Genomic DNA, 57,671 nt, shown 5'->3' on the forward strand with positions numbered 1-57,671 from the left:
GGCCTATGTGGCGTCCGACGCCGCGATCTTCACCAGCCGCCTGGTGCTGGGTGAAAATAGCTGGATTGCCGGCCATGCGCTGGTGCGCGGCGACATCGAATTCGGTGCCAATTCCACCGTGAACCCCTATGCCTGCATCTCCGGCAAGGTGCGGTGCGGCGATGGCGTCCGCATCGCCTCGCATGCCTCGATTGTCGGGTTCAACCACGGCTTCGATGACCCCAACACGCCCATCCACGCGCAGAAACACTACAGCGTCGGCATCGTCATCGAGGACGATGTCTGGGTCGGCGCCAATGCGGTTATCCTCGATGGCGTGACCGTCGGCAAGGGCACGGTGATTGCGGCGGGGGCGGTGGTCAGCAAGGACGTGCCGCCGATGGCAATCGTCGCCGGCGTCCCTGCTAAAGTGCTTCGGCGGCGGGGTGAGCCGGCGGCCGGAAAGCAGATGCAGGCGGATAGCGGAGCTGCGCTCAAGCGGCTGGGCGATATGGCGAAAAGCCAGTGGCAGGACATTCTGGCGCGGCATCGGCGGGATGGCTCGAATCTGTCGTTCGAGGCAAGCGGGCAGGCCAAGCAGAGCATCCGGCATCTCTGCGATGCGATAGAAATTGCCACCTCGTTCGACGCGCCGCCGGACGGGCTCGATGTTCCCGCAGCGATTGCGCAATTGCAGGATGTGCAGGACGCGGTGACCGGACTGTTCCCCGATCCGTTCCAGCCAGTGGCGTCGGGGCAAGCGGTGCGCGACAATGGCTTGGCGCTCTACAATGTCTTGGCAGTCGGTTATGCGCTGGAATGCCTGGGCAGCCAGCCGCGTCAACGGATCGGTGCGGTCGAGGACATCGACGCCAACGCGTTCTGCGATTGGCTGGATGGGCTGACCTGGCGCGAACGCGCCTGGGGCGCGGGGGCCGCTGTCGATGCGATCGGCACGGCGCTGTATTTCAACGCGCGCTATTTTTCGACCGGGCGGACGCGCGAAACGCTGTTCGGCTGGTTGGCGCTGAAGCAGGATCGGGCGACGGGATTGTGGGGTTCGACCACAGAGGCCGAGGGCCTGTTGCAGCCGGTCAATGGCTTTTACCGGCTGACCCGAGGCACCTATGCGCAGTTCGGCCTGCCGGTGCCGCAGGCGGAGGCGGCGATCAATTCGACGCTGCTGAACTATCGCAATTATGGCGGATTTTCCGGGCCGACCTACACGGCGTGCAACCTGCTCGACACCATTCATCCGCTGCGGCTGTGCCTGCAGCAAACCGATTATCGCCGGGCGGAAGCCGAAGCCATCGCCCATGCAATCATCCAGCGCGCGGCGGATCGCTGGGTGCACGGTGAGGGTTTTGCCTTTGCCGATGGGCAGGTGAAGAGCCTGCAGGGCACCGAGATGTGGTTGTCGGTGGTGCATCTGGCGGCCGATTTGCTGGGCATGGCGGATGCCTTCCCGTTCGTGCCCAAGGGCGTGCATCGCACCCGCGCGGTCGGATTGGGGCTGTGACCGTCCAGCGAAAGGCGCTCGTGGTCTGGGGCGGCATGGAGCTGCATACGCCTGAGCGCAGCGCCAATGTGGTGCGCGAGTTGCTGGAGGCGGAGGGTTTTGCCGTCACGGTGACGCCGGATTACGACGCGCTGGGCGCCGAGGATGTCGGGGATAATGCGCTGGTCGTGCCGGTGCTGACGGCGGGGGTGCTGGAGCCGGAGAAAATGGGCCGGCTGATTGCCGCGATCCAGGCGGGCACGGGCCTTGCCGGTTTCCACATGGGCCTGGCGACCAGTTTCCGCGACAGCACGCCGTTCCGCTATGCGGCGAGCTGCTATTGGGTGTCGCATCCGGGCAATATCATCACCTATCGGGTGGACGTAACGCGCGGCGATCATCCGATCATGGCGGGGATCGAGAGTTTCGAGCACACGTCGGAGCAGTATTATCTGAACTACGATCCGGCCATTGAAGTGCTGGCGACCACGACGTTTTCGGGGGAATTCCATCCCTGGCGCAGGGATGTGGTGATGCCGGTGGTGTTCACCACGATGCACGGGCAGGGGCGTGTATTCTATTCGTCGCTCGGGCACGTCGCCGATGAATTGGCGCTGCCGCCGGTACGCGAGATCCTCAGGCGTGGCCTGCTGTGGGCGGCGCGGGATTAGCCTTCAGATATTCCGACTCCGGCAATGCTCCTGCATATTTTAGTTCGCGATTGGCGCGTTCCCAGAATAGCGGGTGGACGCGGTCGAGCATGGCTGGCGGCGTCGGCGTCAACGCTAACTGTGCGGCGGTTGTCTCGTCCAGATACAACACGACATTCTGCTTGTACCAGGCGGGGATTGCCTCGTCGGTCCAGATGGACGGACGGACCACATCGAACGCTAGATAGCCGTGTGCTGCGAAGTGCGCCGCCCAATAGCTTTGCCATTGCTCGTTGAGATGATTGACGCCGCCCTGGCCGGGGATGGCCGCGCTAAACAGCAGGGCGGGCGCTAGTGCCACGAGGTCGGCGACGAAGCTTCCGGCGCGGTCGGGCGTCAGGTGTTCGGCGACTTCGAGCGACATTGCCAGATCGACGCGCGGACCGGTGAAGCGCTGCTCCAGATCCTGTGGGGCGAAGTCGATGCGCGGATCGTCGAGCTGATCGGGGGTGACCCAATTGCCTTCAATACCGAAGGCTGATGTGGCGCCGTCGGCCAGTGCAGCGGCAAGCCAGGTGCCGGTGCCGCAGCCGATATCGGCGACAGAACGGCGGGGCAGGGTAGCGGGTAAAGCCGACAGAATTCGGGTGGCCGCATGGGCGGTGGCGGCGCGGCGGTTGACGTAGAAATCGCTGGGATAGATCGAAGCTGTCATGGGTCTCGCGCCCTGGAATGTAGCGCGACCCTAACCCGCCCAGTCCCTTTCAACCAGCCGATCTGCCCCCGCCAAGGCGAAAGTCTTGCTCAAATCGGCATCGCATTCGAACGGACATTGTCGCCACGGCGCTTGGTGGCTGGCCGATAGGGGCTATTGTGCTTGTGGAACCGGCTGGGCAAGGGCCGGACAGAGGAGAGACCAATGAAACTTGAAACCCTGGCGCTGCACCATGGCTATACGGCCGAGGCCACCACCAAAGCCGCGGCGGTGCCGATCTACCAGACCACGTCCTACACGTTCGATGACACCAGGCATGGCGCCGACCTGTTCAACTTGGCGGTGCCGGGCAATATCTATACCCGCATCATGAACCCCACGACTGCGGTGCTGGAACAGCGCGTCGCCGAAATGGAGGGTGGCATTGGCGGGCTGGTGGTTGCCTCGGGCATGGCGGCGATCACCTATTCGATCCAGGCGATTGCGGGTGTCGGCGACAATATCGTGTCGATCAGCCAGCTCTATGGTGGGACCTATAACCTGTTCATGCACAGCTTTCCCCGCCAGGGCATCGAAGTGCGCATGGCCGCGGCCGATGATTTCGACGCCATCGACGCGCTGATCGACGGCAAGACTAAGGCGGTGTTCTGCGAATCCATCGGCAATCCGGCCGGCAATGTGGTGGACATCGAGCGGCTGGCGCAGATCGCGCACAAGCATGGCGTGCCGCTGATCGTCGACAACACGGTGGCGACGCCCTATCTGTGCCGTCCCATCGATTTCGGCGCCGATATCGTGGTGCATGCGCTGACCAAATATATCGGCGGGCACGGCAATTCCATCGGCGGCATTATCGTGGATAGCGGCAAGTTCGATTGGGTCGCCAACAAGGAGCGCTTCGCCGTGCTCAACGAGCCCGATCCGTCCTATCACGGCGTGGTCTATACTGCGGCGCTGGGGCCGGCGGCCTATATCGGGCGCTGCCGCGTGGTGCCGCTGCGCAATACCGGCGCGGCTTTGTCGCCGCATAGCGCGTTCCTGTTCCTGATGGGGCTGGAAACGCTGGGCCTGCGCATGGAGCGGCATAACGAAAATGCCCTCAAGGTGGCGCAATATCTCAAAGCCCATCCCAAGGTGAGCTGGGTCAATTACGCCGCGCTGCCGGACAGCAAGTATCATGCGGTGGCCAAGCGGATCACCAAGGGGCAGGCCTCGGGCATTGTCAGCTTCGGCATCAAAGGCGGCCAGGAGGCGGGCGGCAAGTTCATCGACGGCCTCAACATGATCCTGCGGCTGGTCAATATCGGCGATGCCAAGTCGCTGGCCTGCCATCCGGCGTCCACCACGCATCGCCAGCTCAACCCCGAGGAGTTGGCGCGGGCCGGCGTATCGGAAGACCTGGTGCGCATTTCTGTGGGTATCGAGCATATCGACGACATCATCGCCGATATCGAACAGGCGCTCGCCAAGGCCTGATCGTGCTGCGACCGGTCCAATGGGCCGGCCGCATTCCTGCGCCCATCCCTGATTGAATGTCTGCGACCAGGCAATTGACCGCCCCGATTGCTCGTGTCAGTGTACACGTGTGCAAAGGTTCAATTCCGCGTTAGTCGGACATTCTTTGTACACGTGCGCAAAATGTCATGAGGCCGTTATGAACGGCCCCTACAGCACCCAAGCTGGACTTGCGCCAGAGGAGTTTCGCGGCCGACATCGGGTGATGGGTGGCTGTTCTGGGACCAGCCACCTGACGGCTCAACGGGAGAAGATGGATGACAATTCTAAGAGGTTTGATGCGGGCGACCGCGCTTGTTGCCGTGACGGCAGCGCTCGCTGGTCCGGCTCTGGCCAAGGACGTGACGATCAGCGTCTGGGCTGGCGGCACCGGGCCAAACGACGTCTATCGTGTCGATGCGATCGATATCGCCGCCGACATTCTGGAGCGTGAAGCCGCCATTCGCGGCGAAGAGCTCAACATCACGGTCGAAAAGACCACCTATCCGGGCTGGCCCGATTTCAAGCAGGCGCTGACCCTGTCGGCCGAAGCCGGCAATCCGCCCAATATCGTGGTATCCGGCCATGAAGACATTGCCCCCTGGGCGCAGTCCGGGCTGATCGTGCCGGTCGAGGACTATGTCGATCTCGACGCCTGGCCGCTGAGCGCCATCTATCCGAACCTGATGCAGATCGCCTCCTATAGCGGCAGCGTCTATGGCATTCCGCAGGATGCCGAGTCCCGGCCCTTCTTCTTCTGGCGGCCTTCGATGCTCGCCATCGGCTACACCGATGCCGATCTCGATGCCCTGCCGCAGAAGATCCAGGATGGCACTTATACGCTGGCCAATGTGCTGGAAGACGCCAAGAAAATGCAGGATGCTGGCGTTGTGCAACCCGGCTACGGCTTCTATCCGCGCCCGTCCAATGGCCCGGATTACTGGCAGTTCTACCGCAGCTTCGGCGGCACGCTGGAAGAGAATGGCAAGCTGGTCTTCGACAAGGCCGCGATGACCAAGTTTTACCAGTTCTTCGTCGATGCGGTCGCGGCCGGCGTCACCAAGAAGAACCATATCGGCATGGACGACGCCACCTGGTGGGCCGATATCGGCGCCGGCAAGGCTGGCATCTGGCATGGCGGCACCTGGCATTATGCCCGCTACGTCAACCAGGAAGGCATGAAGGACTTCTTCGGCAATGTGCAGTTCTCGCTGATCCCGGCCGGCGATGCCGAGGGCAAGGCCAATACGCTGACCCATCCGCTGGTGTATCTGCTGACGGACAACAAGGACAAGGATCTGATCCAGATCGCCGCCGACCTGATCACCATCGCGTCCGAGCCGCAGATCAACGTGCTGCACGCCATCAAGTCGGCCCATCTCGGCATTTCCGAGGAAGAGACGACGCTGGCGCTCTATAGCGACAACCGCTGGGCCTCCGAGGCCAGCCAGCGCCTGCTGCCCTACGCCACCGCCATGCCGAACAACGCCAATTTCGGCGTCTATTGGGATGCGATGTGGGCGGGCCTGCAGGCATCGTGGACCGGCACCAAGACGGTCGATCAGGCCATCGCCGATGTCGAAACCACGCTCAAAAGCGGCCTCGGCGACGCGATCATCATTCGCTAGCGCCGTCACCCATCCGGCGGGAGCAATCCCGCCGGCCTTTTCCGGCAGCAGGAGGCCTTGATGAACAGTTCCAGATCGCTCGGCCTGATGTTGCTGACCCCGGCCATTGTGCTGGTGGTATTGTTTTTTCTCGTCCCGGTGGCGCTGACGGCGGTGTTCTCCTTCACCAATATGAGCACGGCGACCGGCATTACCGGCGGCGCCTATCAAATCGGTCCCAGTTCGCTCCAGCGGCTTGGCGATAAGTACGGTTTCCCCGAGCTTGCCGAACGGCTGAGCCAGCCGAGCTACGTGATCGACGAACGCGGCCTCGTGGCGCTGGATGCTGCAGGCGTCGATGCATCGACGATCACCGAAATGCGCACCCATCTGGGCGAGGTGTTTCCCACACGGCGCGAAGCCGAGCGGATGATCAAGGGGCTGAGTGCGCGGCCCAGCACGCGCGAGGTCAAGCAGATTTCCGAGCAGTTCAACCGTTCGCTGCTCGATACCCGCTATGAGAGCGAGGGCGATCTTCTGGCCGGGCTCGATGCGCTGGGCGTTGAGGTGACGCCGGCGGAACGCGATGCGGTGGCGGCGTCGAGCTATTCGGGCTGGACTTGGACCACCGACAATTTCCGCCGCATGGTCTCGACGCCCGATACCTTGCGGACGCTGATCAACACGGTGTTTTACGTCGCCATAGTGCTGGTGCTGTTCAATACCGGCTATGCGATGTTTCTGGCCATCACCACCTATTACATGCCTGAAACGACGGGCGGTATTTTCCGTTCGATCTGGCTTTTGCCGCGCATCACGCCGCCGGTCATCTACGTGCTGATGTGGAAGTGGCTGGCCTGGGATACGGGGTTCATCTCGATGTTCCTCGGCCAATTCGGTGTGGCGCCGAAAAACTGGATGCTGGATAGCTCGACCAATGCTTGGGTGTTCGTCATCCTGATCAACGGCTTTGTGGGCGCGTCGATGGGCATGCCGGTGTTTTCGTCGGCGCTGCGGGCCATTCCGAAATCGCAGTTTTACGCCAGCGAAGTGGATGGCGCGAGCCGCTGGCAGCAGATCCGTTACATCATCCTGCCGCAGATGCGCTGGCCGATCCTGTTCGTCACCTGTTACCAGACGCTGTCACTGCTGGCTTCGTTCGATCTGATCCTGCTGTCGACCGAAGGTGGGCCGGGTGGCGCCACCGAAGTGTGGTCGCTGATGACCTATCACACCGCGCTCAACAACTATGCGGGCAATCTCGAATATGGCTATGGCACTGCGCTGTCGCTGGTGCTGGTGGTGATCGGGGTCACGCTGTCGCTGATCTACCTGCGGGTGTTCAATTACAACGCGCTGGTCGCCAAACCGCTGATCGAGCAATAATCATGGCCACGCAAACCCAAGTTTCGGCGAACTTCAAAAGCTGGCCGGTGATCCTGGCGCTGGCCATCGTCAGCCTGCCGCTGATCGTGATGTATCTCTACTTCTTCATCGATACGATCACCGACTCCGCCCCCGGCTCGCTCATTCCTAATGCCATCACCTTCCGGCACTGGGACTTCCTGTGGCAGGCGCGGGGCAATCGGCCCAGCATCTGGCCGGTGGCGCTCAATACGCTGGTTTTCGCCACCACGGTGACGATCATCGTGCTGCTGGTGTCCTCGACCGCCGGCTATGTGCTCTCGCGCCTCAACGTTCCGGGGCGGGGATTCTTCCTCGCCGGGGTCATGGTGCTGCATGCGTTTCCGTCGGTGACGCTGATCGTGGCGATCTTCCTCGTGCTGCAAATGGTGGGGCTCTACAATTCGCTCTACGGGGTGATCCTCGTCAAAGCAGCGCTGGAAATGCCGCTCGGCATCTGGCTGATGAAAGGCTTTTACGACACCGTGCCGTGGGAAATCGAAATGGCGGGGATTGCCGATGGCGCTTCGCGGTTCACCGTGTTCCGCCGGCTGGTGCTGCCGCAGGTGCGGCCGGCGCTGATGGCGCTGGGGCTGTTCGCGTTCCTCTCCAGCTGGAGCGAATATATCTTGCCGCAGGTGCTGGCGCCCGGCGCCAAGGCGCAGGTGCTGAGCGTTTATCTCGCAAGCCTGATTGCCGACGACAACAATTTCGACCTGTCCTTGTTCAAGGCGGTCGGCGTTTTTTACATCATCCCGGTGCTGATCTTGTTCCTGTTTTTCCAGAAGCACCTCATGAACATCTATGGCGGGGGCTCGAAGGGCTGATGCGGATTCTGCTCGATAAATTCTCCAAAAGCTTCGGGACCACCAAGGTCATCGAGGACCTGACGCTGGAAGTCGCTGATGGCGAAATGCTGGCCTTGCTGGGCCCCTCAGGCTGCGGCAAGTCCACGACGCTGTTCGCCATCTGCGGCATCCACAAGGTGACCGGCGGGCGCATCCTGTTCGGCGACCGCGACGTCACCGATCTGCCCAGCCAGGCGCGCAGCGTTGGGGTCGTGTTCCAGTCCTATGCGCTTTATCCGCATATGACGGTGGCGGAGAACATCGCCTTTCCGCTGCAGGTCAAGAAGGTTGCGCCCGACCAGATCAAGCGCGAGGTCGATGCGATCGCGGCGCTCGTGCATATTGAAAATCTGCTCGGACGGCGGCCGGCGGAACTGTCCGGCGGGCAGCAGCAGCGAGTGGCCTTGGCGCGAGCGCTGGTGCGCAAGCCCGATGTGCTGTTGCTCGATGAGCCGCTGGCGAACCTCGATGCCAAACTGCGGCTGGAAATGCGCTCGGAAATCCGCCGCATCCAGTTGGAGACGGGGATTACCGCAATCCTCGTCACCCACGACCAGGTCGAGGCGATGAGCATGTGCGACCGCATCGCTATCATGAATGCGGGCGAGATCGTGCAATTGGCGACGCCGACGGAGATGTATCACAATCCGCGCACGGCCTTCGTTGCCGGGTTCCTCGGCAATCCGCCAATAGCGTTTCTGCGCGGCACGGCGCGGGATGGCGGCTTTGCGCTGGACAATTCCGACATTCGCCTGCCGCTGCCAGTCGGCACACTAAGCCCCGCCGACGGCAGCAAGCTGACGCTGGGCATTCGCCCCGAAGATTTCGGACCGCTCGGGGATATCGCCATTCCGGGCAAGGTCTCGTTTGTGGAAACGCAGGGTCGCGAAAACCTCTATGACGTGCGGCTGGCCGATGGCAGCGTGCTGCGCTCGATCCAACCGGTGCGCGGCGATATCGCGGTGGGCAATGAGGTCGCCTGGAGCGCCAGCGGCGCCAAGGTGATGGTATTCGGCGAAAACGGAGCGCGGATATGATTCCGGCCTATGTGCATGAGCTGGCGCTGCGTTATGGCTGGCCGGTGACCGCGGCCGAATTGCCGATGACCATTGGCCACCGCGGCGCGAGCGGCCATCGCCGAGAAAATACGCTGGCGTCGTTTCGACTCGCCGCCGATATGGGTGCGCGCATGTGGGAGCTGGATACCCAGCTCACCGCCGACGGCATTTGCGTCGTCAGCCACGACGATCACCTGCAACGCGTGTTCGGGCAGGACCTGCATATCTCCAAGCTTAGTTTTGTCGAGTTGCGCGCTGCCGTGCCGGACGTGCCGAGCTTCGCCGAAGTCGCGGCGCTGGGGCGGCAGACGCATTGCGGGCTCTATGTGGAACTGAAGGCGGTGGGCACGGGCCAGTTGGTCTGGCAGGAATTGCTGGCCAATGAGCAGCGCTTTGCCTGTTTGGGCTCTTTCGATGTGGCGCAGGTGCGCGAGCTGCGCGATAGCGGATGCGATTATCCACTATCGGTGCTGGTGCGCGTCGGACACGATCCGCATGCGCTGGCCGACCGGGCGGGGGCCGATATCATCCATTTATGCTGGGAAAAGGCTGGGGCGCGGCCGCAGGACCTGGTCGATGCGGCGCTGATCGCCAGGGCGCGCGCTGACGGCCGCGGCATCGTGCTATGGCATGAGGAACGGCCCGATATCATCGCCGATATCGTCATGCTGCCCGTGTTGGGCATTTGCACCGATCTGCCCGATCTGTTCCAGAACCAGGCCAAGGCATCATGAGCGACACCGAAAACCGTTCGCGCAAGGTGACTTCGTTCGATGTGGCGCGGCGCGCCGGGGTGTCGCGTGCAGCGGTGTCGCGCACGTTTACGCCCAATGCCAGTGTCTCGGCTGAAACGCGTGCCAAGGTGCATGAGGCGGCCAAGCATCTGGGCTATCGCGTCAATTACCTGGCGCGGAGCCTCACCAACCAGCGCTCGGATTTCGTCGGCGTGGTGGCGGCAGGGCTGGATAACCCATTCCGCAATCTGCAGATCGAGCAGATTTCGCGGGCGCTGCTGGCGCGAAATTTCCGGCCGGTGCTGCTACCGACCGATACCGAGGATCAGGCCGAAGTTATCGCGCAATTGCTGCATTATGCAGTGTCCGGCGTGCTGGTGACTTCGGATGCGCCACCAACCTCGCTCTGCGAGGAGTTCGCCGACAATGGCGTGCCCATCGTGCTCATCAACAAGGGCGACGACATTCCGCTGGTGGACAGGGTGGTCTCCGACGACAAGGCCGCTGGGCAGATCGCCGCGATGCAGTTGATCGATGGCGGCGCGCGGCGTCCGGCGGTGATGGGCGCGGCTGGCGTGTCCTATACGGCGCGGCGGCGTATGGAGGCGTTCCTCGCCCGTTGCAAGGCGATGGGCGTGACCGCTGATGTGCTGCCCATAGCGCGCAATGATTATGCGCACGGCTTCGACGGTGCCGGGCAGCTGGCCGGCACCAATATCGATGCTCTGTTCTGCATCAACGACTACCTGGCCTGCGGGGTAATTGACGGCCTCGCCCGAGCGCGCAAATCGCGCGGCGCACCTCCACTGCGCATTATCGGGCACGACAACATCCCGCAGGCCGGGTGGGGTGCCTATGAGCTGACGACGATCTTGCAGCCCTGCGACATCCAGGCCGAGCAGGCCATCGACCTGCTGACCAGCCGCATGGCCGACCCGACGATGACTGCCCGGGTGGAGTTTACCCCCGTTTCCCTGATCAAGAGGAAGACCGCGTGATTGAGGCCGAAGCCAAAGCCCCGGGCCTGACCGCGCGCGTCACTGCCGCCATCGATCTGGCGCGCCAGGTGGGACGCGCCGCATCGGCATTTCGCGATAGCGGCGCGCTCAATGTCGAGAACAAGGGCCTGCAGGACTTCGTCACCATTGCCGACCGGCAGGCCGAGGAGACCATCCGCACCACGCTGGCGCGGCTATTTCCCGATGACGGCTTCATGGGTGAAGAAGGCGGCGGGACGCCAACTGGAATCGGCTTCTGGGTGGTCGATCCGATCGACGGCACCACCAATTACATCCGCGGCTTCCGCCATTGGGGCGTGTCGATGGCCTATGTGGCGGACGGGGAAATCCGCATCGGCGTGATCTATGACGCGGCGCTGGACAAGGTCTATTCGGCGGTCAAAGGCCAGGGTGCGTTCAAGGACGGGCAGGCTATCCGCGCGTCGTCCGTAACTGATCCGGCGCAGGCGCTGGTCATTCTCGGCCATTCCCGCCGCACCGATTTCGCGGTGTATCAGGGCGTCTCGCAGCGGCTCTACGGTCTGGGCATAGACTATCGCCGTATGGGCGCAGCAGCGATCGGGCTGGTACGGGTGGCCGACGGTATCGCCGATTTATACTACGAGCAGCACCTCAACGGCTGGGACATGATGGCTGGGGCCTTGATCGCGCGCGAAGCGGGGGCCATGGTCGCAATGCCGCCACTTGCTGCGTCGCTTAGTGAAGGCGGGCCCATTATCGCCGGCGCTGCCGGTCTTGCCGCCCAATTCGCATTCCTCGCCGACATTGCCGGCCCCGATTGCGTAGCGCTGCCGTGAACCGAGGACTAATTCTGGGATGAATATCTATCTGCTGATCTTGCATCTTGCTGGCGCTGCGACATTGCTTCTATGGGCGGTCCGAATGGTCCGAACCGGTGTCGAGCGAAGCCAGGAACCGGCCCTGCGGCGCGCGTTGCGCGAAAGCCGGGGCAGCAAGATCAAGGCAGCGGGGATCGGTGCCGCCATCGCGCTGCTGTTGCAGAGTTCGACCGCGGTGGCCGTGCTGGCCGCGGGATTTGCGGGCATTGGCATCATGAGCGTGGCGACGGGGCTGGCGCTGATGCTGGGGGCCTATTTCGGCTCCTCGGTCGTTGTGCTGATCCTTTCGGTCGATCTCACCTGGCTGGCGCCGCTGCTGTTGCTGGCCGGTGGCGGCCTGTTTTTCAAGGGCACGGCGCGCGAGCAGCGGCAGTTCGGGCGTATCCTGATCGGCATCGCCCTGATCCTGATTTCGCTGCAGATGATCGGCGAGGCGACCGCGCCGCTACGCGGCAATGCCGAATTGCCGATGATTGTGAGCTATCTCAGCGGCGACTTCATCACGGCGTTCCTGATCGGGGCGGCGTTCACCTGGCTGGTGCATTCCAGTGTGGCATCGTCGCTGCTGATCGTGACGCTGGCGGCGCAGGGCGTGATGCCGATCGAGCTTGGCGTGTCGCTGATCCTGGGCGCTAACCTGGGCGGTACGCTGGCGGGAATGGGCTTGACCGGCAGCGGCACCACCGAGGCGCGCCGGATTGCCTATGGGCAATTGCTGTTCCGCGGGATGGGCTCGCTCGCCGTGTTGCTGGTCTATCACCTGCTCAATCCGGACTTGTCCTGGCTGGGCGGGGACGTGGCGCGGCAGGTGATCAATCTGCATCTGGGGTTCAACTTCGTCGTCCTGCTGATTGGTCTGCCGCTGACCGATGCGGTGGCGACGTTGATGGCAAAGCTGATCAAGCCGAAGCTGACGGCCGAGGAAATGGCCAATCCGCTGGCCGAGGCAACCAGTGCGCTCGACCAGAACGTGGTCAGCCAGCCCGATCTGGCGCTGGCCAGCGCGACGCGCGAATTGCTGCGCATGGCCGAAATCATCGAGCGCATGCTGGCGCCGCTGATGGAGCTCTACGAAACCGGCGACCGCGAGAAAATTCGCCAGGCGCGGCAGATGGAAAATGCCGTGGATCAGGCCCAGCAGGAGATCAAGCTCTATCTGGCCAAGATTCAGTTCGGCGAAGACCCGGACGAAGTGCGGCGTGCGCATGACCTGTCGAGCTTTGCCATTAATCTGGAATATGTCGGCGACGCCATCTCCAAGACGCTGTTGCGGCTGGCGGAACGGCGGCGCGACCAGAAGCTGTCATTTTCGGCGGAAGGCTGGCGCGAGCTCAACGAACTGCACCACCGGGTGATGGCCAACATGCAGTTGGCCCTCAACGTACTGGTATCGCAGGATCGCGAATCCGCCCGCAAGCTGCTGTCGGAGAAGGAAGCCATGGGCTGGGCCGAGCGCGCCAGCCACGGTCAGCATTTGCGCCGGCTGCAAAACGGCGGCGCCGACAGCATCGAGACCAGCAATATTCATCTGGAGACCCTGCGGGCGCTCAAGACCATCAACTCGCTATTCGCCAGCGTGGCCTATCCGATCCTGCGCGCCAGCGGCGATTTGCTGGATAGCCGCCTGAGTGGCAAAGCCTAAGCCGGCTTTTCCACCTCGGCGCGGCGCGGCGAAAATCGGTCGCGAATCCAGGTTTGCGCCGGGCGCTCGATCCAGCGATAGCTGGCGATCGAGATGGCGATCAGCACGGCGAAGAACGCGAGGAAGCCCGACGGGCTCTGGATCGGCGCCAGCGGCAGGCCCCCCATCATCACCGCCGAGGCGATGGCGAGCTGCAGCGGGAAATGCCACAGGTAGAGTGCATAGGTGAGGTCGCCGATGGGCGAGAGTTTTTGCCAGAACTTTGCGCCGTGGCTTTCGTGCAGGGCTAGCGCGAAAACGGTCAGCGGCACGAGGCCGAGGCGGAAGCCCATCTCGACCCACCACCAGCCGATAATGCCAAAACTGTTCAGCCAACTGCTCAATGGGTGGTACTTTGCTTCGACAAAGGCATAGAGCCACAAGACTACGGTGAGGCCGAAGATCGGCGTGACGAGCGGGGGCATCCACTGCCGGTCGCCTAGCCGGCGCCACGCTTCATAAACCACGCCTCCCGCGAAGAAGCCGATAATGCCGCGGCCGAGTGCCCACTGGGTCTGCATGACCCAGAGGCCGATGATCACGGCGCCAAGCAGGGGCACAATCCAGTGCGGTTTGAACAGCCGGCAATAGAAGCAGAACAGCACGTAAAGCAGAATCTCGACGCCAACCGACCATTCGGGGCCGTTGAAGGTCCAGCCCGGGATAAAATATTGCAAAAACAGCAGGTTGAGGATGAAATTGGGCCAGGTCGTGCCGCCATAGACGAAGCTGTCATGGCCATTGGCCATCAGGTTGACCTGCAGCACGGCGATCACGATCAGGGTGATGAAATGCAGCGGATAGAGACGCGAGACCCTTGCCAGCCAGAATTTCCCCAGGCCCAGCGATTTTTGGCTGATGGCCTGTCCATAGAGCCAGAAGAACACGAAACCCGATAGCGTGAAGAAGAACTCCACCGCCAGCCAGCCGTATTGGTAAAGCGGAAACAGCAGGTCGTAGAAGGGCTGGATTGTGCGGTCGGTAAGCTTGCCGCCGCCGATCAGGTACATGTGCTGCCAGTGCCAGACCACCACGGCCAGCGCGGCGATACCGCGGGCGGCGTCGAGCGAATGCAGGCGTTTCGGTTCAGTCACGCCTACATCCTTCGGAGTGTGCTGCAGCGTTGGCTAATGGTCCGCGATGGCGCGAGCAAGACCAAATTACTGAAAATGGGGTAATGCGCGGCTGGCGGATCGGTTTCGAATTTATTGCAACGTTGCGACGGCGCCACCAGAATCGCGATAGAGCGAGGCTGCGATATGAAATTCGAGGCGGGCATGACCGACAAAACCATCCATCTGGTGTTCAAGACCCATCTCGATATCGGGTTTACCGACCATGCGGAAAAAGTGCGGCGGCAATATCATGAGCAGTTTATTCCCCAGGCGCTGAACACCGCCGAGCATTTTTATGCCGAGAACCCGGCCGCCCCAGCCTTTGTGTGGACCACAGGCGCCTGGCTGATCTGGGACCATCTCAACAGCCAGGACGCCGCTAAGGTGGCGCGGCTGGAGCGGGCCATCGAGCGCGGACTGATCGTCTGGCATGGATTGCCCTATACGACCCATACCGAGCTGATGTCGCCCGCGCTGTTTCGCGCCGGGCTGAGCTATGGGCAGGAATTGGATCGCCGCTTCGGCCGGACCACAATCGCCGCCAAGATGACCGACGTGCCAGGCCATACGCTGGGCATGGTGCCGCTACTGGCCGAAGCGGGGATCCGATTCCTGCACCTGGGCGTGAATACGGCGAGCCCGGTGCCGGATGTCCCGCCCATTTTCCGCTGGCGCGCGCCGAATGGCGACGAGGTCGTGGTGATGTATCAGGCGTCCTATGGCGAAACCGATTTTCCGGCGGATCCGGAGATCGGGCTGAGCTTTGCGCATACCAACGACAATATCGGGCCGCAAAGCGTCGGGCAGACGGTGGAGGCCTATCGAGCGCTGGCGCATGCCCATCCGGGCGTGACGATCCAGGCGTCGACGCTGGATGCGTTTGGCGCGGCGATGTGGGCGCGGCGGGATGAGTTTCCCGTGGTCGATATCGAGATCGGCGATAGCTGGATCCACGGCACGGGCAGCGATCCGGTCAAGATCACAAAATTCCGGCAGTTGCAACGCCTCTACGATGGCTACGCTGCCGGCGATCTGACGCCGGAACGGCTGGCCTTCGGGCGCGGGCTGGCGATGGTGGCCGAACACACCTGCGGCGTCGATATCAAGACCTATCTGCGCGACGAGACCGCGTGGGACCGGCCGGCATTCGAAGCGGCGCGGCGGACTGATTATCGCTTTGCCTATACCGAAGCGTCATGGGCCGAGCAGCGGCACTATATCGATGCGGCGGTAGCTGGGCTTGGTCACGAAGATCGAGGCGAGGCGCAGCGGGCGCTGATCGAGCTGGACGTGGGGCCGGAGCCATCGGAGCCTCGACAGCAGGTGGGCGAACTGCGGGTGGATGGCTGGGTGGTGGGTCTGGACGCCACGACCGGCGATGTGGTCTCGATCACCCGCCCTGATGGTGTTGGCCTCACCGGGCGCGACGGCACGTTAATCGGTTATCGCTATGAGAGCTATGACAGTGCCGAGTTGCAAAAGCATCTCGATAGCTATCTGCAGCATCGGCTCGAATGGGCCGTTCTGGATCATGACAAGCCGGGACTGGAACACGCCGCTACCGCTCGGAATGCGGTATTTGCGCCGCGCTTCGCGGGCGTAGTGGGTGTCACCGCGATTGGTACGCTGCCGCTAGAAGCCTATGACACGCTCGGCGCACCGCGACAGGTGGAAATGACGGTCCGGGCCCTCGACGCCCGGCGGATCGAACTGAACTGGGTGCTGCGCGACAAGCCGGCCAATCGCATGCCGGAGGCCAGTTTCATCACCCTGACGCCGCAGGGCAGCGACGCGTGGGAGTATCACAAGCTGGGGCTGTGGCAAGATGGGGCGCGGATCGCACGCAAGGGCGGTGGGCAATTGCAAGGCGTGAGCGCCGTGCGGAGCCGGGCTGGCGGGGTTTCTGTCACCGCAACGCCGCTCGATACGGCCCTGGTGGCGCCCGCGGCCAGCCCGTTTATGCCGTTCGCAATCGAGCCGCCCGACCTGTCGCAGGGCGTACGATTCAACGTGCATAACAATAAATGGGGCACGAACTTCCCGATGTGGTGGGAAGGCGACTTCAAGAGCCGGATCGTGCTGGAACTGGGCGATTAATAGAAGACCGGCTCGGCAGTCAGCCCGATGCCGAAACGCTCGAAGACGGCTGCCTTAATCCGCGCGGCCAGGGCCTCGATTTCAGCGCGGGTGCCGCCGCCGTGGTTGACCAACACCAAAGCGTGGCGGTCCGATACGCCGACCTGCCCTTCGCGCGCGCCCTTGAGGCCGCATTGCTCGATGAGCCAGCCGGCGGACAGTTTCATGCTACCATCGGGCTGCGGGTAGGCGGGGGCGGTGGGATTGGCGGCGCGGACCGCGGCATGGATATCGGTCGTCACCACGGGATTGTGGAAGAACGAGCCGACATTGCCGATTTTTTTGGGGTCGGGCAGCTTGCTTTGGCGCAAGGCGATGACCTGGTCCATGACCGCGCGCGGGGCGGCATCGACCGGCAGCGTATTGAGCCCGGCATAGTTGAGGATCGGCGTCCATTGCACCGGCAAGGCGAAGCGGACGCTGGTGACGATATAGCGGCCCGGCTCGGCCTTGAAGACGCTCTGGCGATAGGCGAAGCGGCAGTCGGCCGCGCTGAAGGTGCGGAAGGCGTGGGTTTGTGTATCGAACGCGGTGAGGCTGTCGAAACGGTCGGCCAGTTCCAGCCCGTAGGCGCCGATATTCTGCACCGGTGAGGCGCCGACCGTGCCGGGGATCAGCGCCAGGTTCTCGAGGCCGGGCAGGTCGTTGTCCAGCGTCCAGACGACGAAGTCGTGCCAGGTTTCACCGGCCGCGGCCTCGACGATATTGTTTTTGCCATCCTGGCCAATCAGCGTTTTGCCTTTGATCGCCATCAATAAGGTCAGCCCATCAAACCGGGGCGACAGGATGACATTGCTGCCACCGCCCAGCACATGCACCGGCAAGCTATTGGCGCGGGCATGCTCATAGGCCGCGGTCAATTCGCCCGGGCTGGTGATGATTGCGCCGAAACGGGAGCTGGCGGAGAGACCAAAGGTGTTGGCTTCGGTCAGGTCCATGTCCTGGATGGGGGAGAATGTGGTCACGCGGGGTCCTGCTAGGCGGCGCAATCACCGCTAATGCGGGATACCGCCGAAATGGTGGCCGCGCAATCGCCAGCGCGACGCGCGGCGACTGTACGCTAGAAGTCACTGCCGTCGTCGGAACTTCGCTCGATGATCTTCGTTCACTGACCAGCGTCACCCCATCAGCACCGGAGTGAAAAAACATGGCCGAAGAAAAAACGCTGGACGATCTTTTTCTCGATACCCTCAAGGACATTTATTACGCCGAAAAGCAGATCGTGAAGACCCTGCCAAAACTGGCCAAGGCGGCCACGGCGCCGGAGCTCAAGGCCGGCTTTGAGCAGCATGCCGAAGAAACCCAGGGCCACATCGACCGGCTGGAGCAGGTGTTCGAGCTGATCGGCAAGCCCGCGCGCGGCAAGACCTGCGATGCCATCCTGGGCATTCTGGAAGAAGGCAAATCCATCATGGAGGACTTCAAGGGCACCGTGGCGCTGGACGCCGGCCTGGTTTCGTCCGCACAGGCGGTCGAGCACTATGAAATCGCCCGTTATGGCACGCTCAAGACCTGGGCGATCCAGCTTGGCCTGACCGATGCCGCGGCATTGCTCGACGCGACACTCAAGGAAGAAGTCGCCACCGACAAGAAGCTGTCGCAGGTTGCGACCTCCGTCGCCAACCGCAAGGCAGCGTAAGTTCACTTGGCGCGGAGCCTGTCTCCGCGCCAATTTTCCAGTCATGCGGCAGACATAATGCGCAAGAATACGGCAGTGGCCGAAGCTATCAGGCGGACGGCATATTTTTTATGGGAACAAGATGGCCGCCCCGAGGGGCGCAGCTTTCATTATTGGCTGCGCGCCAAGGACATGCATATGCGCCAGATGGCCTATGACCAATGGCTGGCCGAAGGCGCGCCACCGGGACGCGCCGTCGCCAATTGGCTGGATGTTGCCGAGGAAATCGACAAGGAATCGTAGCTTGTGCCTGTGGGGCGTCTGGGCCCTGCGAGCGTAGCTCTCCGGGCCTGACATGCTAAAAACGCGCCACTGGCGCGTTTTTGCTTTGCGCAAGCAAAGCCTCAGTCAGTCCTTGGCGCGCTCGACGTAGGAATTGTCTTCGGTCAGGATCACGATGCGAGTGCCGGCGCCGATATGGGGCGGGACCATGACGCGCAGGCCATTGCTGAGCAAAGCGGGCTTGTAGGACGACGATGCCGTCTGGCCCTTGACTACCGGCTCGGTCTCGACGATTTCGGCAGTGACGCGCTGGGGCAAAGCGAGCGCGATGGCGACGCCTTCGAAGGTCTTGAGGTATACCTTCATGCCATCGGTGAGATAGGCCTTGTCGTCGCCGATGACGTCTTCGGTCACGGTGATCTGGTCGAAGTTTTCCGGGTTCATGAAGTGGAAGCCTTCGCCGTCGCCATACAGGTAATCGTATTCGCGCTCGTCGACGTCGGCCTTTTCCACCATCTCGACAGTGCGCCAACGGCCGACGACCTTCACGCCATCCTGGATGCGGCGCATGTTGACGTTGGTGATGGAATTGCCCTTGCCGGGATGCACATTCTCGGCGGTCAGCACGATGTGCAGCTTGCCGTCCTGTTCGACGACATTGCCCTTGCGCAGCGAGGAGGCGATGACCTTGACCATTATTCTTCCTTGTTCAAGCGGTGGCGGCGGCCTAAAGGAGCGGCAACAGAGACGATCCGGGCGCACTAATTGGTGGTTGGGTGCCCCGATACCTCAATTCCGCCGAAACTGCCAGTCCCGAGCACGAAAGAGCAAAGCTGTTGGCCACAATCGCGCAATCGCCATGGTGGACGCCTGCGGTTCACGCCGACCGGCGGCCGATCCTGTTGGCGCGCAACCGCATCGAGACCGCCATCAGAGGCTATCTGGTGGATCAGGATTTTTTGATGGTGGACCCGCCGGGGCTGCAGCGCTCGCCCGGCAACGAGACGCATCTGCATGCGTTTTCAACGACTGCCATTGGCAATGATGGGGCGGCGGAGACTCTGTATCTGCATACCTCGCCCGAGTTCACGATGAAAAAGCTGCTGGCGGCTGGCGAGCAGCGGATCGCCAGCCTGGGCCATGTCTGGCGCAACCGGGAGCGCGGCCCGCTGCATAGTCCCGAATTCACCATGCTGGAATGGTATCGGGTAGGCGAGGGCTATGAGGCGGTGATGGACGATTGCGCCGCCATGCTGCGGCTGGCGGCGGCGGGCGCGGGGACAAGTGTGCTGCGCCATCGCGACCGCGAATGCGATCCGTTTGCCGAGCCGGAGCGGTTGAGCGTGGTGCAGGCCTTTGAGCGGTATGCGGGCATTGACCTGCTGGCGAGCATGGATACGGACGGATCGACCGACGCGGAAGCGCTGGCGGCGCAGATGCGCGAGCGCGGGATAAGTGTGCCCGATGAGTACACATGGTCCTATCTGTTCAGCCTGGTTTTGACCGAAAAGGTCGAGCCAAATCTGGGTTTGGGGCGAGTGACGATCCTGGATGAATATCCGTCTGCCGAGGCGGCATTGGCGCGGAAATCGGAGCGCGACGGGCGGGTGGCGGAGCGGTTTGAGGTCTATGCCTGCGGGGTTGAGTTGGCCAACGGGTTTGGCGAGTTGACCAATGCGGACGAACAGCGGCGCCGGTTTGGCCTCGAGATGGAGGAGAAGCGGCGGCTCTATGCCGAGGCCTATCCGATCGATGAGGACTTCCTCGCAGCGCTGGCGATCATGCCCGAGGCGAGCGGGATCGCGATGGGGTTCGACCGCGTGGTGATGCTGGCGACGGGTGCGCCGAAGATCGATTGGGTGATGTGGGCGCCGGTAGTGGAGGCGGGGGCATGACATTGCATCGCGCTATCAAGAGCACCGATGATCTTGTCGAGGCCGGGCTGATCGATGTGACCGAGCGCGATGGCGTTGCGGCGGTTACGGAGCGCTATGCGCTGTCGATTTCGCCGACAATGGAAGCTTTGATCGACCGGGACGATCCAAACGATCCGATCGCGCGGCAGTTCGTGCCCGATCCGCGCGAGCTGCTAACGACGCCGGACGAGCGAGCCGATCCGATAGGCGATCTGGCGCATTCGCCGGTCGAGGGGATCGTGCATCGCTACCCGGACCGGGTGCTGCTCAAGGCGGTGCATGTGTGCCCGGTGTATTGCCGGTTTTGCTTCCGCCGCGAAATGGTGGGACCGCAGGGGCTGGGGACGCTGGCGCCCGAGGCTATGGAGGCGGCGTTTGGCTATATCCAAAGCCATACCGAAATCTGGGAAGTGATCCTGACCGGCGGCGATCCACTGGTGCTGTCGCCGCGCCGGTTGCGCGCGATGATGGAGCGGCTGGCGCAGATCCCGCATGTAAAGATCGTGCGGTTCCATACCCGCGTGCCGGTGGTGGAGCCCGAGCGCTGCGATGCCGAGCTGATCGCGGCGCTCAAGGCGTGTGGCAAGCAGGTTTATATTGCCCTGCACGCCAATCATCCGCGCGAAATGGACGAGGCGGCGCGGGGTGCCTGCGCGCGGCTGGTGGATGCGGGCATCGTGATGCTGAGCCAGTCGGTGCTGTTGCGCGGCGTCAACGACGATGTCGAAACGCTGGCGGCGCTGATGCGGGCGTTCGTCGAAAACCGGGTGAAGCCGTATTATCTGAACCACCCGGACCTGGCGCCTGGGACGAGCCATTTCCGGCTGAGCATCGAGGAAGGCCAGAAGCTGGTCGCGGCACTGCGCGGGACGATTTCGGGTCTGTGCCAGCCGACCTATATCCTCGATATTCCGGGTGGATATGGGAAGGCCGATATCGGGGCGAGCAGTATCGAGGCACTGCCGGATGGGCGCTATGAAGTGAGCGATTTTCGGGGCGGGGTGCATCAGTATCCGCCGGATAGTCAGTCGCAGTAACGTGAAGTCGATTTACGGCTGCGCGTAACCTTCGGCGTGCTCTTGGCGAACTCATGGTCACGGGCGGCAATTGATCGCCCAGTCTCAGAAGTTCAGCAAAACACATCGTGAGGAATTCGCCATGACGCTCCGTTTGAGCCACAGGACTGCTATTGCCTATTCAATGTTGACGCTGGCGGCATTTGCCGCGCCGGCCCTTGCCCAGGACGCCATGATGGCGGCTGATCCGATGAACGACATGATGATGGCCAACGACACGGCCGCCATGGGATCGCCGATGATGAGCGAGGGCGGCAAGACCATCATGATCACCATCGAGAACGTGTTGACCGGTCAGCCCTTCTCGCCATCGGTGGTGGAGAGCCACACCGGCGACGCGGCGCCGTTGTTCAAGCTGGGCGACAAGGCCAGCGATCCGCTTGTGCCGGTGGCCGAAGGCGGCAATATCGGCATGTATAGCGTCATGGCCGCAATGAATAAGGACTCCACCATTGGCGATGCGCAGTTGGCGATCCACACGCTGCCCGGCCAGACGCGCGTACTTTACGTTCATGTCGATGAAAAGCATCCGCTGATCGACGGCGTCTGGATGCTCGGCAATACCAATGACGGTTTTTCCGGCTTTACCGGGGTCGACGGCTTCAGCTTGACCGCGCCGATGACCATCGACGTGCGCGGCTACGATGCCGGCTCGGAAAAGAACAGCGAGAAAAAGGGTTTTCTGGGCGCCTTGGGCGGCGGCAATGAGCGCGATCCTGAGAATGGCGTCATCACCTACCACACAGGCATCCGCGGCGATGCTGACGCGCCGAAGGAATGGAACTGGGACGTCAACGGTCCGGTCGCCCATGTGACCTTCGCGCCGATCCAATAATCCCACGTCTCCTGTGCAACTGGCCGCGCCGCATCCGCGTCGCGGCCTTTCTTGCGTCGAAACACTTAGCTCTTGCACTAAGTGTTTCCTGATGATACTTAGCCTTATGGCTCAGCAATCAGAACAGCTCGATGGCATTTTCCAGGCTTTGGCCGACCCGACGCGTCGGGCGGTGCTGGGGCGACTGGGACGCGGGCCGGCCAGTATCAGCGATCTGGCAAAACCGTTCGACATGGCGCTTCCGTCGTTCATGAAGCATATCCATTTTCTGGAGGGCAGCGGGCTGATCCAGACCCGCAAGGAAGGCCGCGTGCGCACCTGCGCCATCGACAAGCAGCGCTTTGCCGCGATCGAGACCTGGTTGAGCGAGCAGCGCGCCCTGTGGGAAGGGCGCACCGACCGGCTGGAACAATTCGTGCTCAAGACGCAAGACAAGGAGACACAAAAATGAATTTCATGCTCAATCCCGATACCGACCTGACGATCTCGCGCGTCATCAAGGCGCCCCGCGCGCGGGTGTGGAGCGCCTGGGCCGAACCACGCAGCTTCGAACAGTGGTGGATACCTGAACCGGCCAAATGCAAGGTGGTAGATATGGACCTGCGCGCCGGCGGGGCATTCCAGACGTTGATGAGCGAAAATGGCGGTGACTTTGCGCCGCATTTGAGCGCCTGCTTCCTCGATGTCGTCGAAGGTGAGCGGATCGTTTTCACTAATGCGCTGCTGGGTGGCTGGCGCCCGGCCGCGCAGCCGTTCATGACGGCGATCATCACGATGGCCGATCATCCCGAGGGCACGGAATATCTCGCCCAGGTGATGCATAAGGACAATGCCGACCGCAATATGCACGCGGAAATGGGATTTTACGACGGCTGGGGCACGGTCATCGAGCAGTTGGCCAAGCGGGTGGAAGCGGCCTGACTAGACTACTCCGCTAGTATCCGCTCAACGAAATCGGCGCGCTCGTTGACGCTGATCTTGGGCAGGATGATCAGCTCATAGCCGAGTGCGGGATAGACTTGGAGCAGGTTGGCGTATTCGGCCCCGGCTTCGGCCAGACCGTGGCGGCGTTCCGGATCGGTGACGTAGATTTCGGGCCAGGGCGGGGTGAGGAAAACCCGGCGGTGGTAGCGGTGAGCCTCACGCAGGGGCGCCAGTGCCGGCTCGCCGGTGAGGCGCTCGACGCCGGCGGCCGCGTCGATCAGGCCGCGATCGAAGAAGACGAGGCCGGTATGGGCGGCGACGGCGGCGCGGTCGGCGAGGGCCATCGCGACGGCGCGGCGGATGAAGGCCTCAGCATCGAGCCAGGGCAGGGCCATGCCGCCGCTTTGCAGTTCCTGCTGCACAATGCGGCGCCCCGGTTCCTCGACCACGGTGTGGCCGCGCCGGGCGAGCTCGGCGAGCAGCGTGGACTTGCCGCCGCCCGAGCAACCGGAAATGACGACAAAGTTCTCCATCGCTAGCTCCGACTACTCCGCGGCCGCGCGGCCGGCCGGGAAAATGCCCGACATGACGGTGAAGCCGGGAATGCGGCGCACGCGATCGCTCCAGCGACGGATGGCGGGATAATCCATGCGCGAGATGTTGCCTTCTTCGCTGAGCATCACATAGGGGAAGCAGGCGATATCGGCGGTGGTGGGATGTGGGGCGGCGCAGAGCCACGCGCGGCCCTCGCGTTCGCCAAACCACAAATGCTCATCCATCAGCCGGAACAGGCGATGGGCGCCGGCCTGCACTTTGGGCAGATCGAAATCGTAGAACATGCCGAGCGCCAGTCGGGCAGCCGACGCCGTGGCGGTGATGTCATCGGCAAAGGCGTGCCATTGAAGAACTTCAGCAAGCTGGACCGGCTCGGTTGGGAACCACAGCCCGCTCGGATCGTATTTGCGCGCCAGATAGGCCAGGATCGCGCCGCTATCGCGCAGTACCAAGCCATCGTCGACCAGCACCGGAAGTTGGCCGAGCGGGTTCAGCTTGAGGAACCAGTCGGATTTGTGCTGGCGGCCGGGGTAGAAATCGACCGGGATGATGTCGTAGCGGACGCCCAGAATGCTCATCAGCAGGCGCAGCTTGTAGCAATTGCCGGAGAGCTCGAAATCGTAAAGGGTGATGGCCATGGGTCAGATATCCAGCACGAGACGCGGGGTGAGCGAGCGGGAGACGCAGGTCATCATGCAGTTGTTGGCGCGCTTTTCGCTGGCGTTGAGATAGACGTCCTGATGGTCGGGGGTGCCTTCCATGACCCCGGTCAGGCAGGTGCCGCAGGCGCCTTGTTCGCAGGAGGATGACACTTGCAGGCCGGCCTCGCGCATGACCTCGAGGACGGTCTTGCCCGAGGGGATGTGCAGCGTCATGGCGGAGCGGGCGAGTTCGACTTCGAAGGCCGAGCTGTCGTCGATGACGCGGTCGTTGCGGAAATATTCGTAATGCACGGCCTCGTCAGGCCAACCGAGATCGGCGGCGGTGGTGCGGACGGTTTCAAGCAGCGAGCCGGGGCCGCAGATATAGACGTGCTGGGCGAAGCTGTGGGCGCCGAGGGTTTTGGTGATGGTTTCGGCAATGGCGGCGCGGGGCAGGCCGATATGGAGGGTGACGTTGGCGCCGAGCGCGTCGATCTGGTCCCGGAAGGCGATCTGGTCTTCGGAGCGGACGATGTAGTGTAGCTCGTAGGGCAGGTTGGACTTGGCAAGGAAGCGCGCCATCGAGAGGATGGGCGTGATGCCGATGCCCCCGGCGATCAACACGGTGCGGATGGTATCGCGGCGCAACGGGAAATTGTTGCGCGGCTCGGAAATGGCCAGCACGTCGCCTTCGCGGACAGTGTCGATCAGCACTTCGGAGCCGCCCTTGGAGGCGAGGTCGCGCTTGACGCCGATGGTGTAGCTCAGGAGTTCGCCCGGGCCGTTGGTGATGGAATATTGCCGGCTTAGGCCATTGGGCAAGTGCACGTCGATATGGGCGCCGGGCTGGAAGGTGGGCAGATGATTGCCGTCGAGTGCGGTTAGCTCGAATGCGGTGATGCCGGTGGCGGTGGCCCATTTGCGCTTGACCATGGCGCGCAGGGTGAGGGCGCTGCCGATGGTGATTTCGGGCATGGTGGAGAGTTCGACCGAGACTTTTTCGAAGCTCGGGGTCAGTGGCTCGGGAATTGGCTTTTTTTCCGCCAAGCGTTCCAGGCGGTCGCGGAGCTGGACAAGACCTTCGTTATGGCTGCGCAATTGCGCGTTGATATCGGGGAAGGTGTGGTCCAGCAGACCACGCACGACACAGCGATTGGAGTCCACAGGCTGGACAAAAAAGACGATGGAGCGGTGGCCTTCTTTGAGCTCCACCGTGACTTTTACCGCCAAGCCGGGAAGGCGTTCGGTAACCGTCGCTACGCCGAGAATGCCCTTTTCGGCCGTGACCGCATAACCTTCCAATGCCTTCAGTACATCCTCGGTGGTCGCGTTTATCGGCATCGGGCGAAGGGCCAGCCACTCGGCAGATGCGGAACCGTCAAAAGGCGCGAACTCGGCCGCGCCATTATTGGCGGACCAGACCAGACCGAAGGCCTCCACCGCCGGATAGGTGGTGTTGGTGATGCGGCGGGCGGGGGCGTCGGCGGGGTGGGCGGGGATGTAGGTGCAGCCGGCGGAGCGGTTGGCGTAGCGCCAGCCGTGATACTGGCATTTGAGCTCGCCGCCCTCGTTGATGCCGATGGAGAGGCGCACCCCGCGGTGCAGGCAGCGGTTTTCCCAGACATTCACGTTGCCGTCGTCGGCGCGCCAGATCGCGAGTTCGCGGCCGAGAAGCTGTCCGTGGAAGACGTGGCGCAGGGGGAGGTCGGTGCTGGAGGCGACGGGGTACCAGGTGGTGTCGGTGGTAGAGAGCGTCATTGTCATTGATCCGCGGTCGGTCGGATCGCGCCACGATCATTGGAGTTTAGGACAGCTACCCTGGCGTACGGGGCGGCTTGAGGGAATATCACTCCCACCGGCGCTTCCCTCGGACTTGATCCGCGGGTCTCTATCGGCATGCAACGCCTGTGGCGAGTGGCCCGCGGATCAAGTCCGCGGGAAGGTCGGTGGACGAGGTGCGATCGTGCCATTTCTGGTTGGCTTGCCCTCAATCCTCAGCTCGCCATCGGGATTGTGCCGTAGGTGATGCCTTTCTGGCTCAGCCATCTCCGATAAGCGATGGCGGATTTATCGGCGCGAATGGGGGTTTCGGCGCGCGGGTCCAAAGGCAAGCGCTTGGGGTACTGGTTTTCGAGGATCGGTTTGTCCTGACCGAAAATGGTCTGCTGGAAGCGACGCAGGTCGGTGATGGTGGAGGTGCTGTCGATCATCGATTGCAGAAGGTGCGCGCGGGTGGTTTCAGCGGTCATGGGCTGCAGGAAAATGGCGATGACGTCTTGGCGCGTGACGTCCTCGGGGCAGGATTTATAAAGCACCGAGCAGAACGGGTGCGGCACACGGTAGATATATTCGACCTCGATGCCCTCGGTGGCGCTGAGCGCCGCGCGCGGCTGGAAGAAGCGGCAGCGGGTGGCCAAAACCTCGTCGCGTTCCTCGGAGACTTCAACGTCGTATTCCTTGACCTCGGTATGGGGCTCGGCACCCAGGATGTCGGTGTGCACATAGGGGAAGTGGCCCATGTCGAGGAAGTTTTCGACGATGCGCGGGGCGGAGGAACCGACGCCGATGGAGCCGCAGCTCATGTTGACGCGGTCCGGTTCGGCATATTCGGGAATGGGAAACAGGTGATCGGGCGGGTTGCCGAAGCTGGTCCAGATATAGCCGTAGCCGCTGATGACCGGCAGGCGGACGGTCACGGTGGCGAGATCGATTTCGTCCCCGTGTTCTTCGGTGGTGCGCAGCCAAACGACTGGGCTCCCGTCGCTGTCGCGGGAGAAAGCGAGGCGCTGGTCGAGCAGCAGCGTGGTGCTGACCACGCCGACCGGTGTCTCATCGACGGCGGCGATGACCTGCCAGAGGTCGCGGGTGACAGCGTCGATGGGGGATGGGGTGGTCATGGGCATTATCTCGTGGCAGGTGTGATGTCACAATAAACGGGTCGCGCGGCGTTGCCAGTATAAACTTGGAGGATGAGATGGCGGTTGGTGAGGGCGCGCGGTTTCCGTTGGCGGAACTGGAAGTGCGGGTAGCGGCGGCCTTGCGGGAGGCGGGCGCCAGCGAGGCATCGCTCCAGGCGGCGACGCGCGCGATGCTGCATGCCTCGCGGGTCGGCGTCGACAGCCACGGCATCAGGCTGGTCGAGCATTATTGCAACATGCTGGCGGGCGGGCGGCTGAACAAAAGCCCCGAGCTAAAGGTGGATATTCGCGCGCCAGGCAGTGCCATGGTGGATGGCGATGACGGGCTGGGGCATTACGCGGCGTACAAGGCAGTCGAGGTCGGGTGCGAGCTGGCGCGGGTGAATGGCGTCGCCGGGGTGGGCGTTGCGCATTCGTCGCATCTGGGGGCGGCGGGTGCTTATGCACTAGCCGGAGCCGAGGCGGGGTTCGTGGCGTTCGCGACCACCAATACCGATTCCATGGTGGCGCTGCATGATGGCGCGGCGCGGTTTCATGGCACCAATCCGCTGGCTTTCGCCGCGCCGGTGCCGGGACAGAAGCCGTGGTTTCTCGACATGGCGACGTCCTCGATCCCGATGAACCGGGTGTTGCTGCATCGCTCGATGGGGGTGGACCTGCCCGAGGGCGTGGCGGCGGATGCGGCGGGGCAGATGGTGACCGATCCGCATGCGGTGGAGATGCTGCTGCCGCTGGGCGGGCAGGGCTATGGCTATAAGGGCGCGGGGCTGGCCGGGGTGGCAACGCTGTTTTCGGCGCTGCTGACGGGCACGACGCTGGATACCGATTTCATCCCGATGTTCGGCGGCGGGGATATTTCCAGCCATCGGAACATGGGGCATTTCGTGATGATCGTGGACCCTGACAAGTTCGTCGGGCGCGAGATGTTCGGGATGATGATGACGCGCTATCTGGAGAGTCTGCGCGGCGCCCCGGCACGAGCTGACGGCGTCGTGATGGCGCCGGGCGACCGGGAATGGGCGGAGGTGGCGCGGCGCGAGGCCGAGGGGGCCCCGGTCGATCCCGATACGATCAGGTTTTTGGGGCTGTAGCGGCGACACCGCCCTGGGCAACCAGGCGAGGGACTTCGGACAGGGTGAAATCCTTGGGCAGGAAGATGACGACCGCCAGGGCGGCGACTATAAGTACAGTCCACAGGATACGCATTACAAAACTCCTAGAGCCTCAGGCAAGTCCCCGTTTCAGCGCCTCGCGGGTGGCCTCCGCGCGGCTCGAAATATTGAGCTTCTGATAGATCACCTTAACATAGGACGCCACGGTCTGGGGTTGAAGGCCGAGTCGGGTGGCGGCCTCCGATACGGTCATGCCGCGTGCCAGCAGGGTTAACACTTCGGTCTCGCGCGGACTGAGGCCGGAGGTATCGGGGCGGGCCAAAGTCGGGCCACGGAAATGGGCCAGCATACGGTGGGCGATGGAAGGGGAGAGCGGCGGCTCGCCGCTTTCGATGCGCTTGAAATAGCCAACCAGCAGGCTGGCCTCCTCGTCCTTGAGCACGTAGCCGCGGGCACCGGCGGCGATAGCCTCGAACAGATGGGCGTCGTCGTCGTAAATGGTGGCGACGATGGGCAGGGCATCGGGAAGCTCGGCGGCGAGGCGGCGCACGATGTCGATGCCTGAGCCGTCGGGCAGGCCGATATCGACGACCGCCAGCGTGAGCTCCGTGCCATTGGCATCGAGCCAGTGGTGAGCGGCCTTCAGCGTGCCGGCAGTGGCGACGCGCAAGCCGGGAAAGGCGCTCGCGAGGACGCCGAGCATCCAGTCGCGCGTGTGTGGCTGGTCTTCTACCAAGAGGCACAGACCGGTTTGGGGTGAAGTGTTCATGGGGTGGACCCTAGCGCTTCGGGCAGGGCTGACAGCCCCCGATCCGGGGTGGGGATTGTGACGCGCAGTGGGATGTCGATGCCGATAGCGGTGCCCTTGCCGGTATTGGCGAGCGCAAAGCGGCCGCCGACATCCTCGATGCGGTGGCGCAGGTTGCGCAGGCCAAAACCCTGGCTTTCGCCGGCCAAAGCGGGGGTGGCAAGGCCGATGCCATTGTCGGCAAAGTGGAGGGCGAGGCGGTCGCCGTCGAGGTCGAGACTGACGGCCAGCGTGCTCGCCTCGGCGTGGCGGATGACGTTGGAGACGATTTCGCGCACCGAGGAGGTCAGCGCCTTGTGCAGGCGATAGTCGAGCTGGATGGTGTCGGCGGGGATGTCGTTGACCGGCCAATCCAGTGCGATGCCGGCGGCTTCCAGGCGCCGCGCGGTTTCGTGGCGGGTTTCTGCGAGGACGCGGTCAAGGCTCGCTTCATCGCCAGACAGGCCCGAAACGATGGCCCGAATATCCGAGAGCGCGGCCTGCAATATGGGACGGGTGGCGGCATCGGCGGTGTGCAGGCCCGTCAGCAAGCGGGCGCCGACATCGTCGTGCAGGTCGCGGGCCATGCGGCGGCGCTCCTCGCCGACGCCGCGCGTATAGGCGGCTCGCCCGGCTTCGGCGTGCTCGGTGAGGGTGACGAGCTGATTGGCAAGCTGCAGATGCTCGGGCGCGAACAGGCCGCGGCCGGCGAACGGATAGGCCAGACGAAGCGCAGGGGCGCCGGCGATTGCGGGCAGGAACAGGATTAGTCCATCGCTGGTAAGGCTCGGTTGGGCGGTCCCGGCATCGGCTTCGGCCAGTTCCAGCGGGTCGAACAGGCGCACCAGCAGATCGCGCCAGCGGATGGCGCTATCCTGGCGGGAGGGCGCGAAGGCCACGTCGATGGCGGCGGCGAAAAGCTGGTGATCCTCGATCTGGCGACTGCGGGTCAGGCGCTGCCAGAGCCAGTCGCGCAGGGGCAGGTAGAGGAAACCAACGGTCACCAGCGCCAAACCGAAAGCGGGAGCGCTGTCGAGATCGAGCGTAATCACCAGCACGGCGTCAAAAGTAAGCAGCAGCAGCGCGCCCACTGTGTAGAACAGGATGCGATAGGCCCAGCGGCCCAGCTCGAACAGACGGTAGCGCAGCAGGCCGAGGGCGAGGCCGACATAGATGACGACGAGCACGCCGGTAACGTGGCTCTGCGGCACGCCGAAGGGCAGGTGCAGCAGCACAGGCGCGGCGCCCAGCAGGGTATAGCTGCCGGCGCCGGCGATCACCGACAAGCCGATCCAGCCCAGCGCGGCGCGATCCGACGGATGCCTGCGGGTCGACCACCATTGCGCGGCGATGGTGATGAAAATGGCCAGCGTTTCCAGCGCGACCCACAGGTAGAGCTGGGTCGGGCCGGCGCCGATCTCGGCCAGATCAAGCCCCATGGCGACCAGCAGTGCCAGCGGCAAAGCCAGCAGCCAGCGTGGATGTACCAGCCGGCGCGGATAACACAGGAACAGACCGATGATGGCGAGGCCGAACATCAGCGAGCCGGCGTGATTGATCGTGACCATCGTGGCGAACCAGTCGCCGTTGATGGCCAGTTCGCGATTGGCATATATGGCGGACGTGGCGGTGGCGCCGATCAGGCCAATAGCGGTCAGCGCGAACATGATCGGCCCCAGCGCGCGCGGCCGCAGCGCCCAGACCCAACCGGCGATCAGCGTGCCGGCGACGCCGGTGAGAAACTGCACCCAGAAGCCGCTGGGCAGTGTCCACCACGGACTGCCCTTGGGATAGGCGACGACGGTGTAATCTGCCCCGGTCAACGGGTTGACGAGATAGAGCATTACCCGGGGTTGGGCCACGATGGCCGTCAGCATGGATTGGCGGGCATAGAAGGCGTCGAGCGCGGCATAGGTTTCGAGGCTATCGGGCTCGGGGCGGACGTCATCGGCCTGCATCAGGATCGGCTTGGCGGGGGCGCTGCCGGGGGCGGGCACCGTGCCGATGGCTCGCAGCCGGGCGCCCGGGACGATGCCCGGATTGTCGATCCGCGCGTTCAGGTCGACGCCAGCGACAGTGACGACGGTGCCATCGGGGGACGCGAGCAGTGTTAGGCCCATGCGGGGCATGCTGGTGGCCGCCGCAAAGGTCACCCATGTCAGCACCACGCAGAGCAGCGCGACGGCGACGAGCAGGAGACCGGGCGAGGCGGCAGCGGGTTTCATCCCCGCATATGAGGGGGGATTTTTTGCTGGTGCAACAGAATGGTTAGCGCATTGTTAAGGGCGGTCTTCACTTCTTCAGGTGGGGAGAGGCAAAGAGGACCTCTCACCCCTCGCGGTGGATGGCAAATGGCCCCCAGGCCTGGGTGGTGGCCATCAGTTCGATGCGGTTGACGTTGACATGGGCCGGCAGGGTGGTGGCCCAGAAAATGGTCTCGGCGATATCGTCGCCGTTCATCGGCATTGTGCCCGCATAGGGGGCGGCCGCCTTGGTGTCGTCGCCCTTGAAGCGGACCAGCGAGAATTCGGTTTCGGTCAGGCCGGGCTCGATATTGGTGACGCGGACATTCTTGCCCTGCAGGTCGCTGCGCAGGTTCATGGCAAACTGCTTCACGAAGGCTTTGGTGGCGCCGTAGACGCTGCCGCCCGGATAGGCATATTCGCCGGCCACCGAACCCAGGGTGACGATGTGGCCGCCGCCGCGAGCGATGATGCCGGGCAGCAAGGCGCGGATGGTGACCATCAAGCCGCGGATATTGGTATCGACCATGGTTTCCCAATCATCGAGATTGGCTTCGGCGGCGGGCTGCAGGCCGAGCGCCAGGCCCGCATTGGCGAGCACGATATTGACCGCGCCGAACGGGGCAGGCAGGCCGGCGATGGCGGCTTCGAGGGCTGGGCGGTCACGGACATCGAGTTCGATGGTGTGGCAGCGTTCGCCGAGCTCCGCCTTGAGATCGGCGAGGCGATCGCCGCGGCGGCCGGAGGCGATGACGCGGGCACCGGCGGCGATATAGCGGCGCGCGGCCGCGGCGCCGAAGCCAGAGGTGGCGCCGGTGATGAAGACGGTGAAGCCGGCGGGATCGAGCGTGGGATACATGGGACGTGTCCGGGTGGGAGGGTTGGCGGCAAACTGGGCTGGCGTCGGGAGCTAGTCAAGCTCGGTGGGGCAGGCACCTTCATCCGGCGCCACGCGCCCACCTTCTCCCCGTCGGGGAGAAGAATAGGAAGGGCGTGGGCTCTTATTCCTCTCCCCCTCGGGAGAGGGTGGATCGGCGAAGCCAAGACGGTGAGGGTGTCTGTCCCCGGGGAAGCTTGCCGAATGGCAATGAAGCTTTCCAAGTCCTAACGTTACGGATTGCCGGATCGTCCCTATATTGCCAGACGAATGGGAGAGTCCAGATTTGAAGATCGTTGTTCGCCTGCTGATAGCCGTGGTGATCCTGGGTGGCCTTGGGGCCGCCGCATGGTGGCAATTCGGCAAGCCCGAGGCGGCCAGCGTGCCCAATACGATCGAGGTGAAGCGGGGCGATATCGAAAAAACGGTGCTCGCGTCGGGCGTGCTGCAGCCGGCCTCGCTGGTCAGCGTCGGCGCCGAGGTGTCGGGCCGGATCGACAGCGTCAATGTGGTGCTGGGGCAGAACGTCAAGAAGGGCGACCTGATCGCGCAGATCGACTCGCTGAACCAGGAAAACGCCGTCAAGGCCGCGGAGGCGGCATTGGCGGGCATCCAGGCGCAGAAGCGCGCGCAAGTGGCCAACCTGGCGCAGGTCAAGGCGGCGCTGACGCGCGCCACGCAGATGTTCCAGCAGAGCCTCATCGCCCAGACCGATTTCGAGACCGCGCAGGCGGCGGTGGAATCGGCGGAAGCGCAGATCGACGGGCTGGATGCGCAGATCGCGCAGTCGACGCTGCAGGTGGAAAGTGCGCAGCTCAACCTCAGCCGCACCAAGATCGTGGCGCCGAACGACGGGACCATCGTGGCGCTGCTGGTGGATGAAGGGCAGACCGTGACCGCGTCGCAGCAGATCCCCACCATCGTCAAGATCGCCAACCTCGACACAATGGTGATCAAGGCGGAGATTTCCGAGGCCGACGTGGTGCGCGTGACGCCCGGACAGCGGGTGTATTTCACCATATTGGGCGAGCCCGACGTGCAGATCGACGCCAAGCTGCGCGCAGTGGAGCCGGCGCCGACCTCGATTAATTCCGATACCACCACGACTGACGCCGCCATCTATTACAACGGGCTGTTCGATGTGCCGAACCTGGATCACCGGCTGCGCATTTCGATGACCGCGCAGGTGACCATCGTGCTCGACGAGGCCGAGAAGGTGCTGGTGGTGCCCTCCGGCGTGCTGCGCAAGGATCGCGACGGCAAGTTGATGGTGCTGGTCTATGATCCCAAGACGCAGACCACCAAGCCGCAGCCGGTGACTGTGGGGCTGGACAATAATGTGAGCGCCGAGATCACCGACGGGCTGAGCGAAGGCGACCAGGTGGTGCAGAGCGGCACCACGACCGCCGCGGCGCGGCCGACGGGTGGCGGGCAGCGCGGATTTGGCGGACCGGGCGGCGGTGTGTTCGGCGGGCGGCCCTGATGGCCGAGCCGATCATCGCGATAAGAGGCCTGAGCCGGCGGTTCCAGACCGGGGCGGAAAGCGTCACCGTGCTCAAGGACATCGACCTCGATATTGTCGCGGGCGAGATGGTGGCCATCATGGGCCAATCGGGCTCGGGTAAGTCCACGCTGATGAATATATTGGGGTGTCTCGATCGGCCGAGCGCTGGCACGTACAAATTCGGCGGCCGCGAGGTGGGCAAGCTCGGGCCGGACGCTCTGGCGGAACTGCGGCGTGAGCATTTTGGCTTCATCTTCCAGCGCTATCAACTGCTCACCGATCTCGATGCGGTCGAGAATGTGGAAATGCCGGCGATTTATGCGGGAGCGCAGCCCGCGGCGCGGCGCAAGCGAGCGATTTCGTTATTGACGCGGTTGGGGCTGGGCGATCGGCTGAGCCATCGGCCGGGCGCGCTGTCGGGTGGGCAGCAGCAGCGTGTCAGCGTGGCGCGGGCGCTGATGAATGGCGGCGAGGTAATCCTGGCCGACGAGCCGACTGGGGCGCTGGACTCCAAGAGCGGCAAGGAACTCATGGCGCTGCTGGCCGAACTGCATAAGGACGGCCACACCATCATCATCGTCACCCATGATCCACTGATCGCCGCGCAGGCGGAGCGGGTGATCGAGATTTCCGATGGGGCGATCATTGCCGATCGGCGCAATGTCGAGAGCTTTGGGGCGGTGCGGGCCGAGGAGCCTATGCGCAAGGTGGCGCGCTGGCGCGAGGGATTTTCACGGGCCGGCGAGGCGCTGCGCATGGCGATGCGGGCCATGGTGGCGCACAAGCTGCGCACGTTTCTCACCATGCTGGGCATCATTATCGGGATTGCTTCGGTGGTGAGCGTGGTGGCGCTGGGCCAGGGCAGCCAGGAGACGGTGCTGAGCAATATTTCCTCGCTCGGCACCAATACGATCAACATTTATCCCGGCACCGGGTTCGGTGACCGGCGCAGTGCGCGCATCCAGACGCTGCTGCCCTCGGACGCCGATGCGATCGCTACGCAAAGCTATGCCGATAGCGTCAGCCCGCAGGTGACATCCAATGCCACTGTGCTGTTCCGCAATACGTCCTCGAATGCCTCGATCTCCGGTGTGGGCGACAGCTATTTCCGCGTGAATGGACGCACGTTTACGGAAGGCGTGCCGTTCACTGCGCCGAGCGTGAAGCAGCGGACGCAGGAGGCGGTGATCGACCAGAACGCGGCCTCGGCCTTCTTCGTCAACGGCGAAGACCCAATCGGGCAGGTGATCCTGCTCGATAAGGTGCCGGTGCGGGTGATCGGCGTTGTGGAGGCGGTGACCGGGTTCGGGCCGGGCAATAACAGCGCCAATGTCTACCTGCCCTATACGACGGCGATGGACCGCATCCTGGGGCAAAACTATCTGAGTTCGATCGCGGTGCGGGTGAGCGACGATGCCGACATGTCCCAGGCCGAGGACGAAATCACGGCGCTGCTGACGCGGCTGCATGACGGCAAGACCGATTTCTTCCTGCAAAATACCGCCACCATTCGCGACACAATCGAATCCACGGCGCAGACGCTGACGCTGCTGATTTCCACCATTGCGGTGATCTCCCTGGTGGTGGGCGGGATCGGGGTGATGAACATCATGCTGGTTAGCGTCAGCGAGCGGACCAAGGAGATCGGCATCCGCATGGCGGTGGGCGCGCGGCGCGGCGATATCCTGCGGCAGTTTCTGATCGAGGCGGTGCTGGTGTGTTTCGTCGGCGGGGCGCTTGGCGTGGCGCTGTCGTTTGGCCTCGGTGCGGCGCTGACCTCGCTAATGGCGGGCGCCAAGGTCACCTATTCGGCGCAGACGATCATCCTGGCATTCGTGTCGTCCAGCCTGATCGGGGTGATATTCGGGTTCATGCCGGCCCGCTCGGCGGCGCGGCTGGACCCGGTGGAGGCACTGGCGCGGGAGTGAGCGCCGTACCGCCAGAAGTGTTCCCCATCGGCAACGATCCCGCCCCGACACCGAAACTTTGTGACCAGCAAGGGTGGTCATTGCCGCGGGCTAGCCCTAAACTTGCCATGAACTTGAACGCGTTCTAGGCGCGCATGGCGTCAATGCGATCGATTAGAGTCAAGTTTAACTGAATCTTCTGGCTCTCGGAGTCAGGGTGGCAGTCCTCGCCGATGGCGGGTAGGGCGGAACGAGCGACGGGAACGGTCCACTGAAGCTGGCGCGGATAGTATTGAGTTTGGGGGCGCTTGGCATCGTCCTGTCGCTGGCGAGCGTCGCTTGGACGCCGCAGGCTGCTGCATTCGAAATTTTTGGCATCAAGCTGTTCGAAGACCAGTCCGACAAGGACGCGGATGCGGTCATCGCCGATCCGCAGTCCTATACGGTCGATGTGTCGGTGACCCAGATTGGCTCGGCGGAAGCCACGGTGCGCAATGCCTCGGCGCTGGTGGCGGATGCGGGGGAGCCGGCATCGGGCGCGGCTGGATTGCTGGCCAAGGCGCGCGGCGACTACCGGCGCATTTTGGCGGCGCTCTATAATGAAGGCTATTACGGCGGCAGCATCAGCATTCGCGTCGGCGGGGTGGAAGCCTCGAGCCTGGCGCCGGATGTGAACCTGCCCGATCCGGTCGCGGTGGCCATCGTGGTGACGCCGGGGCCGCTGTTCAAGTTCAACCGGGTGCAGGTGGTCAATCAGGCGCCCGCGACCAGTGATCCTAACGATTTTGTCGAGCCAGTGTCCAGCGTGGGCTATGGCAGTGGCGAGATCGCGCGCTCCAGCGTGGTGCTCAAGGCCGAGCAATTGGCGCTCGAGGCGTGGCGGCAGCAGGGCTATGCCAAGGCTGAAATCGCCAATCGGGAAGTGGTCGCCGACCATGCGAGTTCGACCGTCGACGTGACCATTACGGTCAATCCGGGCGCCAAGGCGGCGTTCGGCGATATCGTGGTCAGTGGCACCGAGAATATGGACGCCGATTTCGTGCGCTGGGAAACCGGCATCGTGCCGGGCCAGGAATACGATCCCGACGATATCACGCTGGCGCAAAAGCGGCTGGATCGGCTCGAAGTGTTCAGCGCGGCGCGACTGCAGGCGGCTGATGCGATCGGCTCGAATGGGCTGTTGCCATATAACCTGATCGTGCAGGAATTGCCAGGCCGGCGGTTTGGCGTGGGCGCGACCTATTCCACTATCGATGGCTTGGGCATCGAAGGCTTTCACCTGTGGCGGAACCTGTTCGGGCATGCCGAGCGGCTGCGGCTGGATGCCAAGATCGCCAGCATCGCTTTCCCAATCGATACCGAGCAATTCGACTATCAGTTCGGTGGCACCTTCACCAAGCCGGGCGTGTTCACGCCGGACACCGACCTCGTTGCCTCGATTTCGGCAGAGCGGACACTCTATCCGACATACACCGAGACCTCGATCAACGGGCGGCTGGGGCTGAACCATACGCTGACCGACCAGATCAGCTTCGAGGGCGGCGTCGAATATGAGCGCAGCCGGTTCGACGACGTGTTCGGCACACGCGATTTCTCGCTGGCCGGGCTTTACGGCGGCATTACCTATGACGGGCGCGACGACGCGGTCGATCCGACCAGCGGCATTTTCGCCTCGGCCAATATCGAGCCGTTTTACGAGTTCAACTACGGCAATCCCGCGGCTCGCCTGGTGCTGGAAGGGCGGACCTATTTCGGCTTTGGCGAGGACAATCAATTTGTGCTGGCTGGCCGGCTGAAAGCCGGGGCGCTGATTGGGCCGGAATTGTCGGAAATCCCGCCGGACAAGCTATTCTTCGCCGGTGGCGGCGGTTCGGTGCGCGGCTATGGTTTCAAATCCATCGGCGTCGATGACGGCAACGGCAATGTCACCGGCGGGCGCTATCTACTTGAAGGCTCGCTCGAAGCGCGGGCCAAGGTGACCAAGGATATCGGCGTCGTTGGCTTTATCGACGGTGGCTATGTGGCGGCGGACCGTTTTCCGGGCTTGGAAGACCTTAAGCTCGGCGCCGGTATCGGCGTGCGCTACTACACCGGGCTTGGACCCTTGCGGGCTGATATCGCCATACCGCTCAACAAGCGGGCGGGTGACCCGGACTATGCAATTTACGTTGGCATAGGACAGTCGTTTTGATGTCCCGTCTCCTATCGCTGCCGCGGCGGCTGGTTGTTCTCGTACTCGTCGTGCTGGGTCTGGCTGTCGCCGTGCCGGCGGTCATCGTCGCGCAGGACGTGATCACGATGAGCCCGGACGAGCAGAAGGACTGGCTCACCAGCTTCGTGCAGGACCGGCTCTCGACGCCGGAGCGGCAAATCCGGCTCTCCAATATCGAAGGTGCGCTGGGCTCGGATATCGCCATCCGCGAAATCACCATTTCGGACGCCGAAGGGGTGTGGCTGCGGGTCAATAATGCGCGGCTGACCTGGAACCAGGCGGCACTGTTCCTTGGGAGGCTCGAGGTCAAGTCGCTGACGGCGGACTCGATCGATTATCTGCGCAATGCCAAGCCGGCCGAGGGCGTCGATCTGCCGCCGGCCGAGGCGGGCACGCTGACCATTCCGGAATTCCCGGTGGCGGTGATCCTGGAACAATTGTCGATCCCAAAGGTGACGTTCGGCGACGGTGTGTTCGGGCTTGGCTCGGCGATTTCACTCAATGGCGCGCTGACCCTGGAGGGGGGCAACCTGACCTCCAAGCTCGATATCGTGCGGCTGGACGGGCCGGGTGGCACGCTGGCGCTGATGGCCAATTATACCAAAGCCGACAATGTGGTGGATGTCGGCGTGACGCTGACCGAGCCGCCCAATGGGGTGATGGCCAACCTGCTCAATATCGAAGGCAAGCCGGCTGTCGAACTGGCAATTGCAGGCAAGGGCCCGGTGGCGAACCTGCAGACCACACTGACGCTCAAGGCCAATGGGCAGACGGCGCTGGGCGGCGGCGCTACGGTAAACCAGACGGCGGACGGCTTTGCCATCGCGGCCGATCTGCGCGGACCGGTATCCAGCCTGATGGCGCCGCAATACCAGCCGTTCTTCGGCGCGGAGTCGGCACTGACCGCCAATGCGCTGGTGCGCACGGGCGGCGGGCTTTCGATTTCCGGGCTGAAGCTGAGCGGCGGGCAATTGCTGCTCGAGGGCGCGGCAGAAACCACGCCGGACAATTTCCTGCGGCAGTTGACGCTTAATGCGGTGGTTGCCGACCCTGCGGGAACGCCGGTGCTGTTGCCGGTGCCCGGCGCCCCGGTCAGCGTCAACGGCGCGCAGGTGGCGATCAATTTCGGGCAGGATAATTCGGAGAACTGGAGCTCGACGCTCGACGTCAAGGGCCTGACCACCGGGGATTTCGCGGCGCAAACCATGGCGCTGACGCTGGGTGGTGTCGCCGCCAATCTGAACGATCCGGCGACGCGACGGCTGACCTTCAATGGCGACGGCACCATTGCGGGCATCGAGGCTGCGGACGAGGTCAAGGCGGCGCTGGGCGATAGTATCGGTCTGGGCATTGCCGGGCTGTGGAATGCGGGTGAGCCGGTGCAGTTGGCGCAGTTCCGCCTCGTCGGCAAGGCGCTGACGGCGGGGTTGGCGGGCGTGTTGGATGGCCCAGAGTTCAAGGGTGATGTGGCGATCGAGACGAGCAGCATTGCGCCGTTTTCGGGGCTTGCTGGGCGCGAACTGGATGGCGGATTGTCGCTTAAGGCCAACGGCACACTGAGCCCGCTGACGGGCGGGTTCGACCTGACGCTGGACGGAACCGGAAACAATCTTAATATCGACGACGATGTGGCTGACGGTATTCTGGCCGGCACCGTGGCGCTATCAGGTCGCGTGGCGCGTACCGAAACGGGGCTGACAGCGCAGAATTTCAAGCTGGGCAATCAACAGGTGCAATTGCTGGCCGATGGCAGCTATTCCAGCGCGGTGGCCGATTTCACCTTCAATCTCGATCTCGCCGACCTGGCGCTGCTGAGCGATCAGGGCAAGGGCGCGGTCAAGGTGTTGGGCACGGCCAAGGGCCAGGACGGGGTTCTGGATCTGAACCTGAACGCCGGCCTCGCGGCAGGGCAATTGGCCGGGCGCGACTTCCGCCAGGGTACGCTGACTTTTGCCGGGCGCTCGGACAAGAGCGGGCTGACCGGCAATATCACCGGCGACGGTATGCTCGACGGGTTCCGGACCAGTCTTGTGGCCGGTATCGCGATGGATGGCACGCGGCAGGCGCTGACGGGTTTGGATTTCCAGGCGGCTGGCACGCGGGTCACCGGCGACGTCTCGCGCGATGCGGCCGGATTGCTGACCGGGCGGCTGGAAGCTGCATCGCCCGACGTGTCGGTGGCGGCGGCTTTGGCGCTGATCAAGGCGCAAGGCGCGCTCAATGCCAGCGTGACGTTGGCGCCAACTGACGGCAAGCAAAGCGCCGCAGCACAGGGCGATGTGAAGGGCCTCGTGGCTAATGACATTCGTGTCGGCTCGGCTGACTTCAACGCGACGATCGCCGACCTGTTTGGCGTGCCGGCCGTGACCGGCACCATCAATGGCACCGATATCGCGGCAGCAGGGGTGGACGTCACGACCCTCGCGGCCAAGGCCAGCCAGAACGGCGATACGACGACCTTCGACGCCCAGGCCGCATTGACGGCAGGCACCAAGCTCGATCTGGCCGGATCGCTGGCGCCGATTGCCGAGGGCTATCGCCTGGCACTGGATCGCGCCAGCCTGCAACAGGGGCAACTTTCTGCACGGCTAGCGAAGGCGACGGTGCTGACCGTCGCGGGCTCGACGGTATCGCTGGATGCGGTGCGGTTCGATGTTGGTTCGGGCAGCGTCACGGCCAGCGGGTCGGCCGGCGAGGCGCTCAATATCGCGCTGGATATCAGCCAATTGCCGCTGTCTATTGCCAACGCGGTGGTGCCCAGCCTGGGGCTAGCGGGCACGCTGGACGGGCGGGCGACGATCAGTGGCACAGGCAGCGATCCGCGCGTGGCCTTTGAAGCGCGGGGCGCTGGAATCAATGCGGCGGCGATCAAGGACTTTGGCATCGCGCCAATGAGCGTCAGCGCCAATGGGACTTTTGCCAACAACACCGTGTCGCTGGCCAGCCTGTCGGCCAATGGCAATGGTGGGTTGACCGTGTCGGGTTCCGGCAAGGTGCCGCTAGGCGGCAACGGGCTGAATGTGACGCTCAAGGGTGACGCTCCGCTAGCATTGGCGCAGCGTTTCGTGGCTGATCGCGGTGGCCAGTTGAGCGGATCGGTAAGTCTGGATGCGCAAGTTTCCGGCAGCATCGCGTCGCCGAAATTCGGCGGTCGGGTATCCACCAGCAATGCCGGCTATATCGATCCGGAACTGAATTTACGGCTGCAGGGCATCAGTGGGTCGGCCAGCCTTAACGGCAATAGCCTAGTGATCGAAAGCCTCACTGCCGGCCTGGCGACCGGCGGCTCTGTCGCCGCTTCCGGCTCCATAGGGCTCACTGACGGCTTTCCCGCCAACGTCAAACTGGCATTGAATTCAGCACGTTACGCCGATGGCAATATGTTCGTGGCGACGGTGCAGGGCAACTTGGCGCTGACCGGCAACCTGACCGGTAATCCGCTGCTGAGCGGCAATGTACTGGTGGAAAAAGCCGACATTACCGTGCCAGAAAGCCTCGGCGGCGGCGCAGCGATGATCGACGTCAAGCATGTCGATGCGCCGCCGCAAGTCGAGCAGACATTGGCGCGGGCGCGGGTGGATGCCGCCGGAGCGCCGGTGCCGCAAACGCGGCCGGGCGGGGTGTTGCTCGATATCACCGTCAATGCACCGAACCAGATTTTTATTCGCGGCCGGGGGCTGGACGCCGAAGTGGGCGGCTCGGTGCGGCTGACCGGGCCGATCGGCGATATCCAGCCGGTGGGCGCCTTTTCGCTCAATCGCGGGCGGCTGGCGATCCTGGGCCAGCGGATCACCTTCGAAAGCGGCACGGTGACGCTGGTGGGCGATCTCGATCCGGAATTGAACCTGGTGGCGCGCACCGAAGGGGAGGGCATTACGGTGTTCGTCACTGTGTCCGGCCGGGTTTCGGATATCAATGTAAGCTTCACATCAACCCCGATGCTGCCGCAGGACGAGGTGTTGAGCCGGCTGATCTTCAAGCGTGGCATGGGCGAACTGTCGCCGCTGCAACTGGCGAAATTGGCGGGCGCCGCGGCGGAACTGGTCGGGGGCAGCTCGAATCCCTCGCTGCTCGATAGCCTGCGCGGCGCGGCTGGGCTGGACGACCTGGATGTCGTCACCGATGACAAAGGCAATGTGGCGGTACAGGCTGGGACCTATATCCAGGACAATGTCTATCTGGGCGTGCAGGCGGGCGCCAACGGGCAGAGCAAGGTGACGATCAATCTCGACGTGACCAAGGACCTCAAGGTGCAGGGCGCCGCCGGGCAGGACGGTAATTCCAGCCTCGGCGTGTTCTACGAGAGCGATTACTAGTTCGTCGTGGCCGACAGGATCGGTCCGCCATTGGGGCGCTGCACCAGGATTGCGGTCTTGAGGCCGGTGGCCGGAGCGCTGAGGCCGAGGGCGAGCGGTGCGCCGCTCCACGTGCCCAGGTTTTGCAGGTCATAGACCACATGGGTGTGGGGCAAGGTACGGCCGGTGTTTTCCCCGCGGCCGATCGGCACCTCGTGAATCTGTGGATCGTAACGGACCAGCCAGACATCGGCGCCTGAGGTGGGGGCTGTGCCCGCAGCGATATCGACATGACTATCGGCCAGCTCGATTGTCGGGCCGGTCAATGCCGGGGCGGTATCGATGAGGCGTTCAACGTCGGCGATGTGGTTGCCGACGGCTGTGGTGGTGCCGTTGACCACCATCTGTGGCGTATAGGGGCCGAACTGCTCCAAAGCCGGTTCGTAGGTGACCTGACGCTGGGTAAATTCGGGTTTGCCGAACGTGTCCTTCCAACCCAGGCGATCCCAATAGGTGACGGCGAAGCTCAAGGCCAGCACGTCGGGACGCTGGCTGAGTGTGATCAGATTGGCATTGGCGGGCGGGCAGGAGGAGCAGCCCTGGCTGGTGAACAGTTCTACCACGACTGGCGCTTTGCCGGCGGCTTGGGCAGGGGAGGACAGGCCCATGCCGGCCGACGCAGCCAGCAGGGAAAGCGCAATGGTGTGGATGTGCCGCATGGCTCGTGCTCCTCAGGCAACCCTTGGTGGTCGCCATGAGAAGTTCGTGCGTGCGGCAGTTCCGGTTACAGGCTCGCGATGTCGTGACGGCGGGTTACTGCCCGCCACCCACCTTCGCCGCCTTGGCGTCGTCGTACCACCAGGTGCTGGGGAAACCGATGCCAAATTCGGGGAGGGGGTCGGGGTGGCTGAAGCGATCCCAGCGAGCGATGCGGGCGTTGCGCAGAGTGTATGTGGGAACGACGTAGTGGTGCGCCAGCAGTACGCGGTCCAAGGCCTTGGTGGCGGCCTCGAGCGTGTCGCGATCGGTGGCGTAGATGACCTTGTCGATCAGGGCATCGACGCCGGGATCGGCAATGCCAGCATAGTTCTGCGAACCTTCCTCCTTGGCGGAGGCCGAGCCCCAGAAAAACCGCTGCTCATTGCCAGGGGACGATGTTTGCGCCCAGCGCTCGTAGACCATGTCGAAATCGAAGCTGCGCAGGCGGTTGATATATTGTGGGCCGTCGACGACCCGAATAGTAGCGTTGATGCCGATCTGTGCCAGGTTGGTGGTGAGGTTGGTCGCCACCGGCTCGATGGTCGGGCCGTCGAGCAGGATTTCAAAGCTCAACTGGGTGCCGCCGGCATCGACCAGGCGGTTGCCGTCGAGGCGATAGCCGGCTTCGGTCAGCAGGCCCAAGGCAGTACGCAGATTGGCGCGCAGCTTCTGGGCGTCGCCACTGATCGGATTGGTGTAGGGCGTAGTGAAAACTTCGGGCGGGATATTGTCCTTCACCGAATTGAGGATCTCCAATTCCTTGCCCTCGGGCAGGCCCGAGGAGGCAAATGGCAGGCCGAAGAAATAGCTGTCGATGCGCTGGTACTGATTGAAGAACAGAGTCTTTTGCAGCTCTTCGAAATCGAAGGCATAATTAAGCGCTTCGCGGACGCGAACATCCTGGAACTTGGGTTCGCGCAGATTGGGCACGAAACCGAACAGGATGCCTGAGCCGTTGAAGGCCTGGGGAAACAATTCCCGGACGATGCGACCGTCCTTGGCGGCGGGGAAATCGTAGCCTGTCGCCCAGCCGCGGGCGGATGGCTCCTGCCACCAGTCGAACTGGTCGCCCTTGAAAGCCTCGAATTCCACGGTCTGGTCGAGGAAAAACTCGATGCGGTATTCGTCGAAATTGTTCTGGCCGACCTGGGTGGGGTTATCCTTGCCCCAATAGGTGTCGACGCGCTTGTAGCTGATGGTCTTGCCGGCTTCGAAGCTGGCCAGCGCATAGGGGCCCGAGCCCAACGGCGGCTCCAAGGTCGAGGCGCCGATATTGCGCTTGTTGCCCTTGGCGTCGGTGCCTTCCCACCAATGCTGGGGCAGGATCATCAACTGACCGAGAATTTTGGGCAGCTCACGGTTGCCGGTCTGATCGAAGGTGAAGGTGACCTCGCCGGGGGCGGTTTCGGTGACGCCAGTGACATTGGCGTAATACTGGGCGATTTGCGGGCTCAACTCCTTGGAGGTGTTGAACGACCAGATCACGTCGGCGACGGTGACCGGTTCGCCGTCGTTCCATTTGGCCTTGGGATTCATGCGGAAGGTGACCGAGGAATAATCGGCCGGAAACTTCAGCGCTTCAGCCAGCAGGCCATAATCGGTCAGCACTTCGTCCTGCGAGGGGGTCATCAGGGTTTCGTAGATGAGACCCAGGCCACTGGCGACTTCGCCCTTGGGCAGGACGGGATTGAAGGTATCAAAGCCCCCCAGCGCGCCCATGCGCACGACGCCGCCCTTGGGCGCATCGACATTGACGTAGTCGAAATGGGTGAAGCCTTCGGGATATTTCGGCTCGCCGATGGCGGAGCTGGCATGCAGCCAGGTGTCGGGTTTGTCCTGTTGGGCAAAGGCAGGGAGGGCCGGGGCGAGCAGCAGAACAGCGGCGATGGCGAGGGCTGCGAATTTCATGGGGCGCTCCCGGGCGGATGGCAGTTTTGTGACGGCAGTTTAGGGGGAATGGAGGGGATGTATAGGGGCAACGCGCTCAAGTGTTCGCGTCAGATCACCGCGACATCGAAGGCGGCGGCCATGAGGGCTTTGGTATAGTCCTCCTGCGGCGCGGCGAAGATGTCGGCGGCTGGGCCTTGTTCGACGATGCGGCCGTTGCGCATGACGATCAGCGTATTGGCGAGCGCGCGGATGACCTTGAGGTCGTGGGAGATGAACATATAGGTCAGGCCGTGCTTCTGCTGCAGCTCGCGCAGCAGGTCGACCACATTGGCCTGGATCGACACATCGAGCGCGGAGGTGGGCTCGTCCAGCACCACGAATTTGGGCGACAGCACCATGGCGCGGGCGATGGCGATGCGCTGGCGCTGGCCGCCGGAGAATTCGTGGGGATAACGGAAGCGGATTTCGGGCGGCAGGCCGACTTCCTCCAGGGCGTGGATGACGCGGTCGTCACGTTCGGCCTTGCCGATCTGGGGGGCATGGACTTCGAGACCTTCGCCGATGATGCCGGCGACCGACAGGCGGGGGCTGAGCGAACCGTAGGGGTCCTGGAAGACGATCTGCATATCGCCGCGGAGCGGGCGCATGGCTCGCCAGGATTTTTGCTGGATTTCATTGCCGAGCACGACGATGCGGCCTTTAGAGGAAATTAACCTCAGCAGTGCTGCCCCCAGTGTGGATTTGCCCGAGCCGCTTTCGCCGACGACGCCGAGCGTCTCGCCCTGGCGGATGGTGACATCGACACCGTCGACGGCCTTGATGTGGCCGACGGTGCGCCGCAGCAGGCCGGCCTTGACGGGGAACCAGACGCGGATGTCGGTGGCTTGTACAATGAGTGGCGCTTCGGGATTGGCCAGAGGCGGCTGGCCCTTGGGTTGGGCGGCGAGCAGGCGCTTGGTATAGGCGTGCTGCGGGGTGTCGAAGACTTGGGCGACGGGGCCGGTCTCGACGATTTCGCCCTGGGTCATGACGCAGACGCGGTCGGCGATGCGCCGAACGATGCCCAGATCGTGGGTGATGAACAGCATGGCCATGCCGAGGCGCTGCTGAAGTTCCTTGAGCAAGAGCAGGATCTGGGCCTGCACGGTGACGTCGAGCGCGGTGGTGGGCTCGTCGGCCACCAGCAGGTCGGGCTCGTTGGCGAGCGCCATGGCGATCATGACGCGCTGGCGCTGACCGCCCGAAAGCTGATGTGGATAGGACGCGAGGCGGCTGGCGGGATCGGGAATGCCGACCTGTTCGAGCAGTTCGATGGTGCGGGCGCGGGCCGCATTGGCGCGCAGGCCCTTGTGGATGGCGAGGACTTCCGCCACCTGCCGGCCGATGGTGTGGACCGGGTTGAGCGAAGTCATCGGCTCCTGGAAGATCATCGAAATATCGTTGCCGCGCACGGCGCGCAATTCGGCAGCGGAGACGGCGAGGAGGTTCTGGCCCTTGAAGTTGACCTGGCCGGAGAGCGCCGCAGATGGCGGCAGCAGCTTGAGGATGGACAGCGCGGTTACGGACTTGCCCGAGCCGCTTTCACCCACCAGGGCGACAGTTTCGCCGGGGGCGATATCGAAGGATACAGACTTGGCCGCAGTGTTGGGGCCGAAGGCGATGGTCAGGTCGCGGATTGAGAGGAGGGGGGTGGTCACGCTGGCGTCTTCCGTGGATCAAACGCATCTCGCACGCCTTCGCCGATGAAGACCAAGAGCGTCATCATGATGGCGATGGTGAAGAAGCCGGTAAGGCCGAGCCAGGGGGCCTGGAGGTTATTCTTGCCCTGCGCCAGCAATTCGCCCAGCGACGGCGAGCCGACGGGCAGGCCGAAACCGAGGAAATCGAGCGAGGTCAGCGTGGCGACTGAGCCCGAGAGGATGAAGGGCACGAAGGTCAGTGTGGCGACCATGGCGTTGGGCAGCAGGTGGCGCCACATGATGGTGAGGTTGGAAACGCCCAGCGCGCGGGCGGCATTAATATATTCGAAATTGCGGCCGCGCAGGAATTCGGCGCGCACAATGCCGACCAGCGACACCCAGGAGAACAGCAGCAGAATACCCAACAGCACCCAGAAGCTGGGGGCGATGACGCTGGAGATGATCAGCAACAGGTAGAGCGCGGGAACCGAGGTCCAGATTTCGATGAAGCGCTGGAACAGCAGGTCGGTCCAACCACCGAAATAACCCTGCACGGCCCCGGCGGCAACGCCGATGATCGAGGACAGGACGGTGAGGACAAGACCGAACAGGATGGAGATGCGGAAGCCATAGATCAGCCGGGACAGCACGTCGCGGCCGCGATCGTCGGTGCCCAGCCAGTGATAGGTGCCCCAATTGCAACCCGGATCGGCGGCGAGCAGCGGATAGCCGGCGCAGCGAGCGTCGCGGCTCATCATCCAGCTCGGGGAGACGGCGCCGGACTGGGGGGTGAAGCTGTCCACGGTATTGTAGCTGAAGCGGATGGGCGGCCACAGCGTCCAGCCATTGGCGGCGATCTCGTCGGCGATGAACTCGTCGCTGTAATCTGTGAAGGCGAGGAAACCACCGAACTTGGACTCGGGGTAGTCGACGAAGGCGGGGGACAGCAGTTCGCCCTTGTAACTGATCAGGATCGGCCGGTCGTTGGCGATGAAATCGGAGCCCAGAGTGATGACGAAGAGGACGAGGAAAATCCACAGCGACCAGTGACCGCGCCGGTTGCGGCGGAAGGCGTCGAGGCGGCGCCGGTTCATTGGCGAGAGCCAATCGGCGCGCGGTGGAGCGGTGGCGGCGGCCTCGGCGGCGATCTCGCTCATACCTGGCGGCTTTCGAAATCGATGCGCGGATCAACCCACATATAAGCGAGATCCGAGATGAGCCCGATGACGAGGCCGAGCAGCGAGAAGACGTAAAGCGTGGCGAAGACCACGGGATAATCGCGACTGGTTATGGCTTCGAAGCCCAGGCGGCCCAGGCCATCGAGCGAGAAAATGGTTTCGATCAGCAGCGAGCCACCGAAGAAGGCGCCGACGAAAGCGCCGGGAAAGCTGGCAATGATCAGCATCATGGCGTTGCGGAAAACGTGGCGGTAGAGCACCTGGTTTTCGGTGAGGCCCTTGGCGCGGGCGGTGGTTACGTATTGCTTGCCGATCTCGTCGAGAAACGAGTTCTTGGTGAGCATGGTGGTGGTGGCGAAAGCGCCGAGCGCCATGGCGATAATGGGCAGCACCAGATGCCAGAAATAGTCGATGACCTGACGATACCAGGGGAAGCTGTCAAAGCCCGTCGAGGTCAGCCCTCGCAACGGAAACAGCGACCAGAAACTGCCGCCGGCAAAGACCACAATCAGGGCGATGGCGATGAGAAAGCCCGGGATGGCATAGCCGACGATGATGACGGTTGAGGTCCAGACATCGAAGCGCGAGCCCTCGGTGATGGCCTTCTTGATACCGAGCGGGATGGAAATGCCGTAGGAAATCAGCGTCATCCACAGGCCGAGCGAGATGGAGACCGGCATCTTCTCCTTGATCAGGTCGACCACCGAAATGTCGCGATAGTAGCTGTCGCCAAAATCGAAGCGGAGATAGTTCCACAGCATCATGCCGAAGCGTTCGAGCGGTGGCTTGTCGAAGCCGAACTGCTTTTCGATGCGGGCGATGAGTTCGGGCGAGAGGCCGCGCGAGCCGCGATAGGTGGAGACATTGGCGGCGTTGGCTTGCTGGGGGGCGGCGTTGGTAAAATCGCCGGTATCGCCGCCGGTGACGCGCTGGGTCATCGAGTTCTGGGCGCCGCTCATATTGGCGATGGCCTGTTCGACCGGGCCGCCGGGAGCGAATTGCACGACGAGAAAGGAAATCGCCATGATGCCGAAGACGGTCGGGATCATCAGCAGCAGGCGGCGAAGGATATAGGCGCCCATTCCGTTCCCTTTGACGAGCGTGTCGCCGCATACCCTAAATCGCGCGTGCCGAGCGGCAAATCACCTTGCGGTGAAACGGCTTGGCGGGGAATGCAGCATGCAAGCGGGAGGAATGCAAGCGATGCGCGCGTGAGGGGTTGCGGCAAGAACGCGTGCCGTTCAGGATCGAATAGTCCAAACGGAGGCAATTCATGAGCTTTGAAATCATCGCCCAGGTCGAGGACCCGTCAATGGCGCGGGTGCTGGTGGTGGCGCTTAGGGCGCATGGATTTCATCCGCTGGAGGGGGGCGAGGGTGGCCTGCCGGGACTACCGGGAGTTTTCGGTCCGAAGGGCGTGCCGGTGCAGGTCCCGGAGGAGGAAGCGGCGGACGCGCGGGTGCTGGCGGACGACCTGTTGCGCGAAATGCTGGAACCATAGGGTTTTGCGGGCATTGACCCCAAAATAAGCCAGATTCACAGGCATTGCTGAGTTCGATAGGTTCGGCGATTGAACATGTAGTGTGGTTTGGCTATAAGCCGGCTAAATGTTAACCTTTATTAAGCCTTGGGCAGGAGCAAGCCGATGATGGTTTGGATGCGCGGATCGTTGTCAGCAGTTGGCTTGGCGATGATGGCAATGACTGTGGTCGGATGCTCGACGGCCTCCAATACGGCTGGTCTCAATACCATTCAGGCGCCGTCGCAACTGCGCCCCGTGCAGGGTTCGACCGTGGCGCAGGGCAGCCTGCCGGCCATTGGCGCGACCGGGGCTCCGGCGCCGGGCCTGTCCGGACAGCCCGTATTAGGCGGCGTTGCGGCGCAGCCGGCAGGCGGGTTCAGTACGCTGCCGCCTATCCAGGGCGGGACGCAGACGGCGATGGTCAATGGCCAGCTGGCGCCGATCGCCCAGCCGGGCATGGTTAGTTCCGGCCCTGAAGGCGTGTGGACTGCGTTGGCGGGAACCAGCCAGTGCCGCCTGAATCTGCCGCTGACGCTCAAGGAAGGCTCAAACTATTATCGCGCCTCGGCTCCGGGCTGTGCCCTGCCGAGCCTGGCCGCGGTTGCCGGGTGGCAGCAGGTCGGCGCGCAGCTGCAACTCTATGATGTGAACGGCAATATCGCCGGTTCGCTGACGCCAAGCGGCGGCCGTTACATTGGTGTTCTCGGCGGCGGTCAAGCCATCACCATGCAGCGCTAGGATTTGACTGAGGCCGGTCTGCAAACGGCGGTTCACTGCGCTTCCGGTGCTCACGTACAGCGGTACGCTGCGCTCCGGTTCTCGCGAACCGCCGTTTTCGACTCGGCCTGAGCCAAATCCAACATCCGAAAATCGTAGTGACCATTTCACAAACCTCCGCTTCTGAAGGTCCAGTCAGTGCTGCTTATGTGGCGCTGGTGGAGCGGGGGGCGTTTGTGGGGGATGGGGCGCAGCGGGAGGCGGCGCGGTTGCTCGATGGGGTGGCCGAGGGGCTCCAAAACAGCAAGCATGCTGGATTTCTTGCTCGGCTGATCGACAAGCCGGAGCCGGTCAAGGGGCTCTACCTGTTCGGCGAGGTCGGGCGCGGCAAGACCATGCTGATGGACCTGTTCTTTGCCAATGTGTCGATCACCCAAAAGCGGCGGGTGCACTTTCACGAATTCATGGATGAAATCCATGCCGGCATCGCGGCATTTCGCAAGAAGGCGAAAGCCAAGGGCGACGATGGCGATCCGGTCGAGGCGGTGGTCAAGTCGATCCTGAAGTCGCGGCTGCGGTTGTTGTGCCTCGACGAATTCCACGTTCACGACATTACCAATGCGATGCTGCTGTATCGGCTGTTCGACAAGCTGTTCGCGGCCGGTGTGACGCTGGTGGCGACAAGCAATGTGGCGCCGGATGGGCTCTACAAGGATGGGCTCAACCGGGAGTTGTTTGTCCCGTTCATCAAGCTGCTGAAAGAGCGCACCACGGTGGCGGAGCTGCCGGCGGCGCGCGATTATCGGCGGCTGAAATTTGCTGGGCAGGATGTCTATTATTTCGGGACCGGGCCGACGGCGCGGGCGGCGATGGACAAGCTGTGGCTGCGGGTTACTGGCGGCGAGGTGGGCCAGCCGACCAGCGTAGAGAGCACGGGGCGGCAGATCGCTGTGCCGTTGGCGGCAATGGGGGCGGCGCGGTTCGGATTTGCCGATCTGTGCGGAAAGCCACTGGGATCGCGCGATTTCGTCAAAATTGCGCATGCGTTCGATTCGATCATCATCGACGACGTGCCGCAGATGGACCGGACGCGCAGCGACTGGGCCAAGCGATTTATCCTGCTCATCGACAATCTCGATGATCGCGGGGTGAAGCTGGGCGCGAGCTTCGCCGTGCCACTGGAGCAGTTGGCGAGCGACGACAAGACGGCGTTCGAGTTTCAGCGCACCGTGTCGCGCCTGATCGAAATGCAGTCTGAAGACTATCTCGCCCAGGGTTTGCGCGATGCGGGGGCTGCCGAAACGGCATAGGGCCTTGACCCATGGGCATGGCCGCAAAGCCTTTTAAGACGAAGGGTTCACTTGCCCTGAAATGGGTACAGGGTTAAGAGGTGCGCCAAATCAACGCAGTCGGAGATTGAGGCTTATGGCGCGCAAAAAGATCGCTCTCATCGGTTCTGGGCAGATCGGTGGAACTCTGGCCCATCTGGCGGCCATGAAAGATCTGGGCGATATCGTGCTGTTCGACATTGTCGACGGCGTGCCGCAGGGCAAGGCGCTGGATATTTCCCAGTCCGCACCGGTCGAAGGCTATGATGCCAAGGTCACCGGCACCTCCAAATATGAAGACCTCAAGGGCGCCGATGTCGTCATCGTCACCGCCGGCGTGCCGCGCAAGCCGGGCATGAGCCGCGACGACCTGCTGGAAATCAATCTCAAGGTGATGGAGCAGGTTGGCGCGGGTATCGCCAAGTATGCGCCCAAGGCTTTCGTGATCTGCATCACCAACCCGCTCGATGCCATGGTGTGGGCGCTGCAGAAGTTCTCGGGCCTGCCCACCAACATGGTGATCGGCATGGCGGGCGTGCTGGACTCTTCGCGCTTCGTGCATTTCATCGCCGATGAACTCAAGGTTTCGGTCGAAGACATCAACGCCTTCGTGATGGGCGGCCATGGCGACACCATGGTGCCGCTGGTCCGCTATTCGACCGTCGCGGGCATTCCGCTGACCGACATCGTCAAGATGGGCTGGATGAGCAAGGAAAAGCTCGACGCCATCGTCCAGCGTACCCGTGATGGCGGCGCCGAAATCGTCGGCCTGCTCAAGACCGGCTCGGCCTTTTATGCACCGGCGACTTCGGCAATCGCCATGGCTGAAAGCTACCTCAAGGACAAGAAGCGGGTGCTGCCGGCTGCGGCCTATCTGGACGGCCAGTATGGCGTCAAAGGCACCTATGTGGGCGTGCCGGTGGTGATCGGGGCCGGTGGCGCTGAGAAAGTCATCGAAATTTCACTGAACAGTGCTGAACAGAAGGCGTTCGACAAGTCCGTTGGGGCTGTCGAAGGGCTGATCGAGGCGTGCAAGGCAATCGCGCCGAAGCTGAAATAATCCCTGACGGCACTCTGAAAGCCGCCGCTGGACGTCTAGCGCGGCTTTCTGCGCTTCCGGTGCTCACGTACTGAACGTACGCTGCGCTCCGGTTCTCGAAATCCACGCCATCCGCCTCAGCGGACGGCTCCCAGAGCACCATCAGGTGGTGCCCCACAAAGGGCCAAGACAATGAATATCCACGAACACCAGGCCAAGGCGCTGCTGAAGACTTATGGCGCGCCGGTGGCTGAGGGCGTCGCGATTTTCTCCGCAGACGAGGCTGCTGCGGCGGCCAAGTCGTTGCCGGGGCCGCTTTATGTGGTCAAGAGCCAGATCCATGCGGGCGGGCGCGGCAAGGGCAAGTTCAAGGAACTGGGCCCCGATGCCAAGGGCGGCGTGCGCCTGGCCCGGACGATCGACGATGTTGTCGCGTTCTCCAAGGAAATGCTCGGCAATACGCTGGTGACCAAGCAGACCGGCCCGGCCGGCAAGCAGGTCAACCGGCTCTATATCGAAGACGGCGCCGATATTGCGCGCGAACTCTATTGCTCGCTGCTGGTCGACCGCACCTCGAGCCGTGTGTCGTTCGTCGTCTCGACCGAAGGCGGCATGGATATCGAGGCGGTGGCGCATGACACGCCCGAAAAGATCATCGCGGTGGATATCGATCCGCTGGCGGGCGTGACCGACAAGGACGTGGCCGACATCGTCGCCGCGCTCAAGCTCGACGGCGACGCCAAGGCCGATGCGGCCAAGCTGTTCCCGATCCTCTACAAGGCCTTTGTCGAGACCGACATGAGCCTGCTCGAAGTCAACCCGCTGATCGTTTTGACCGACGGGCACCTGCGCGTACTCGACGCCAAGGTGAGCTTCGACAACAATGCGGCGTTCCGCCATCCGGAACTCGCCGAACTGCGCGACCTCAGCGAAGAAGACGCCAAGGAAATCGAAGCCTCCAAGTTCGACCTGGCCTATGTGGCGCTCGATGGCAATATCGGCTGCATGGTCAATGGCGCGGGCCTTGCCATGTCCACCATGGACATCATCAAGCTCTATGGCGCCGAGCCGGCGAACTTCCTCGACGTTGGTGGCGGCGCCACCAAGGAGAAGGTGACGGCGGCGTTCAAGATCATCACCGCCGATCCGGCAGTGAAGGGCATCCTGGTCAATATCTTTGGCGGCATCATGCGCTGCGACGTCATTGCCGAGGGCGTGATCGCCGCGGTCAAGGAAGTCGGCCTGACGGTGCCGCTGGTGGTGCGGCTGGAAGGCACACGCGTCAAGGAAGGCAAGGAAATCCTCAATAAGTCGGGCCTGAACGTGATTTCGGCCGACGACCTGGATGACGCGGCACAAAAGATCGTCGCCGCCGTCAAGTCCGCCGCCTAAGCCCTGTAAAAGAGACCAAACCCATGTCAATTCTCGTCAATAAAGACACCAAGGTTCTCGTTCAGGGCCTCACCGGCAAGACCGGCACGTTCCACACCGAACAGGCGCTGGCCTATTACGGCACCCAGATGGTGGGCGGGGTGAACCCCAAGAAGGCCGGCGAGACCTGGACCAGCGGCGTCGATGCTTCGGCATCGCTGCCGGTGTTCGCATCGGTTGCCGAGGGCAAGGAGCGCACTGGCGCGACGGCATCGGTCGTGTACGTGCCGCCTCCCGGCGCGGCGGCAGCCATCATCGAGGCTATCGAGGCGGAAATTCCGCTGATCGTGTGCATCACCGAGGGCATTCCGGTGCTCGACATGGTGCGGGTCAAGGCGCGGCTGGCTGGTTCCAAGTCGCGGCTGCTTGGGCCGAACTGCCCGGGCGTGCTGACGCCCGAGGAATGCAAGATCGGCATCATGCCGGGTTCGATCTTCTCCAAGGGTTCGGTGGGCATTGTTTCCCGCTCGGGCACGCTTACCTATGAAGCAGTGTTCCAGACCACCAATGAAGGCCTTGGCCAGACCACCGCTGTCGGTATCGGCGGCGACCCGGTCAAGGGCACGGAGTTCATCGATATCCTTGAAATGTTCCTGGCCGACGAAGCGACCAAATCGATCATCATGATCGGCGAAATCGGCGGTTCGGCCGAGGAAGATGCCGCGCAGTTCCTGATCGACGAGGCCAAGAAAGGCCGCAAGAAGCCGATGGCCGGTTTCATCGCGGGCCTGACGGCACCCGCAGGGCGCACGATGGGTCATGCTGGCGCCGTAATTTCGGGCGGTAAGGGCGGGGCCGAAGACAAGATCGCGGCGATGGAAGCGGCCGGTATCAAGGTCTCGAAGTCGCCGGCACGGATCGGCAAGACTCTTGCCGAAGTTCTGAAAGGCTAAGGCAGCCAAGTGGGTTTCCTCCTCCTGCCGGAGGAGTTGGGTGAGGGGGCTTCCCCTCATCGAATTGTGACCGGACCGGTCGCATGTCGGACACAGAACAGTGGTAGCTCCACCCTGGGTTCGACGAGACTAATGAGCCGCGTTCCTGCTCAGGGAGCGCTTCATTTAACAGGATACTAAGGATAAGCGGTCAGTATCCGACCTAATTTAAGGACCGCATGCGGCTGGATCTTTCTCCAGCCCGTTCAGAAGGATGGCGGGGCGTGGGCCTCGCGACAAAAAGCGATGACACGACAGGAAAAGAACGACACGTTCTTGCTGACCTCGTTCCTCTATGGTGGGAACGCCGACTACATTGAGCAACTCTATTCCAGCTTCAAGGCTGATCCGTCCAGCGTCGATCCGACCTGGGCGAGCTTCTTCGGCAAGCTGGATGATACCGGCAGCGACGCCAAGAAGAGCGCCGACGGCCCGAGCTGGGGCCGCAAGGATTGGCCGCAGAGCGCCAATGGCGAACTGGTCAGTGCGCTCGACGGTAACTGGGGCGAAATCGCCATCAAGACCGAAAAGGTCATGGCCAAGAAGGCCGAGGCCACTGGCGCTCCCGTAGCGACAACGGCCGATATCCTGCAGGCCACGCGCGATTCGATCCGCGCCATCATGATGATCCGTGCCTATCGCATGCGCGGGCATCTGCATGCCGATCTCGACCCGCTCAAGCTCAAGGCCGACGAGCCGGCGCCGGAACTCGATCCGCGCAGCTACGGCTTCACCGAGGCCGATTTCGGCCGTAAGATTTTCATCGATAACTATCTGGGGCTGGAATACGCCACGATCCCCGAAATGCTGGCGATCCTGGAACGCACCTATTGCGGCACGGTCGGCATCGAATTCATGCATATCTCCGATCCCGAAGCCAAGCAGTGGATTCAGGAGCGCATCGAGGGGCCGGAGAAGGAAATCACCTTCACGCCCGAGGGCAAGAAGGCAATCCTCAGCAAGCTGATCGAGGCTGAGGGCTTTGAGAAGTTCCTCGACGTCAAGTTCACCGGCACCAAGCGGTTTGGCCTCGATGGTTCGGAATCGCTGATCCCGGCGCTGGAGCAGATCATCAAGCGCGGCGGCGCCATGGGCATCAAGGACATCGTCCTGGGCATGGCGCATCGCGGTCGTCTGAACGTGTTGACGCAGGTGATGCACAAGCCGCACCGGGCGCTGTTCCATGAGTTCAAGGGTGGCGCTTACTATCCCGAGGACGTGGAAGGTTCGGGCGACGTCAAGTATCACCTGGGCGCTTCGTCGGACCGTGAGTTCGATGGCAATAAAGTGCATCTGTCGCTGACCGCCAACCCCAGCCATTTGGAGATTGTCGATCCGGTGGTGCTGGGCAAGTCGCGCGCCAAGCAGGACCAGCATATTGCGCCTGACGGCAAGCTGATCAACATCGCCACCGACGGCAAGCCGGACCGCACCATGGTGCTGCCGTTGTTGCTGCATGGCGATGCGGCCTTTGCCGGGCAGGGCGTGATCGCCGAATGCCTGGGGCTGAGCGGCCTCAAGGGGCACCGCACGGGTGGCTCGATCCATTTCGTCATCAACAACCAGATCGGCTTCACCACCAGCCCGCTGTATTCGCGTTCGTCCCCATATCCGACCGATGTGGCCAAGATGATCGAAGCGCCGGTGCTGCATGTGAACGGGGACGATCCGGAAGCGGTAGTGTTCGCCGCCAAGGTGGCAATCGAGTTCCGGCAGAAGTTCGGTCGCCCGGTGGTGATCGACATGTTCTGCTATCGCCGCTTCGGGCACAATGAGGGCGACGAGCCTTCGTTCACCCAGCCGATGATGTATTCCAAGATCCGGGCGCACAAGACGACGCTCGAGATCTATTCGGAGAAGCTGATCGGCGAGGGCCTTCTGACGGCCGAACAGCTCGAAGAGCAAAAGGCCGGCTGGCGCGCGCATCTGGAAGGCGAATTCCAAGCCGGGCAGGACTATCGCCCCAACAAGGCCGATTGGCTGGATGGTGCCTGGAGGGACCTCCGGCCCGCCGAGCAGGACGGCCCGCGTCGCGGCGATACCGGCGTGGCCATCGATACGCTGGCCAAGCTTGGCGCCAAGCTGAGCTATGTGCCAGCCGATTTCAACGTCCACAAAACCGTCAAGCGGTTCATGGACAATCGTCTTGCCGCGATCGAGGCGGGCGAGGGGATCGATTGGGCAACGGCGGAAGCGCTGGCATTCGGCACGCTGGTTACCGAGGGGCACCCGGTGCGCCTTAGCGGCCAGGACGTGGAACGTGGCACCTTCAGCCAGCGCCATTCGGTGCTGAACGACCAGGTGGACGACCACACCTATACGCCGCTCAACAATCTGAGCGAGGACCAGAGCCGCTATGAGGTCATCAATTCGATGCTCTCGGAAGAGGCAGTGCTGGGCTTTGAGTATGGCTACTCGCTGGCTGAACCGAAGGCGCTGACGATCTGGGAAGCCCAGTTCGGCGATTTCGTCAACGGCGCTCAGGTGGTGATCGACCAGTTCATCTCCTCGGGCGAGCGTAAGTGGTTCCGCATGAGCGGCCTCGTGATGCTGTTGCCGCATGGCTATGAGGGGCAGGGGCCGGAGCATTCGTCTGCGCGTCCCGAGCGCTTCCTGCAGCTGTGCGCGGAAGACAATATGCAGGTTGCCAACTGCACGACGCCGGCGAACTATTTCCACGCCTTGCGCCGCCAGGTGACCCGCGACTTCCGCAAGCC

48 protein-coding genes (1 of these 48 running past the window's edge) are annotated in these 57,671 nt (G+C 63.1%); 31 read left to right on the forward strand and 17 right to left on the reverse strand.

The window, feature by feature from the left end:
- Both JWP26_RS18800 and JWP26_RS18805 read left to right on the forward strand, forming a co-directional pair.
- Nucleotides 1–1,498: DapH/DapD/GlmU-related protein (locus JWP26_RS18800; RefSeq protein WP_299731389.1), on the forward strand; the 1,498-nt coding region annotated here is incomplete at its 5' end.
- 35 nt (nucleotides 1,499–1,533) lie between these two features.
- Complete coding sequence (locus tag JWP26_RS18805) at nucleotides 1,534–2,148, forward strand: ThuA domain-containing protein (RefSeq protein ID WP_299731571.1); 615 nt, start codon at nucleotides 1,534–1,536, stop codon at nucleotides 2,146–2,148.
- On the opposite strand, the gene JWP26_RS18810 is transcribed toward JWP26_RS18805, so the two are convergent.
- On the reverse strand, nucleotides 2,114–2,842 hold the full coding sequence (locus JWP26_RS18810) for a class I SAM-dependent methyltransferase (protein ID WP_299731392.1): 729 nt from the start codon (nucleotides 2,840–2,842) through the stop codon (nucleotides 2,114–2,116). The two genes, JWP26_RS18805 and JWP26_RS18810, sit on opposite strands and share 35 nt — an antisense overlap.
- Nucleotides 2,843–3,046: 204 nt before the next feature.
- On the opposite strand from JWP26_RS18810, the gene JWP26_RS18815 reads away from it, so the two are divergent.
- The 9 genes from JWP26_RS18815 (at nucleotide 3,047) to JWP26_RS18855 (ending at nucleotide 13,487) form a co-directional block, all read left to right on the forward strand.
- Nucleotides 3,047–4,318 carry an aminotransferase class I/II-fold pyridoxal phosphate-dependent enzyme gene (locus tag JWP26_RS18815; protein ID WP_299731395.1) on the forward strand — a complete coding sequence of 424 codons (1,272 nt, stop codon included), beginning with the start codon at nucleotides 3,047–3,049 and terminating at the stop codon, nucleotides 4,316–4,318.
- A gap of 296 nt (nucleotides 4,319–4,614) precedes the next feature.
- Nucleotides 4,615–5,964 carry an extracellular solute-binding protein gene (locus tag JWP26_RS18820; protein WP_299731398.1) on the forward strand — a complete coding sequence of 450 codons (1,350 nt, stop codon included), beginning with the start codon at nucleotides 4,615–4,617 and terminating at the stop codon, nucleotides 5,962–5,964.
- A 60-nt stretch (nucleotides 5,965–6,024) separates the two neighbouring features.
- On the forward strand, nucleotides 6,025–7,329 hold the full coding sequence (locus tag JWP26_RS18825; protein ID WP_299731401.1) for a carbohydrate ABC transporter permease: 1,305 nt from the start codon (nucleotides 6,025–6,027) through the stop codon (nucleotides 7,327–7,329).
- A 2-nt stretch (nucleotides 7,330–7,331) separates the two neighbouring features.
- Entirely contained in the window at nucleotides 7,332–8,174 is an 843-nt protein-coding gene (locus tag JWP26_RS18830; RefSeq protein ID WP_299731404.1) for a carbohydrate ABC transporter permease, read from the forward strand.
- Nucleotides 8,174–9,232 (forward strand): ABC transporter ATP-binding protein, encoded by a 1,059-nt coding sequence (locus JWP26_RS18835; protein WP_299731407.1) that lies wholly within the window; start codon nucleotides 8,174–8,176, stop codon nucleotides 9,230–9,232. Before JWP26_RS18830 ends, JWP26_RS18835 begins: the two co-directional genes overlap by 1 nt.
- The gene (locus JWP26_RS18840) at nucleotides 9,229–9,987 is read left to right on the forward strand and encodes a glycerophosphodiester phosphodiesterase (RefSeq protein WP_299731410.1); all 759 of its coding nucleotides are present in this window, start codon (nucleotides 9,229–9,231) and stop codon (nucleotides 9,985–9,987) included. The genes JWP26_RS18835 and JWP26_RS18840 overlap by 4 nt, the downstream gene beginning before the upstream one ends.
- On the forward strand, nucleotides 9,984–10,985 hold the full coding sequence (locus JWP26_RS18845) for a LacI family DNA-binding transcriptional regulator (RefSeq protein ID WP_299731413.1): 1,002 nt from the start codon (nucleotides 9,984–9,986) through the stop codon (nucleotides 10,983–10,985). Before JWP26_RS18840 ends, JWP26_RS18845 begins: the two co-directional genes overlap by 4 nt.
- Nucleotides 10,985–11,803, forward strand: a complete 819-nt coding sequence (locus JWP26_RS18850; protein WP_299731574.1) for an inositol monophosphatase family protein — start codon at nucleotides 10,985–10,987, stop codon at nucleotides 11,801–11,803. The genes JWP26_RS18845 and JWP26_RS18850 overlap by 1 nt, the downstream gene beginning before the upstream one ends.
- Before the next feature lie 19 nt (nucleotides 11,804–11,822).
- Nucleotides 11,823–13,487: a Na/Pi cotransporter family protein gene (locus JWP26_RS18855; RefSeq protein ID WP_299731416.1), complete on the forward strand. Its 1,665-nt coding sequence runs from the start codon at nucleotides 11,823–11,825 to the stop codon at nucleotides 13,485–13,487.
- On the opposite strand, the gene JWP26_RS18860 is transcribed toward JWP26_RS18855, so the two are convergent.
- Nucleotides 13,484–14,620: an acyltransferase gene (locus tag JWP26_RS18860; RefSeq protein WP_299731419.1), complete on the reverse strand. Its 1,137-nt coding sequence runs from the start codon at nucleotides 14,618–14,620 to the stop codon at nucleotides 13,484–13,486. The genes JWP26_RS18855 and JWP26_RS18860 overlap by 4 nt on opposite strands.
- Nucleotides 14,621–14,803: 183 nt before the next feature.
- On the opposite strand from JWP26_RS18860, the gene JWP26_RS18865 reads away from it, so the two are divergent.
- Entirely contained in the window at nucleotides 14,804–16,738 is a 1,935-nt protein-coding gene (locus JWP26_RS18865) for a DUF5054 domain-containing protein (RefSeq protein WP_299731422.1), read from the forward strand.
- Here JWP26_RS18865 and murB read toward each other — a convergent pair.
- Entirely contained in the window at nucleotides 16,735–17,742 is a 1,008-nt protein-coding gene (murB, locus tag JWP26_RS18870; protein WP_299731425.1) for a UDP-N-acetylmuramate dehydrogenase, read from the reverse strand. The two genes, JWP26_RS18865 and murB, sit on opposite strands and share 4 nt — an antisense overlap.
- Before the next feature lie 182 nt (nucleotides 17,743–17,924).
- Here murB and JWP26_RS18875 point away from each other — a divergent pair, with 182 nt between their 5' ends.
- Together JWP26_RS18875 and JWP26_RS18880 are read left to right on the forward strand one after the other, a co-directional pair.
- Nucleotides 17,925–18,416, forward strand: coding sequence for a ferritin-like domain-containing protein (locus tag JWP26_RS18875; RefSeq protein WP_299731428.1), 492 nt, complete (start codon nucleotides 17,925–17,927; stop codon nucleotides 18,414–18,416).
- Between the two features lie 57 nt (nucleotides 18,417–18,473).
- The gene (locus tag JWP26_RS18880) at nucleotides 18,474–18,698 is read left to right on the forward strand and encodes a DUF2934 domain-containing protein (protein ID WP_299731431.1); all 225 of its coding nucleotides are present in this window, start codon (nucleotides 18,474–18,476) and stop codon (nucleotides 18,696–18,698) included.
- A 105-nt stretch (nucleotides 18,699–18,803) separates the two neighbouring features.
- On the opposite strand, the gene efp is transcribed toward JWP26_RS18880, so the two are convergent.
- The gene (gene efp, locus JWP26_RS18885) at nucleotides 18,804–19,373 is read right to left on the reverse strand and encodes an elongation factor P (protein ID WP_299731434.1); all 570 of its coding nucleotides are present in this window, start codon (nucleotides 19,371–19,373) and stop codon (nucleotides 18,804–18,806) included.
- A gap of 137 nt (nucleotides 19,374–19,510) precedes the next feature.
- Here efp and epmA point away from each other — a divergent pair, with 137 nt between their 5' ends.
- The 5 genes from epmA to JWP26_RS18910 all read left to right on the forward strand — a co-directional run bounded on the left by epmA (nucleotide 19,511) and on the right by JWP26_RS18910 (nucleotide 23,425).
- The gene (gene epmA / locus JWP26_RS18890) at nucleotides 19,511–20,572 is read left to right on the forward strand and encodes an EF-P lysine aminoacylase EpmA (RefSeq protein WP_299731577.1); all 1,062 of its coding nucleotides are present in this window, start codon (nucleotides 19,511–19,513) and stop codon (nucleotides 20,570–20,572) included.
- Nucleotides 20,569–21,630 carry a lysine-2,3-aminomutase-like protein gene (locus tag JWP26_RS18895; protein ID WP_299731437.1) on the forward strand — a complete coding sequence of 354 codons (1,062 nt, stop codon included), beginning with the start codon at nucleotides 20,569–20,571 and terminating at the stop codon, nucleotides 21,628–21,630. Before epmA ends, JWP26_RS18895 begins: the two co-directional genes overlap by 4 nt.
- Nucleotides 21,631–21,751: 121 nt before the next feature.
- The gene (locus JWP26_RS18900; RefSeq protein WP_299731440.1) at nucleotides 21,752–22,504 is read left to right on the forward strand and encodes a spondin domain-containing protein; all 753 of its coding nucleotides are present in this window, start codon (nucleotides 21,752–21,754) and stop codon (nucleotides 22,502–22,504) included.
- 106 nt (nucleotides 22,505–22,610) lie between these two features.
- Nucleotides 22,611–22,955 (forward strand): helix-turn-helix transcriptional regulator, encoded by a 345-nt coding sequence (locus JWP26_RS18905; RefSeq protein ID WP_299731443.1) that lies wholly within the window; start codon nucleotides 22,611–22,613, stop codon nucleotides 22,953–22,955.
- Entirely contained in the window at nucleotides 22,952–23,425 is a 474-nt protein-coding gene (locus JWP26_RS18910; RefSeq protein WP_299731446.1) for an SRPBCC family protein, read from the forward strand. Before JWP26_RS18905 ends, JWP26_RS18910 begins: the two co-directional genes overlap by 4 nt.
- 5 nt (nucleotides 23,426–23,430) lie before the next feature.
- Here the strand turns inward: JWP26_RS18910 and JWP26_RS18915 are convergent, their stop codons facing one another.
- The 4 genes from JWP26_RS18915 to JWP26_RS18930 all read right to left on the reverse strand — a co-directional run bounded on the left by JWP26_RS18915 (nucleotide 23,431) and on the right by JWP26_RS18930 (nucleotide 27,521).
- Nucleotides 23,431–23,961 (reverse strand): AAA family ATPase, encoded by a 531-nt coding sequence (locus JWP26_RS18915; protein ID WP_299731449.1) that lies wholly within the window; start codon nucleotides 23,959–23,961, stop codon nucleotides 23,431–23,433.
- A 12-nt stretch (nucleotides 23,962–23,973) separates the two neighbouring features.
- Nucleotides 23,974–24,621: a glutathione S-transferase family protein gene (locus JWP26_RS18920; RefSeq protein WP_299731452.1), complete on the reverse strand. Its 648-nt coding sequence runs from the start codon at nucleotides 24,619–24,621 to the stop codon at nucleotides 23,974–23,976.
- 3 nt (nucleotides 24,622–24,624) lie between these two features.
- Nucleotides 24,625–26,382 (reverse strand): Rieske 2Fe-2S domain-containing protein, encoded by a 1,758-nt coding sequence (locus JWP26_RS18925; RefSeq protein ID WP_299731454.1) that lies wholly within the window; start codon nucleotides 26,380–26,382, stop codon nucleotides 24,625–24,627.
- Nucleotides 26,383–26,618: 236 nt separating this feature from the next.
- A complete protein-coding gene (locus JWP26_RS18930; protein WP_299731456.1) occupies nucleotides 26,619–27,521 on the reverse strand; it encodes an aromatic ring-hydroxylating dioxygenase subunit alpha in 903 nt (300 codons plus the stop codon).
- A 77-nt stretch (nucleotides 27,522–27,598) separates the two neighbouring features.
- On the opposite strand from JWP26_RS18930, the gene JWP26_RS18935 reads away from it, so the two are divergent.
- Entirely contained in the window at nucleotides 27,599–28,633 is a 1,035-nt protein-coding gene (locus JWP26_RS18935) for an Ldh family oxidoreductase (RefSeq protein WP_299731458.1), read from the forward strand.
- Here the strand turns inward: JWP26_RS18935 and JWP26_RS18940 are convergent.
- The 4 genes from JWP26_RS18940 to JWP26_RS18955 all read right to left on the reverse strand — a co-directional run bounded on the left by JWP26_RS18940 (nucleotide 28,614) and on the right by JWP26_RS18955 (nucleotide 32,543).
- Entirely contained in the window at nucleotides 28,614–28,748 is a 135-nt protein-coding gene (locus JWP26_RS18940) for a hypothetical protein (protein WP_299731461.1), read from the reverse strand. The two genes, JWP26_RS18935 and JWP26_RS18940, sit on opposite strands and share 20 nt — an antisense overlap.
- Nucleotides 28,749–28,766: 18 nt before the next feature.
- Complete coding sequence (locus tag JWP26_RS18945) at nucleotides 28,767–29,423, reverse strand: response regulator transcription factor (protein WP_299731463.1); 657 nt, start codon at nucleotides 29,421–29,423, stop codon at nucleotides 28,767–28,769.
- Nucleotides 29,420–31,666: an ATP-binding protein gene (locus tag JWP26_RS18950; protein WP_299731466.1), complete on the reverse strand. Its 2,247-nt coding sequence runs from the start codon at nucleotides 31,664–31,666 to the stop codon at nucleotides 29,420–29,422. Before JWP26_RS18950 ends, JWP26_RS18945 begins: the two co-directional genes overlap by 4 nt.
- A gap of 103 nt (nucleotides 31,667–31,769) precedes the next feature.
- Entirely contained in the window at nucleotides 31,770–32,543 is a 774-nt protein-coding gene (locus JWP26_RS18955; RefSeq protein ID WP_299731468.1) for an SDR family NAD(P)-dependent oxidoreductase, read from the reverse strand.
- Nucleotides 32,544–32,847: 304 nt separating this feature from the next.
- Between JWP26_RS18955 and JWP26_RS18960 the strand changes: the two genes are divergently transcribed.
- The 4 genes from JWP26_RS18960 (at nucleotide 32,848) to JWP26_RS18975 (ending at nucleotide 42,500) form a co-directional block, all read left to right on the forward strand.
- Nucleotides 32,848–34,044, forward strand: coding sequence for an efflux RND transporter periplasmic adaptor subunit (locus tag JWP26_RS18960; RefSeq protein WP_299731470.1), 1,197 nt, complete (start codon nucleotides 32,848–32,850; stop codon nucleotides 34,042–34,044).
- Complete coding sequence (locus tag JWP26_RS18965) at nucleotides 34,044–35,993, forward strand: MacB family efflux pump subunit (RefSeq protein WP_299731474.1); 1,950 nt, start codon at nucleotides 34,044–34,046, stop codon at nucleotides 35,991–35,993. The genes JWP26_RS18960 and JWP26_RS18965 overlap by 1 nt, the downstream gene beginning before the upstream one ends.
- A gap of 271 nt (nucleotides 35,994–36,264) precedes the next feature.
- On the forward strand, nucleotides 36,265–38,163 hold the full coding sequence (locus JWP26_RS18970) for an autotransporter assembly complex family protein (RefSeq protein WP_299731476.1): 1,899 nt from the start codon (nucleotides 36,265–36,267) through the stop codon (nucleotides 38,161–38,163).
- Nucleotides 38,163–42,500: a translocation/assembly module TamB domain-containing protein gene (locus tag JWP26_RS18975; RefSeq protein WP_299731479.1), complete on the forward strand. Its 4,338-nt coding sequence runs from the start codon at nucleotides 38,163–38,165 to the stop codon at nucleotides 42,498–42,500. Before JWP26_RS18970 ends, JWP26_RS18975 begins: the two co-directional genes overlap by 1 nt.
- Here the strand turns inward: JWP26_RS18975 and JWP26_RS18980 are convergent.
- The 5 genes from JWP26_RS18980 to JWP26_RS19000 form a co-directional block, all read right to left on the reverse strand.
- Complete coding sequence (locus JWP26_RS18980) at nucleotides 42,497–43,198, reverse strand: thioredoxin family protein (protein WP_299731482.1); 702 nt, start codon at nucleotides 43,196–43,198, stop codon at nucleotides 42,497–42,499. The genes JWP26_RS18975 and JWP26_RS18980 overlap by 4 nt on opposite strands.
- Before the next feature lie 94 nt (nucleotides 43,199–43,292).
- Complete coding sequence (locus JWP26_RS18985; protein WP_299731485.1) at nucleotides 43,293–45,146, reverse strand: extracellular solute-binding protein; 1,854 nt, start codon at nucleotides 45,144–45,146, stop codon at nucleotides 43,293–43,295.
- A gap of 89 nt (nucleotides 45,147–45,235) precedes the next feature.
- Nucleotides 45,236–46,825: an ABC transporter ATP-binding protein gene (locus JWP26_RS18990; protein ID WP_299731488.1), complete on the reverse strand. Its 1,590-nt coding sequence runs from the start codon at nucleotides 46,823–46,825 to the stop codon at nucleotides 45,236–45,238.
- Nucleotides 46,822–47,964 (reverse strand): ABC transporter permease, encoded by a 1,143-nt coding sequence (locus JWP26_RS18995; protein ID WP_299731491.1) that lies wholly within the window; start codon nucleotides 47,962–47,964, stop codon nucleotides 46,822–46,824. The genes JWP26_RS18990 and JWP26_RS18995 overlap by 4 nt, the downstream gene beginning before the upstream one ends.
- The gene (locus JWP26_RS19000; protein ID WP_299731494.1) at nucleotides 47,961–49,067 is read right to left on the reverse strand and encodes a microcin C ABC transporter permease YejB; all 1,107 of its coding nucleotides are present in this window, start codon (nucleotides 49,065–49,067) and stop codon (nucleotides 47,961–47,963) included. The genes JWP26_RS18995 and JWP26_RS19000 overlap by 4 nt, the downstream gene beginning before the upstream one ends.
- 191 nt (nucleotides 49,068–49,258) lie before the next feature.
- Between JWP26_RS19000 and JWP26_RS19005 the strand changes: the two genes are divergently transcribed.
- From JWP26_RS19005 to JWP26_RS19035, 7 genes are all read left to right on the forward strand, one after another.
- Complete coding sequence (locus JWP26_RS19005; protein WP_299731497.1) at nucleotides 49,259–49,486, forward strand: hypothetical protein; 228 nt, start codon at nucleotides 49,259–49,261, stop codon at nucleotides 49,484–49,486.
- A 198-nt stretch (nucleotides 49,487–49,684) separates the two neighbouring features.
- Entirely contained in the window at nucleotides 49,685–50,245 is a 561-nt protein-coding gene (locus JWP26_RS19010) for an AprI/Inh family metalloprotease inhibitor (protein ID WP_299731500.1), read from the forward strand.
- A gap of 137 nt (nucleotides 50,246–50,382) precedes the next feature.
- A complete protein-coding gene (gene zapE / locus JWP26_RS19015) occupies nucleotides 50,383–51,534 on the forward strand; it encodes a cell division protein ZapE (RefSeq protein WP_299731503.1) in 1,152 nt (383 codons plus the stop codon).
- Nucleotides 51,535–51,649: 115 nt separating this feature from the next.
- Nucleotides 51,650–52,612 carry a malate dehydrogenase gene (gene mdh / locus JWP26_RS19020; RefSeq protein ID WP_299731506.1) on the forward strand — a complete coding sequence of 321 codons (963 nt, stop codon included), beginning with the start codon at nucleotides 51,650–51,652 and terminating at the stop codon, nucleotides 52,610–52,612.
- A 171-nt stretch (nucleotides 52,613–52,783) separates the two neighbouring features.
- Complete coding sequence (gene sucC / locus JWP26_RS19025) at nucleotides 52,784–53,983, forward strand: ADP-forming succinate--CoA ligase subunit beta (RefSeq protein ID WP_299731509.1); 1,200 nt, start codon at nucleotides 52,784–52,786, stop codon at nucleotides 53,981–53,983.
- A gap of 23 nt (nucleotides 53,984–54,006) precedes the next feature.
- Nucleotides 54,007–54,915, forward strand: coding sequence for a succinate--CoA ligase subunit alpha (sucD, locus tag JWP26_RS19030; RefSeq protein ID WP_299731512.1), 909 nt, complete (start codon nucleotides 54,007–54,009; stop codon nucleotides 54,913–54,915).
- A gap of 285 nt (nucleotides 54,916–55,200) precedes the next feature.
- On the forward strand, nucleotides 55,201–57,671 hold the 5' portion of the coding sequence (locus JWP26_RS19035) for a 2-oxoglutarate dehydrogenase E1 component (protein WP_299731515.1). The gene runs 529 nt beyond the window's last position; the window shows 2,471 of its 3,000 coding nt (coding positions 1–2,471); its start codon is at nucleotides 55,201–55,203; the stop codon falls past the right edge of the window.

Origin of the sequence: Devosia sp. (assembly GCF_028290435.1) — a bacterium.
In the GTDB taxonomy this organism is placed as follows: Bacteria; Pseudomonadota; Alphaproteobacteria; order Rhizobiales; family Devosiaceae; genus Devosia.

Bases quoted from the DNA above. Each gene is read 5' to 3' on its own strand.
- JWP26_RS18805 (WP_299731571.1), top strand. From the start codon at position 1,534: ATGGAGCTGCATACGCCTGAGCGCAGCGCCAATGTGGTGCGCGAGTTG.
- JWP26_RS18810 (WP_299731392.1), bottom strand. From the start codon at position 2,842: ATGACAGCTTCGATCTATCCCAGCGATTTCTACGTCAACCGCCGCGCC.
- JWP26_RS18815 (WP_299731395.1), top strand. From the start codon at position 3,047: ATGAAACTTGAAACCCTGGCGCTGCACCATGGCTATACGGCCGAGGCC.
- JWP26_RS18820 (WP_299731398.1), top strand. From the start codon at position 4,615: ATGACAATTCTAAGAGGTTTGATGCGGGCGACCGCGCTTGTTGCCGTG.
- JWP26_RS18825 (WP_299731401.1), top strand. From the start codon at position 6,025: ATGAACAGTTCCAGATCGCTCGGCCTGATGTTGCTGACCCCGGCCATT.
- JWP26_RS18830 (WP_299731404.1), top strand. From the start codon at position 7,332: ATGGCCACGCAAACCCAAGTTTCGGCGAACTTCAAAAGCTGGCCGGTG.
- JWP26_RS18835 (WP_299731407.1), top strand. From the start codon at position 8,174: ATGCGGATTCTGCTCGATAAATTCTCCAAAAGCTTCGGGACCACCAAG.
- JWP26_RS18840 (WP_299731410.1), top strand. From the start codon at position 9,229: ATGATTCCGGCCTATGTGCATGAGCTGGCGCTGCGTTATGGCTGGCCG.
- JWP26_RS18845 (WP_299731413.1), top strand. From the start codon at position 9,984: ATGAGCGACACCGAAAACCGTTCGCGCAAGGTGACTTCGTTCGATGTG.
- JWP26_RS18855 (WP_299731416.1), top strand. From the start codon at position 11,823: ATGAATATCTATCTGCTGATCTTGCATCTTGCTGGCGCTGCGACATTG.
- JWP26_RS18865 (WP_299731422.1), top strand. From the start codon at position 14,804: ATGACCGACAAAACCATCCATCTGGTGTTCAAGACCCATCTCGATATC.
- JWP26_RS18875 (WP_299731428.1), top strand. From the start codon at position 17,925: ATGGCCGAAGAAAAAACGCTGGACGATCTTTTTCTCGATACCCTCAAG.
- JWP26_RS18880 (WP_299731431.1), top strand. From the start codon at position 18,474: ATGCGCAAGAATACGGCAGTGGCCGAAGCTATCAGGCGGACGGCATAT.
- efp (WP_299731434.1), bottom strand. From the start codon at position 19,373: ATGGTCAAGGTCATCGCCTCCTCGCTGCGCAAGGGCAATGTCGTCGAA.
- JWP26_RS18895 (WP_299731437.1), top strand. From the start codon at position 20,569: ATGACATTGCATCGCGCTATCAAGAGCACCGATGATCTTGTCGAGGCC.
- JWP26_RS18900 (WP_299731440.1), top strand. From the start codon at position 21,752: ATGACGCTCCGTTTGAGCCACAGGACTGCTATTGCCTATTCAATGTTG.
- JWP26_RS18905 (WP_299731443.1), top strand. From the start codon at position 22,611: ATGGCTCAGCAATCAGAACAGCTCGATGGCATTTTCCAGGCTTTGGCC.
- JWP26_RS18910 (WP_299731446.1), top strand. From the start codon at position 22,952: ATGAATTTCATGCTCAATCCCGATACCGACCTGACGATCTCGCGCGTC.
- JWP26_RS18915 (WP_299731449.1), bottom strand. From the start codon at position 23,961: ATGGAGAACTTTGTCGTCATTTCCGGTTGCTCGGGCGGCGGCAAGTCC.
- JWP26_RS18920 (WP_299731452.1), bottom strand. From the start codon at position 24,621: ATGGCCATCACCCTTTACGATTTCGAGCTCTCCGGCAATTGCTACAAG.
- JWP26_RS18925 (WP_299731454.1), bottom strand. From the start codon at position 26,382: ATGACGCTCTCTACCACCGACACCACCTGGTACCCCGTCGCCTCCAGC.
- JWP26_RS18930 (WP_299731456.1), bottom strand. From the start codon at position 27,521: ATGACCACCCCATCCCCCATCGACGCTGTCACCCGCGACCTCTGGCAG.
- JWP26_RS18935 (WP_299731458.1), top strand. From the start codon at position 27,599: ATGGCGGTTGGTGAGGGCGCGCGGTTTCCGTTGGCGGAACTGGAAGTG.
- JWP26_RS18940 (WP_299731461.1), bottom strand. From the start codon at position 28,748: ATGCGTATCCTGTGGACTGTACTTATAGTCGCCGCCCTGGCGGTCGTC.
- JWP26_RS18945 (WP_299731463.1), bottom strand. From the start codon at position 29,423: ATGAACACTTCACCCCAAACCGGTCTGTGCCTCTTGGTAGAAGACCAG.
- JWP26_RS18950 (WP_299731466.1), bottom strand. From the start codon at position 31,666: ATGAAACCCGCTGCCGCCTCGCCCGGTCTCCTGCTCGTCGCCGTCGCG.
- JWP26_RS18955 (WP_299731468.1), bottom strand. From the start codon at position 32,543: ATGTATCCCACGCTCGATCCCGCCGGCTTCACCGTCTTCATCACCGGC.
- JWP26_RS18965 (WP_299731474.1), top strand. From the start codon at position 34,044: ATGGCCGAGCCGATCATCGCGATAAGAGGCCTGAGCCGGCGGTTCCAG.
- JWP26_RS18975 (WP_299731479.1), top strand. From the start codon at position 38,163: ATGTCCCGTCTCCTATCGCTGCCGCGGCGGCTGGTTGTTCTCGTACTC.
- JWP26_RS18980 (WP_299731482.1), bottom strand. From the start codon at position 43,198: ATGCGGCACATCCACACCATTGCGCTTTCCCTGCTGGCTGCGTCGGCC.
- JWP26_RS18985 (WP_299731485.1), bottom strand. From the start codon at position 45,146: ATGAAATTCGCAGCCCTCGCCATCGCCGCTGTTCTGCTGCTCGCCCCG.
- JWP26_RS18995 (WP_299731491.1), bottom strand. From the start codon at position 47,964: ATGAGCGAGATCGCCGCCGAGGCCGCCGCCACCGCTCCACCGCGCGCC.
- JWP26_RS19000 (WP_299731494.1), bottom strand. From the start codon at position 49,067: ATGGGCGCCTATATCCTTCGCCGCCTGCTGCTGATGATCCCGACCGTC.
- JWP26_RS19005 (WP_299731497.1), top strand. From the start codon at position 49,259: ATGAGCTTTGAAATCATCGCCCAGGTCGAGGACCCGTCAATGGCGCGG.
- JWP26_RS19010 (WP_299731500.1), top strand. From the start codon at position 49,685: ATGACTGTGGTCGGATGCTCGACGGCCTCCAATACGGCTGGTCTCAAT.
- mdh (WP_299731506.1), top strand. From the start codon at position 51,650: ATGGCGCGCAAAAAGATCGCTCTCATCGGTTCTGGGCAGATCGGTGGA.
- sucC (WP_299731509.1), top strand. From the start codon at position 52,784: ATGAATATCCACGAACACCAGGCCAAGGCGCTGCTGAAGACTTATGGC.
- sucD (WP_299731512.1), top strand. From the start codon at position 54,007: ATGTCAATTCTCGTCAATAAAGACACCAAGGTTCTCGTTCAGGGCCTC.